General features: G+C 47.7%; 45 protein-coding genes and 1 tRNA gene (2 of these 46 running past the window's edge). 18 read left to right on the top strand and 28 right to left on the bottom strand.

The genetic code is table 11. The features are described from left to right. The 5 genes from HHL17_RS05380 to HHL17_RS05400 form a co-directional block, all read right to left on the bottom strand. On the bottom strand, positions 1 to 87 hold the 5' end (the start) of the coding sequence (locus HHL17_RS05380) for an ester cyclase (protein WP_169223737.1). The gene continues 747 nt to the left of window position 1, outside the view; only the first 87 of its 834 coding nucleotides appear in the window; its start codon is at positions 85 to 87; its stop codon lies beyond the left edge, outside the window. A gap of 68 nt (positions 88 to 155) precedes the next feature. Continuing rightward, a complete protein-coding gene (locus tag HHL17_RS05385) occupies positions 156 to 926 on the bottom strand; it encodes a helix-turn-helix transcriptional regulator (protein WP_169223738.1) in 771 nt (256 codons plus the stop codon). Between the two features lie 48 nt (positions 927 to 974). Beyond that, positions 975 to 2,357 (bottom strand): efflux transporter outer membrane subunit, encoded by a 1,383-nt coding sequence (locus tag HHL17_RS05390; protein WP_169223739.1) that lies wholly within the window; start codon positions 2,355 to 2,357, stop codon positions 975 to 977. A gap of 27 nt (positions 2,358 to 2,384) precedes the next feature. Continuing rightward, the gene (locus HHL17_RS05395) at positions 2,385 to 5,540 is read right to left on the bottom strand and encodes an efflux RND transporter permease subunit (RefSeq protein WP_169223740.1); all 3,156 of its coding nucleotides are present in this window, start codon (positions 5,538 to 5,540) and stop codon (positions 2,385 to 2,387) included. A gap of 65 nt (positions 5,541 to 5,605) precedes the next feature. Next, positions 5,606 to 6,766, bottom strand: coding sequence for an efflux RND transporter periplasmic adaptor subunit (locus HHL17_RS05400; protein WP_169223741.1), 1,161 nt, complete (start codon positions 6,764 to 6,766; stop codon positions 5,606 to 5,608). Positions 6,767 to 7,170: 404 nt separating this feature from the next. On the opposite strand from HHL17_RS05400, the gene HHL17_RS05405 reads away from it, so the two are divergent. Together HHL17_RS05405 and HHL17_RS05410 are read left to right on the top strand one after the other, a co-directional pair. Then, on the top strand, positions 7,171 to 7,716 hold the full coding sequence (locus HHL17_RS05405; protein ID WP_169223742.1) for a TetR/AcrR family transcriptional regulator: 546 nt from the start codon (positions 7,171 to 7,173) through the stop codon (positions 7,714 to 7,716). Positions 7,717 to 7,745: 29 nt separating this feature from the next. Further along, the gene (locus HHL17_RS05410) at positions 7,746 to 8,330 is read left to right on the top strand and encodes a pentapeptide repeat-containing protein (RefSeq protein WP_169223743.1); all 585 of its coding nucleotides are present in this window, start codon (positions 7,746 to 7,748) and stop codon (positions 8,328 to 8,330) included. An 88-nt stretch (positions 8,331 to 8,418) separates the two neighbouring features. On the opposite strand, the gene HHL17_RS05415 is transcribed toward HHL17_RS05410, so the two are convergent. The 8 genes from HHL17_RS05415 to HHL17_RS05450 all read right to left on the bottom strand — a co-directional run bounded on the left by HHL17_RS05415 (position 8,419) and on the right by HHL17_RS05450 (position 21,601). After that, a complete protein-coding gene (locus HHL17_RS05415) occupies positions 8,419 to 9,318 on the bottom strand; it encodes a metallophosphoesterase family protein (RefSeq protein ID WP_169223744.1) in 900 nt (299 codons plus the stop codon). A 1-nt stretch (position 9,319) separates the two neighbouring features. Beyond that, the gene (locus HHL17_RS05420; RefSeq protein ID WP_169223745.1) at positions 9,320 to 11,119 is read right to left on the bottom strand and encodes a RagB/SusD family nutrient uptake outer membrane protein; all 1,800 of its coding nucleotides are present in this window, start codon (positions 11,117 to 11,119) and stop codon (positions 9,320 to 9,322) included. Positions 11,120 to 11,151: 32 nt separating this feature from the next. Then, a complete protein-coding gene (locus tag HHL17_RS05425) occupies positions 11,152 to 14,613 on the bottom strand; it encodes a SusC/RagA family TonB-linked outer membrane protein (protein WP_206155915.1) in 3,462 nt (1,153 codons plus the stop codon). A gap of 253 nt (positions 14,614 to 14,866) precedes the next feature. Further along, the gene (locus HHL17_RS05430; RefSeq protein WP_169223746.1) at positions 14,867 to 15,952 is read right to left on the bottom strand and encodes a FecR family protein; all 1,086 of its coding nucleotides are present in this window, start codon (positions 15,950 to 15,952) and stop codon (positions 14,867 to 14,869) included. A 64-nt stretch (positions 15,953 to 16,016) separates the two neighbouring features. Next, the gene (locus HHL17_RS05435; protein ID WP_169223747.1) at positions 16,017 to 16,607 is read right to left on the bottom strand and encodes an RNA polymerase sigma factor; all 591 of its coding nucleotides are present in this window, start codon (positions 16,605 to 16,607) and stop codon (positions 16,017 to 16,019) included. 230 nt (positions 16,608 to 16,837) lie between these two features. Beyond that, entirely contained in the window at positions 16,838 to 18,577 is a 1,740-nt protein-coding gene (locus tag HHL17_RS05440) for a hypothetical protein (protein WP_169223748.1), read from the bottom strand. A gap of 251 nt (positions 18,578 to 18,828) precedes the next feature. Then, a complete protein-coding gene (locus HHL17_RS05445; RefSeq protein WP_169223749.1) occupies positions 18,829 to 20,781 on the bottom strand; it encodes a hypothetical protein in 1,953 nt (650 codons plus the stop codon). Positions 20,782 to 20,989: 208 nt separating this feature from the next. After that, positions 20,990 to 21,601: a hypothetical protein gene (locus HHL17_RS05450; RefSeq protein ID WP_169222779.1), complete on the bottom strand. Its 612-nt coding sequence runs from the start codon at positions 21,599 to 21,601 to the stop codon at positions 20,990 to 20,992. A 431-nt stretch (positions 21,602 to 22,032) separates the two neighbouring features. Between HHL17_RS05450 and HHL17_RS05455 the strand changes: the two genes are divergently transcribed. Further along, complete coding sequence (locus HHL17_RS05455; protein WP_169223750.1) at positions 22,033 to 22,611, top strand: hypothetical protein; 579 nt, start codon at positions 22,033 to 22,035, stop codon at positions 22,609 to 22,611. A gap of 88 nt (positions 22,612 to 22,699) precedes the next feature. On the opposite strand, the gene HHL17_RS05460 is transcribed toward HHL17_RS05455, so the two are convergent. From HHL17_RS05460 to HHL17_RS05475, 4 genes are all read right to left on the bottom strand, one after another. Continuing rightward, positions 22,700 to 22,786 (bottom strand) — tRNA-Ser (locus tag HHL17_RS05460). Between the two features lie 90 nt (positions 22,787 to 22,876). Continuing rightward, positions 22,877 to 23,569 carry an aquaporin Z gene (aqpZ, locus tag HHL17_RS05465; RefSeq protein WP_169223751.1) on the bottom strand — a complete coding sequence of 231 codons (693 nt, stop codon included), beginning with the start codon at positions 23,567 to 23,569 and terminating at the stop codon, positions 22,877 to 22,879. Positions 23,570 to 23,715: 146 nt separating this feature from the next. Continuing rightward, entirely contained in the window at positions 23,716 to 24,756 is a 1,041-nt protein-coding gene (locus HHL17_RS05470; RefSeq protein WP_169223752.1) for an asparaginase, read from the bottom strand. 41 nt (positions 24,757 to 24,797) lie between these two features. Continuing rightward, positions 24,798 to 25,568 (bottom strand): TatD family hydrolase, encoded by a 771-nt coding sequence (locus HHL17_RS05475; protein ID WP_169223753.1) that lies wholly within the window; start codon positions 25,566 to 25,568, stop codon positions 24,798 to 24,800. Positions 25,569 to 25,669: 101 nt separating this feature from the next. On the opposite strand from HHL17_RS05475, the gene HHL17_RS05480 reads away from it, so the two are divergent. Then, positions 25,670 to 26,563 (top strand): hypothetical protein, encoded by an 894-nt coding sequence (locus tag HHL17_RS05480; RefSeq protein WP_169223754.1) that lies wholly within the window; start codon positions 25,670 to 25,672, stop codon positions 26,561 to 26,563. A gap of 54 nt (positions 26,564 to 26,617) precedes the next feature. Here HHL17_RS05480 and HHL17_RS05485 read toward each other — a convergent pair whose 3' ends face one another. Further along, a complete protein-coding gene (locus HHL17_RS05485; protein ID WP_169223755.1) occupies positions 26,618 to 27,241 on the bottom strand; it encodes a polysaccharide deacetylase family protein in 624 nt (207 codons plus the stop codon). A 99-nt stretch (positions 27,242 to 27,340) separates the two neighbouring features. Here HHL17_RS05485 and gltX point away from each other — a divergent pair, with 99 nt between their 5' ends. After that, a complete protein-coding gene (gltX, locus tag HHL17_RS05490; protein ID WP_169223756.1) occupies positions 27,341 to 28,873 on the top strand; it encodes a glutamate--tRNA ligase in 1,533 nt (510 codons plus the stop codon). A gap of 74 nt (positions 28,874 to 28,947) precedes the next feature. Here gltX and HHL17_RS05495 read toward each other — a convergent pair whose 3' ends face one another. Continuing rightward, positions 28,948 to 30,615 (bottom strand): glutamine--tRNA ligase/YqeY domain fusion protein, encoded by a 1,668-nt coding sequence (locus HHL17_RS05495; RefSeq protein WP_169223757.1) that lies wholly within the window; start codon positions 30,613 to 30,615, stop codon positions 28,948 to 28,950. 93 nt (positions 30,616 to 30,708) lie between these two features. Between HHL17_RS05495 and HHL17_RS05500 the strand changes: the two genes are divergently transcribed. The 7 genes from HHL17_RS05500 (at position 30,709) to HHL17_RS05530 (ending at position 37,408) form a co-directional block, all read left to right on the top strand. Continuing rightward, on the top strand, positions 30,709 to 31,128 hold the full coding sequence (locus tag HHL17_RS05500) for a cobalamin B12-binding domain-containing protein (protein ID WP_169223758.1): 420 nt from the start codon (positions 30,709 to 30,711) through the stop codon (positions 31,126 to 31,128). Positions 31,129 to 31,219: 91 nt separating this feature from the next. Next, a complete protein-coding gene (locus tag HHL17_RS05505) occupies positions 31,220 to 32,023 on the top strand; it encodes a hypothetical protein (protein WP_169223759.1) in 804 nt (267 codons plus the stop codon). 104 nt (positions 32,024 to 32,127) lie between these two features. Continuing rightward, entirely contained in the window at positions 32,128 to 32,871 is a 744-nt protein-coding gene (locus tag HHL17_RS05510; protein ID WP_169223760.1) for a porin family protein, read from the top strand. Between the two features lie 28 nt (positions 32,872 to 32,899). Then, complete coding sequence (locus HHL17_RS05515) at positions 32,900 to 34,066, top strand: S41 family peptidase (protein WP_169223761.1); 1,167 nt, start codon at positions 32,900 to 32,902, stop codon at positions 34,064 to 34,066. A gap of 44 nt (positions 34,067 to 34,110) precedes the next feature. Then, positions 34,111 to 34,887, top strand: a complete 777-nt coding sequence (locus tag HHL17_RS05520; RefSeq protein ID WP_169223762.1) for an enoyl-CoA hydratase/isomerase family protein — start codon at positions 34,111 to 34,113, stop codon at positions 34,885 to 34,887. Positions 34,888 to 34,933: 46 nt separating this feature from the next. After that, on the top strand, positions 34,934 to 36,334 hold the full coding sequence (gene fumC / locus HHL17_RS05525) for a class II fumarate hydratase (protein WP_169223763.1): 1,401 nt from the start codon (positions 34,934 to 34,936) through the stop codon (positions 36,332 to 36,334). A gap of 87 nt (positions 36,335 to 36,421) precedes the next feature. Next, positions 36,422 to 37,408 (top strand): 2-hydroxyacid dehydrogenase, encoded by a 987-nt coding sequence (locus HHL17_RS05530; RefSeq protein ID WP_169223764.1) that lies wholly within the window; start codon positions 36,422 to 36,424, stop codon positions 37,406 to 37,408. A 195-nt stretch (positions 37,409 to 37,603) separates the two neighbouring features. On the opposite strand, the gene HHL17_RS05535 is transcribed toward HHL17_RS05530, so the two are convergent. The 7 genes from HHL17_RS05535 to HHL17_RS05565 all read right to left on the bottom strand — a co-directional run bounded on the left by HHL17_RS05535 (position 37,604) and on the right by HHL17_RS05565 (position 49,099). Further along, positions 37,604 to 40,465: a TonB-dependent receptor gene (locus HHL17_RS05535; protein WP_169223765.1), complete on the bottom strand. Its 2,862-nt coding sequence runs from the start codon at positions 40,463 to 40,465 to the stop codon at positions 37,604 to 37,606. 491 nt (positions 40,466 to 40,956) lie between these two features. Beyond that, positions 40,957 to 41,598 (bottom strand): lipoprotein signal peptidase, encoded by a 642-nt coding sequence (locus tag HHL17_RS05540; protein ID WP_169223766.1) that lies wholly within the window; start codon positions 41,596 to 41,598, stop codon positions 40,957 to 40,959. Between the two features lie 61 nt (positions 41,599 to 41,659). Then, on the bottom strand, positions 41,660 to 44,170 hold the full coding sequence (locus tag HHL17_RS05545) for a bifunctional UDP-N-acetylmuramoyl-tripeptide:D-alanyl-D-alanine ligase/alanine racemase (protein WP_169223767.1): 2,511 nt from the start codon (positions 44,168 to 44,170) through the stop codon (positions 41,660 to 41,662). Between the two features lie 62 nt (positions 44,171 to 44,232). Continuing rightward, positions 44,233 to 45,168 (bottom strand): TerC/Alx family metal homeostasis membrane protein, encoded by a 936-nt coding sequence (locus tag HHL17_RS05550; protein WP_169223768.1) that lies wholly within the window; start codon positions 45,166 to 45,168, stop codon positions 44,233 to 44,235. 189 nt (positions 45,169 to 45,357) lie between these two features. After that, positions 45,358 to 47,061, bottom strand: coding sequence for a gliding motility-associated ABC transporter substrate-binding protein GldG (gene gldG / locus HHL17_RS05555; protein WP_169223769.1), 1,704 nt, complete (start codon positions 47,059 to 47,061; stop codon positions 45,358 to 45,360). Positions 47,062 to 47,071: 10 nt separating this feature from the next. Then, the gene (gldF, locus tag HHL17_RS05560) at positions 47,072 to 47,812 is read right to left on the bottom strand and encodes a gliding motility-associated ABC transporter permease subunit GldF (RefSeq protein WP_169223770.1); all 741 of its coding nucleotides are present in this window, start codon (positions 47,810 to 47,812) and stop codon (positions 47,072 to 47,074) included. Positions 47,813 to 47,881: 69 nt separating this feature from the next. After that, positions 47,882 to 49,099 (bottom strand): IscS subfamily cysteine desulfurase, encoded by a 1,218-nt coding sequence (locus tag HHL17_RS05565; RefSeq protein WP_169223771.1) that lies wholly within the window; start codon positions 49,097 to 49,099, stop codon positions 47,882 to 47,884. 112 nt (positions 49,100 to 49,211) lie between these two features. On the opposite strand from HHL17_RS05565, the gene mce reads away from it, so the two are divergent. After that, positions 49,212 to 49,613: a methylmalonyl-CoA epimerase gene (gene mce, locus HHL17_RS05570; protein ID WP_169223772.1), complete on the top strand. Its 402-nt coding sequence runs from the start codon at positions 49,212 to 49,214 to the stop codon at positions 49,611 to 49,613. A gap of 804 nt (positions 49,614 to 50,417) precedes the next feature. Here mce and HHL17_RS05575 read toward each other — a convergent pair. Beyond that, positions 50,418 to 53,702 carry a TonB-dependent receptor gene (locus HHL17_RS05575; RefSeq protein WP_240975096.1) on the bottom strand — a complete coding sequence of 1,095 codons (3,285 nt, stop codon included), beginning with the start codon at positions 53,700 to 53,702 and terminating at the stop codon, positions 50,418 to 50,420. A 138-nt stretch (positions 53,703 to 53,840) separates the two neighbouring features. Next, positions 53,841 to 55,118, bottom strand: coding sequence for a UDP-N-acetylmuramoyl-tripeptide--D-alanyl-D-alanine ligase (locus HHL17_RS05580; protein ID WP_169223774.1), 1,278 nt, complete (start codon positions 55,116 to 55,118; stop codon positions 53,841 to 53,843). 103 nt (positions 55,119 to 55,221) lie between these two features. Here HHL17_RS05580 and HHL17_RS05585 point away from each other — a divergent pair, with 103 nt between their 5' ends. The 5 genes from HHL17_RS05585 to apaG all read left to right on the top strand — a co-directional run. Next, positions 55,222 to 55,599, top strand: a complete 378-nt coding sequence (locus HHL17_RS05585; protein WP_169223775.1) for a hypothetical protein — start codon at positions 55,222 to 55,224, stop codon at positions 55,597 to 55,599. 17 nt (positions 55,600 to 55,616) lie between these two features. Continuing rightward, complete coding sequence (locus tag HHL17_RS05590) at positions 55,617 to 56,168, top strand: YceI family protein (protein WP_169223776.1); 552 nt, start codon at positions 55,617 to 55,619, stop codon at positions 56,166 to 56,168. A 28-nt stretch (positions 56,169 to 56,196) separates the two neighbouring features. Next, a complete protein-coding gene (locus HHL17_RS05595; RefSeq protein ID WP_169223777.1) occupies positions 56,197 to 57,141 on the top strand; it encodes a DUF5777 family beta-barrel protein in 945 nt (314 codons plus the stop codon). Further along, complete coding sequence (locus HHL17_RS05600; RefSeq protein ID WP_169223778.1) at positions 57,129 to 57,455, top strand: DUF4157 domain-containing protein; 327 nt, start codon at positions 57,129 to 57,131, stop codon at positions 57,453 to 57,455. Before HHL17_RS05595 ends, HHL17_RS05600 begins: the two co-directional genes overlap by 13 nt. Before the next feature lie 83 nt (positions 57,456 to 57,538). Further along, on the top strand, positions 57,539 to 57,671 hold the 5' portion of the coding sequence (gene apaG / locus HHL17_RS05605) for a Co2+/Mg2+ efflux protein ApaG (RefSeq protein WP_169223779.1). It continues 254 nt past the right edge of the window; 133 of the gene's 387 nt are visible here — the first part of the coding sequence; its start codon is at positions 57,539 to 57,541; its stop codon lies off the right edge, out of view.

Raw genomic sequence — 57,671 nt, forward strand, 5'->3', positions numbered from 1 at the left:
TTTTTTTGTGGCGTGAATGTTTTTGATCTGCGGGTAAGCGGCGGTGCCTGTAAGTAACAGGGCGCACAACGATAATCGTGTGATCATGTGATATTTGTTTAGTACCACAAAATTGAGGAATACGGTAGCCGTATCATTGTAAAAAATCAGTGATTTTACCAGAAAGAGGGCGCCTGAAAGAAGGCGGTGGGTGTAAGGCCGGTAAACCGCTTGAAGCTGCGGTTGAAATGCGCCTGGTCGAAATAGCCTGCATCCAGCGCGAGATGGGTTAAGTTCCTGCCTGCTGGCGGCTGCTGCAGCACAGCCCTCATTCGGATGATGGAGGCCATTTGTTTCGGTGTAGTGCCCATCACTTTGCGGAAACGTTTTTCAAAGGCATCCTGGCTAATGTAATGGGATGTTGCCAGCGCTTTCATATTAACATCTCCGTTAGCGATGTGGATTTGTTGCAGCGCATTCAGTACCAGCGTGTCCTGCCTGGGGAAGCGTAGCTGTGCCAGCAGGAAATTATCCAGCAGCAGTACCCGTTGTGCATCAGTGGTGGCGGCCGATAACTGCTCTTCCAGATCTGTTATCTGTTGCCGGTTGATGAAATGGTCCAGTGAAACGCTGTGCTCAAATAGTTCATGCAACGGTGTTTTGAAGAACGCCGCCGCACCGGCAGCCTTGAACTGTACTATCATGGTGGCGGTATCCGGCTGATAGTTAATCAGCCGGACAGTGTTTCTGAGCCCGGAAATAACAGCGGCCGGCAGTACAACAGTGGATTGTTCTCCCTCGAGGTAACGGACCTGCCCTTTAAACCGGAACGCGATGGCGGGCGTGGTATCCGGCAACACACGGTTCACCTTTTCATCCTGGCTTTCGATGACTCTGTAAACCTGGATGAAAGGCTGAAGGTGTGGTGATGGCAGATACGTCTTCATAACAGGATAAAGATAATTATTTAATTGTTGACTGCCGGCGTAATCATTTTATCTCCACCCTCCTCCCAGGGCCCGATACAACTGAATGATTCCCTGTATTTTTTGCATTGTATCTTCTATGCTATGGGTTTGAGCGATCAGGAGATTGTTTTCAGATGTAAGTACATCAATATAGTTTGTTGATGAATTGTATTTTAATAATTCTTTGATGAAGGTGACTGACTGTTCCAGGAACTGAAGCTGCGTTGATCTCTCCGCATGCTTTTCTTCCGCTGTTTCAATGACAAAGAGTGCGTTGGATACTTCCTGACTTGCCTGCATCATTATTTTTTGAAAGTTATACATGGCTATCTGTTGATCCGCTTCCGCAGTTTTTAGCCGCGCTTTATTTTCCCCTTTGGCCAGAATGGGTTGAGCAAGACCACCGGCTATATTAGCAAATAAACTGGTTCCGGAAAACCAGTTGCTGAAGTCAAAGCTGGAGAATCCACTGCCGCCTGTGATGGTGAGGGAAGGATAAAAGAAGGACCTGGCAACGTTTGTGTTTTCAAACGATGTTCTCAATAATTGCTCTGCCTCCTTTACATCAGGTCTGTTTCCCAATAGTGTAGCGGGAACGCCTACACGAAAATCAGCCGGGAGGCTGAAGCTGGACAAAGCTCCTCTCTTTATCGGTCCTGGTGCTCTGTTCAATAAAAGGCAGATGGCATTTTCTGTTTCCCGGATCTGTTTTTTTACATCCGGAATAGCCACTTTGGCATCCGCGTGATTGGCCTTGCTCTGTACTACAGCGGCGCCATTTACTATATTGGAGGCATTCAGTGCCTCCATTGTTTTCACATCTTCCTGACGGTTCGCGATGGTGCTGTTGAGTAGTTTGAGCTGTTCGTCCAAAGAAAGCAACAACACATAGTTTGTGGCGATATCAGCAATTAATTGTGTCTGAACAGCTCTCTGCGCAGCTGTAGTGGCCATTAACCTTGCATAGGCTGCCTTTTGGGCGCTGCTCAGTTTTCCCCAGATATCTGCTTCCCAGCTGGCCGCAATGCCCACATCGTATTGCGTGGCTTCTTTTACAAAACCGAATGCTTGCGGAAAAGCCAGTTTCGACTGTTTGATACCAGCGTTGCCGGTTAATTCAGGCAGAAATGCCTGCTTGCTTTTCCAGAGATAGGCTTTTGAAATAAGTATCCTCTGATAGGCGATTTTCAGATCGGTATTGTTGTCAATGCCTTCCTGTATCAGGCTTTGCAGCACGGTGTCGGTAAAAAAAGAATGCCATGGTATGGTAGCAATCGTATTACTGTCTGTTGTCAGCTGTACTCTGTATTGGGCGGAAGGAGGGGGAGCTGGTTGCTGATATTTTCTTGTTACCTGGCAGGAAGCTATTACGATCATACCGGGTAATATCCATTTATATTGAATTTTCATTTTGTTCCTGAGTTTGAGTGAAAAAAATCAGATGATAGAAACATCCGGCACCTTTTGGAATGTAGTTTCAGGGACACTAAGCTTCTCCTGCAGGTGCTGGCAAATAATAAACAGGGTTGGGATGATGAAAATTCCAAAGACGGTTCCGATCAACATGCCACCAACGGCAGCGGTCCCAATGGAACGGTTACTCATGGCGCCTGCGCCCTGAGATAGTATGAGCGGGAACAAGCCGAGAATAAAAGCAAACGAGGTCATTAAAATGGGTCTCAGCCGGGCGGTGGCTCCTCCGATGGCTGCACGGGCAAGGCTTTGTCCTCCCCTCCTGTTCCGTAGTGCGAACTCTACGATCAGGATGGCATTTTTGGCCAGCAGCCCAATGAGCATGATCAGGCTTATCTGAACAAAAATATTGTTATCAATGCCCAATAATTTCCCGAACAAAAAAGCGCCGGCTATGCCTATGGGTAGTGAAAGCAGCACCACAAACGGAAGGATATAACTTTCGTATTGTGCGCACAGCAGAAAATAAACAAACACCAGGCATAACAGGAATATGATAACAGTTTGGTTGCCACTTTCCACCTCTTCCCTGGAAAGCCCTGAAAATTCATAGGTGTACTTTCTGGGCAGGGTTTGACTGGCCACTTCCCGGATGGCCTTAATGGCATCTCCGGAGCTATATCCCGGTTTTTGTAAGCCGGTTACGGCAGCGGAGTTGAATAAATTGAACCTGTTGATGAATTCGGCACCATATGTTTTTTTCAGGGTGACAAACTCAGAAATGGGCGCCATCAATCCTTTATTAGTACGTACATAAATGCCATTAAGGCTTGTGGGCGTTGTTCTGGATCTTTGATCACCCTGCACCATTACCCTGTACTGTTTGCCAAACCTGTTGAAGTCAGATGCATAAATTCCGCCATAGTACCCTTGCATGGTGGTTAACACGGTATTGAGCGCTACACCGGCTTGTTCGCATTTTTCCACATTTACCTGTAACTGAAACTGGGGGAAATTGTTGTTGAAGGAAGTAGTAGCGTACAGTATCTCCGGCCGCTGATTTAAGGCGCTCAAAAACTTGTTTGTTACCTGGTTGAACTGGTTCATGTCGCCATTGGAACGGTCTTGCAGATTAAACTCAAAACCGGTGGTGTTTCCAAAACCGAGCAAAGTGGGTGAGGCAAAGAAGATGATTTGTGCCCCTTTGATATGCGCCGTGCGTCCGAATAGCTGGCCAACGATACTTTGAACATCCTGACCTTTATGTTTACGCTGTGCCCATGGCTTCAGGCGGATAAACAGCGCCGCGTACGAACCACCGGCGCCACTGATCAGGTCCTGCCCGGCAAGTCTTGTAACGGACGCTACTTCCGGAACAGCACGCACAATTTTTTCCACTTCGTCGGATAAGGCTGCGGTCCTTTCCAGGGAAGAAGATGGTGGTAAAATGATGTCGCTGAAGATAGCGCCTCCATCTTCGTTGGGCACGAATCCTGTGGGCGTGGTTTTTATCAGCAGCCAGCAAAGCACAGAGAATACAATAATCATCGCTGTCGCGATCCATCTTCTTTTGATGAGGAATTGTATAGCCCTCTTGTATTTTTCGGTGGTTGCTTCGAAGGCGGTATTGAAACTCTCGTAGAACCGGTGTAATCTTCCTGTTTTTACTGCCTGTTGATGGAGGTGATGTTTCAGAAAAATGGCGCACAATGCAGGGCTCAGGGTTAATGCATTAATAGCCGAAATCATAATGGCAATGGCCAGTGTTAACCCAAATTGCCTGTAGAACACCCCGGCGGAACCGTTGATGAATGACACCGGGATGAACACCGCCGCCATGACCAGTGTGATGGAAATGATCGCGCTGCTGATTTCACTCATGGCGTGAAGCGTTGCCTTTTTAGCGTCATGTGTCCCCTGGCTCATTTTGGAATGTACGGCTTCCACTACCACAATAGCATCGTCTACCACGATGCCTATGGCCAGTACCAGGGCAAATAACGTCAGCATGTTAATGCTGAAACCAAACAGCTTTAAAAAGAAGAAGGTGCCAATAATGGCGACGGGCACTGAAATAGCTGGTATGAGCGTGGAGCGGAAATCCTGCAGGAATACAAATACAACTAAAAATACAAGGATGAATGCTTCTATCAGGGTATGTGTTACTTTTTCAATGGAAGCATCGAGAAATTCATTGGCGTTTAGGAAGATTTTATAGTGTAATCCGTCAGGAAAGTCTTTGGCGCTTTCTTTCAGGATTGCTTCACATTGCTGTATCAGTTCATGTGCATTGGAACCTTCTGATTGGGTAATGGCTACCGTTGAAGTGGGATGTCCGCCGTCGGTGACTGCGCTGGTGGTATAACTGAGCGCTCCCAGTTCGACCTTGGCCACATCTTTGAGGTACAACGTATTCCCTTTCTCATCTGACCTGATAACGATCTTGTCAAATTCAGCGGCGGTTTTGAGCCTGCCTTTGTATTTCATAACGTATTGAAAAGCCTGGTCACCGTTTTCGCCGAACTTACCGGGAGCAGCTTCGATGTTCTGTTCTGTCAGCTTCTGAATGACATCTTGCGGAATCAACCCGTAGGTGGCCATCACTTCGGGTTTCAGCCATATGCGCATGGAGTAGTCATGTGCACCGTAGATAAAGGCGTCCCCAACACCGGGCACACGCTTCAGTTGTGGCATGATGTTGAGGTTCACATAGTTTTGAAGGAAAGTTTCATCATAGGATTTACGGGTACTGTACACATCAAAAATAAATACGAGGCTTGCCTGCCGCTTGCTGGTAGTAATACCTGATTTGATCACGTCAGCCGGTAAAAGGCTGGTCGCCTTTGTGACCCGGTTCTGAACGTTGATGGCGGCCAGGTCAGGATCGGTGCCTAGCTTGAAAAATATGGTGATGGTGGCGGTGCCGTCATTACCTGCACTGGAAGTCATATAGGACATGTTCTCCACACCATTGATCTGTTCTTCCAGCGGCACGATAACACTATTCAAAACAACATCGGCATTGGCTCCCTGGAAGCTGGTTTTCACTTCCACGGTGGGTGGGGCAATGTCGGGGTACTGGGATATAGGCAGGGTAAACAACCCCAGTAAGCCCAATATCACAATGATGACTGATATAACAGTTGATCGGACTGGTTTTTCTATAAAGCTGCGTAACATATTGTATGTGCATGTAGCTCCGGTGCCCTATTGGGCACGTTCGCCAGGTGAAACAAATTAGGTGCTTAATAAGCGGGAAGTGCGGCCATTTTAGATGGGGCAGTCGGAATGATCTTCATACTGTCTTTTAAATTTCCCATGCCTTCCGTTACGATCTTTTCGCCGGTGGATAATCCTGCTTCAACAACATAGTTTCTGTCATTTGAAATTGGATGGACAGTAATTTCACGGCTTTTGACGGTACCATCTTTACTTACTACGTAAACGAATTTTTTATCCTGCAATTCATAGGTGGCACTTTGTGGAATGATGATAACGTGCTGTAGTGCCCTATTGATGCGTATCGTTGCACTGGAGCCGCTTCTGATGATGTTGGAAGGATTGTTGAAGGTAGCGCGGAAAGTAGCTGAACCGGTGGTCGTGTTGATAAGTCCACCCACTGTTTCAAGCTTTCCTTTTTCGCCGTATTCTTTGCCGTTTGCGAGGACGAGGCTGACCGGCGGAAAACTTTTTATTTTATCATCCATGCGTTCTCCGGAAGATGCGTCAGCAAATTCGAGGAACTGTTTTTCATTCAATGAAAAATAGGCATATATTTTACGTATATCCGACACCGTAGTTAAAGGCTGGGGAGCGGCACTGCTTACCAGGCTTCCTGTTTTAAAGGGTATGGCGCCAATGATCCCATTGATGGGACTGACAATAGTGGTATATCCGATGTTGGTTTTTGCATTAACGAGACTAGCCCGGGCTTGTGCCAATGCGGCTTCTTTCACTTGTAAATTGTAACGGGATTCGTCTACTTCGAATTTGTTTACAATTCCCTTTTCCGCCAGTGGTATTGCTTTATCCAGCTGAATTCTTGCCGCATTAACGGAAGCTTCTGCACTTTTGATGGCAGCTTCGGCTGTTCTGACTTCCTGTTCATACTGCGGTGCCTGAATTTTAAACAGCAGCTCGCCTTTGGTTACCATGGCTCCCTCATCGATATATATATATTCAATAAACCCGTCTATCTTTGGACGGATTTCCACGTTCTGTTGTCCTTCCAGTACTGCCGGATAGTCTTCGTTTAAGACGGTATTGGCCACCGCAACGGTGGCCACCGGAAATGGCTGTGGGCTTCCGGCTCCCCATTGCTGATCATTTCCAGGGGTATTTCCACAGGAGCTCAATAGTATTCCGGCGAGAGAAGCGGACATGATATGCCTTGTCAAATTTTGCATAATTTGATGATTGTTTAGTGTTGGGAACATGACATAGGAATGCTGTATCCGGCTAAAGGATATAGCCGGCTTAACTAAAAATTGAGAAGTGATAAGTGCATCTAAACTGTACGTTTAGAAGAGAGGTCTAAAAGAGCACATTCCAATAAGCCACCAGCATGAATACACAAATGGGCCTCGCTCCCTGAGTTGGAAGGAAGTTAGGTATCGATGCCAGCTTACGGGTGCTTGTATTTGATATCATAAAAAAGCAATTCTCTCTGGTACTTCTGTTTGTCGGTTCTTCTCCGGGAGCGCTGGTCTTGCTGATTTTCCAGACTTTTTGGTTCTTTTATGTAGGCTTGTTGATGATGCTAAGGTAAGAAAAATTTTGAAACAAACCGTATGGTCGGTATCTTTATATTATGGAAAACGCGTACAAAAGAAAAAAGGAGCCTGAATTAAATAAGCAGCTGATCCTTGACGCTGCCACGGAGATAGGCGCCGCAGGCGACTGGCATGATGTGACCTTCCAGGCCATCGCTGACAGGACGGGCCTGAGTAAAGGAGGGATTATTCATCATTTTAAAAACAAGGACGAGCTGCTGGACGAGCTCATGAGGCGAAGCCTGGCAGGGCTGACGGAATGGATGAAGGTGTTCAATGAGGAGATTGGCAGCGGTGATAAAGCCTATGGGTACCTGAAATTTGTTATTGACAAAGGCAATGATCAATCATACCAGCAATTGATGCGTCTTGTGATTAAGGCGCTCCTTGCCAGTCCGCAATACAGGAAGTGGTGGGAGGATTGGTACGTGGAGAATATAATGCCGCCGGATGGAACTGAGCCAAATATTCATGGTCTTATCATGTTACTGGTGGCTGATGGCATCTGGTATTCTGAAGGTTTTGGTTTTTCTGTTGTCAATGACGAAACCAAGCAGAGGATATTGAAGTATTTGAAAAGATAGAAGGTCATACTGAAAATCATCCATCATTTATGAGTAAATCAAATGGATCAATCATCCATCAGCAGAAAACATTCTCCGATGTTAATTACGCAGGAAGGAGATTGGAGAACAGGGAGTTTGTGCAATGTGAATTTATAGATTGTGATTTTTCAAAGAGTGATTTGCGCGATAACAGTTTTGAAGATTGTCATTTCAAACAGTGCAACTTTTCAATGGTAATATTGAACGGCGCTGGTTTCAGAGACGCGCGGTTCACCGGCTGTAAAATGTTGGGTGTTGATTTTACCCAATGTAACAGGTTTATGTTTTCATTCTCTTTTTATGAATGCATACTGGATTATTCCACCTTTTTAGGGACCAGGTTAAGAAAGACCCTGTTTCACGATTGTTCCTTAAAAGAAGTAGATTTTTCAGAGGCAGATTTGACGTCTGCTGATTTTAAAAATTCGGATTTGACAATGGCCCGGTTTTCCAATACTATATTGGAAAAAGCGGATTTTAGAAATGCGCAGAATTTTGGGATAGATCCGGATTTTAATAAGATGAAGAAAGCCAGGTTTTCTGCGTTGAATCTCTCCGGGTTGCTTTATAAATACAATCTGGATATTGAATAGTATGAGTTTATGAGCAAATAAAAAGAGCTATCTCCAGGCCCTTGCAAATACTGGAGATAGCCTCTTGGAAAAAAGTATTCACCTGCAATCAATAATCATGAGGGATGTATTCGTTTTCCACTTGTCCATCTTCATATAAGCGCAGGATCGCATATCCGGGAGGTGTCTCAAAATAATATCCCTTTCCTGCGGAATCCTTATCACCTGCACCCCACCAGAAGCCGGACATCGCTCCATTACAGCAGTAACGGATACCATTGTACACCGCATTATCTGACAGGTGGTTATGGCCGCTAAGACAGATTTTCACTTTGTCTTTATGTTTATAAAAGAGGTTTTTGAGTTTAACATGGTCACTATGCCCCCCTCCTACCAAAGTAGGCGTAACGCCCAGAATGGGAAAGTGGGACATTACCAGGGTAGGCGTGCCCGGGGCCAGCTGTTGGAGATCGTTTTCCAGCCAGCTGAATTGTTCCGCATCCAGTGATATATGTTCGTTGTTGCCATCAAGGATGATAAAATGCCAGCCTTTTTTGGTGAAGCTGTAGTAGCGGGCCGGGATATTGAGCCGCTTTACAACATAAGGTTTCCCATACATATTATCTTCTTTGGACGGAGCCTTCCACCACATATCATGGTTGCCAAGGCAGCTGTGCACTTCAAAAGGCCGGATGGTTTCTATGCACCGGTCCCAGATGCCCCACAGTTTGGTGACCTGTTCGCGGGGTACGTTGTCATAGGATGCATCCATGATGGAGTCGCCACCATTGAGAATAAAATCCACGCCCTGTTTTTTCACAGCAGCCAGGCATTTGATAAAACGTTCGGGTGCATTTTCTTCTGCACAGATATGCACATCTGTGATGTGCGCAACGGTAAGCGCGGGTTTGCGTTTGGCTGCGGGAGCTGCGGCGCTTTTCATGGCGGGTGTTAGTAATGAGGCTGCTGCCAGTAATCCTCCGCTTTTGATGATACTTCTTCTGTTCATATTATTGCCAGTCAAAAATTTGTTTAAGATTTGGATTCAGGACGGTTTGTGCAAAAGGGATCGGGCGATAGTAGAACTGAGGTTCCGGAAATGTTCTGGAGGTAACTTCTGTTACTAATGCCCCACCGGCAGTTCCGTTTTTCATATATACGGTAACGTTATCACCAAAGCTGCCTGCTTTATAATATATCAGGTTGATGCCCAGTGCATTTTTTTCCTTTTTGTCATCTGTGGGGATGTCCGTGTTTTGACTGATCAGGATGATGTCCGGGATGCCGTCGCCGGTGAGGTCGTATTTACCCAGGCCAGGAAAATACATCCCTTCCGGTTGTTTGGTGAGCAGTTTACCACCATGCCATCTCATGAGGTCATCGTAACGAAACCCTTCCAGAGCGAGTTCTACTCTTCGTTCGCGGCGTATTTCAAGAATGACGCCTTTCATGTTTCCTTTTACGTCAGTGAATTGATTGGCGAGTAAAGGATCTGGCAACGCATTGGCGGCAGCCAGGTTCATAGCGGGCATTTGCACGCGCGTGCGCAGCAGATTTACAGACCGGTCAAGGTCTGCCTGCGTAAGCACCTCTTGTTCTGCTTTTGCTTCAGCAAAAATCAACAGTGTTTCTGCGAAACGGTAAGCCGGAACGTCCACACTACCTGCTGCGATATTATCGGTGGTATTGGTATACCCTTTTATCTGGTGATAACCGGAGAAGTTTTTGTTCAGGCGTTGTATGTATGGCCTATTATCGCCGGCCTTAACGAAACCGGGCCAGGCGAAGGTTTCTTTAAGGCGTGGATCGCGGTTCACAAATTCCTGTACGAATTGCATTTGTTGATAGCCGGCCTGGTCGGTAAACCGTGATCCGTCTGCCATCAGGTAACTCTGAATAAGATCGCGGGAGGGAGATTGCTCATAATCGCCGAAAACGGTGCCTGTGCCGCCACTGCTGGCTGATTTAGCAGCATCGTAAGGGTGGGCAAGTATCACTTCTTTGTTTTGAAGCAGGTCTGCACTATTAAAAAGGGCGGTATAGTCCTGAGGGGTGTGGGTCACATCATAAACACCAAACCCACCGTTTTTCATGATATCTTCTGACACATGGATGGCGGTGTCGAGGAAACGGCCTGCGGAACCTTGCAGATTCAATTCAGGATGGTACTTACGATAGGTGCCTTCGTGCAGGGCGATACGTGCGAATGCTGCTTTTGCCGCCCATACATTGGGAGTGCCGGAGGTTACTTTGGTGCGGATATGGGCCGCAGCAAAACTGAGGTCTGCTATGATACTGTCTACCACCAGCGCGCGCGGATCGCGGGCTTTATATAAGAAGGCCGAATCGTTGGGGTCCAGTGATTTGCCGTACCAGGGCACATCGGAATAACGTTTGACCATGCCAAAATAAAACAGCGCCCGGTAATACCGCGCAAGGCCGGCATAATGATCTTTTACCTCTTGTGTTACCTGTGCTTTGTTGTAGTTGTCCAGGAAATAGTTGATGTTGCGCAGACGGTCCCAGTCCCAGCCATCGGAAATATTTCGGGAGGTAGGAGAACCGGTCATCATGTTTTTGATTTCTTTCTGCGCGGTAGTGGCCATGTTGTCGCTGCTCTGGTCATTATAGTAGATATCTGTGCCGGTTATGGACAGCAGGCCATTGATATAGAGCGACAGGTCTTCTTCAGATTTGAAAAAGAGCGGTGGAGCGATGGCGTCCTGGGGATACCGGTCGAAGAATGATTTTTTACAAGCGGATCCGGTAAATATGATACCGGCCAGTATAAAGAGAAAGATTTTTTTCATGTTACCTTTTTTAATGATTCCACCTGTCCTGATTACAGGTCCAGATTGATACCTACTGCATATTTGCGCTGATAAGGATATGCCCATCCATAGCCATCTGTAATGGATTCAGGGTCCAGATATTTTTTGATGGAGGAGAACTCAAAGAGGTTCTCACCGGAAACGAATACACGTAAACGTGATACGTGGTAACGCTTGAGGATGGATGATGGCAGCGTGTATCCGATGGTCAGATTTTTGACGCGGAGATAGGCTGCATTCTGCAAATATTTGGATTGTGGGATATCCAGCCCAGATCCATAGTTGGCGTCTGCCAGCCATGCCTGCAATACCGGGAAATAAGCGTCTGTATTAGCATCGGCGAGTCCGGCCTGGATGTAGGATTGGGAATGCTGCGCACGCAGATTGGCATCGTCGGCTGCTCCCCGGTAGAAATTCAGGTTCCAGGGATAGATGTTGGCGTATGGCTGCTGATAAGGTCCCCAGAAGAGGTAGTGGCGTGGATAAAAATCCATTTTGGCAATGCCTTGGAGGAAGATGCTGATGTCAAATCCTTTCCAGGCAGCATCGAGGTTAACACCAAAGCGGTAACGGGGACTGCTGTTGCCAATGATGCTGAGGTCTTTCGGATCATTGGCCGTAATGCCGCGTTCTATTTTACCATCGTTGTTGAGGTCCTTGTATTTGGGCCATCCGGGCACAATGTCAAGGGCGCCCCAGGGAATAAGATCACTCTCGTTCAGTTTGTTGATTTCATCTTTATTCCGGAATACGCCATCATTGGTAAGCCCCCAGATTTCGCCGATGGTCTGGCCTTCGCGGTAGTTTTTCAGCAGTAGCTGATCATTTTTGAAACGGGTGATTTTGGTTTTGTCGTCAGAAACAAACACTTTGACGCCAAAGCTCAGGGGGGCATTCCTGACATCAATGCTGTTGCGGTAGCCGATGGTCAGTTCCCAACCACGGGTAGAAAGATCGGCTGAGTTTTGCTGAGGTGCTGAAGTGCCCAGTACTGCGGGTAGTTCGGCGCTTTTTTCCAGCATACCGATGGTATTACGTACATAGTAGTCGAAAGTGGCCTGTAAGCGGTTTTCCCAGAAGCCCATGTCTGCTCCGATATTGGCGGTAGTCACTTTTTCCCAGGTGTAGTTGTTGGGGTCTACATTCAGTGGTGGTGCGCTCTTGATAATGGTCTGGTTGGCATTGCCGCCAATCAGGTAGCCGGATAAAGTGGTGGGAATAGTCTGAATGTAACCGAAATCACTCACGCTCTGGTTACCCAGATTGCCATACGAAGCTCTTATCTTAAAGGTGGAAAGCTGTTTGGAGAGACTTTTCATGAAAGGCTCTTCACTGGCGATCCAGGCAGCTGATACAGACGGAAAGAATCCCCAGCGTTTGTTGGAGGGGAAGCGGGAAGAGCCGTCATAACGGCCGTTCCCTTCGATGATGTACCGGTCTTTGAAGGTGTAATTGATCCTGCCAAAATAGCTTCTGATGCCATAAGCGGTATAGGATGTGCCCAGTTTGGCATCCCCGCTGGTCAGTCCGATGTAAGGCAAAGAAGAAGAAATGATATTTTGTTTGGTGGCATCTAACTGGTTCCACTCATAGTTTTCCTGGTTGAAGCCCGCCAGCAGCAGGATTTTATGGTCATGTCCCAGGGTTTTGTGGTAATTGGCATAGAGGTCGTACACGTCATGTATGGTGAGTGCATTGTTTTCCGAAACATAGCCGGTACCGCCCTCCTGACGAATGTCGTTGGGGCCGAACCCGATTTTATAATTTTTGATGTCTTTATGGTATTTCCATTGTTCCCGTTGGAAGCTGGCGTCACCGGTAATTTGCAGGTCGTTGTTCAGGAAAGAGGCTACACCTCTGATGACGTTCTGAAAACCAAAACGGGTGGTGGTATTTCTGCCTCCGTCTACCAGTTTGGCGGCGAGGCGTCCGGCATCGGTATTAGCCCAGGTGCCATCGGGGTTTACAGCTACCATGGTAGGCTGCAGGTAATACACATCCGTGATGCTATTGGAGGGGGCATCTGCCTTGGTCTGGTAGATGCTCAGGTTATTGTCTACCTGCAACCAGCTCAGTGGTTTGATATTGATTTTATTCCGTAAACCATAACGGTCCCATTTATCTTTGGCCAGCCTGTTCAGCCCGTTCTCATCCGTGAAATCGACTGAGAGGAGGTAGTTGATCGGCATTTTTTTCGCTGTTTCAGCGGAGCCGCTTAAGGAAATGCTGTGGTATTGGGAGGAGTTGGATTTGCTGAAGAAATAGTCGTTCCAGTTATTGCTGCCCATATAAGCCCATTTGGTGGGATCGCTGGGATCGAGGCGGGTGTCTGGCAGGGATGGATTATCGGACCGTTCTTTAGCCCATTTGTAGTATTCATCGCTGTAATTGACGTAATCCCACGGCGTGTTGTTAGTGGATGTTTCCTGTACGCGGGAAAAGATATAGGGATCTGTAATGGGTTCAGGCATCACTGTCCTGCGTGACCTGGCGAAGTAGTTGTTATAGCTAACCGTTTGTTTACCACCGGCGTTACCTGTTTTGGTGGTGATCAGCAATACGCCGAAGGCGGCACGGGCCCCATAAATAGCTGCGGAGGCGGCGTCGCGCAGCACGGAGATGGAGGCGATGTCGGATGGGTTGAGCCGCATCAGATCGTCTGTGGCGGCGGTGATACCATCAATAATGATCAGTGGCGCATTGGTTTTGTCGTTCAGAGAGGTCATACCCCTGATATTGATTTTAGGGGTTTGCCCGGGAGCGCCGCCTTTATAGGTGATGTTGAGGCCGGGGCTTACGCCTTGAAGTCCCTGCATAACGTTGGCAATGGGTCTTTCTGCCAGCTGTTTGCCGGAGATCTGGTCCACCGCGCCTGTTACGTTGATTTTTTTCTGTGTGCCATAACCCACCACAATCACTTCTTCCATAGAGTTTTTGGAAGGTTCCATGGTAATGGTTAGATAGTCTTTCCCATTGAGGGATACCTCCTGCGGGTTGAATCCGATATAGGAGACGACCAGTACCGCGTTTTCAGGCACTTTGATTTCGAAGTTGCCTTTAGTACCGGTGGTGACGCCAATTGCTGTGTTCTTGAGCCGCACAGTAACGCCGGGAAGGGCTTCTCCGGCAGGAGTAACCACTTTCCCTTTTACAACCTGGTCTTTGCTGACGATACCTGCCGGAGCGATGACGATCAGGTTGCCCGGCATGATACGGTAATGCAGGGCTGTTTTGCTTAACAGCTGCTCCATTACTTTGTCGACAGGCAGGTCGTTTGCATCTACAGATACCTTCAGATGCAGTGGCAAATTATCATCGTTATATACAAATCGGTAGCTGCTGGTTTTTTCCAGCATCGTTAAAGCTTTTTCCAGCTGCACCTGTGTGACCTTCAAGGTGATTTTTGACTGGGAACGTACTGCGCCGCTGAGATGCAGGCAGGCTACCGTTATGAGCAATGTAAATAATTTCATAAAAATTAACAGCTTATACCACCCCCGCGACGGAAGGGCACAATTGTCCACTGTGTTTTTTTTCATAAATTTGTTTTGTTGGTTAATTAAATTTTGTTTGGTCCGGAAAAGACAATACAAAGCCGTTAACCGATAATTGAGCGGGGAATGGTACCAACATTTCCCGTTTTTTATCCGTTATTGCCTGTGTGATGACAGTGTTCTTACAAGTGAATTAAGCCATAATGTTAGTTTTACTTTTTAAACAGATTGGTTATTCGATCCAGATTCTTCCCTTTTCATCTTTGGTGTAGGTAAATGAGCCGGTAGAGGCTAATGCCTCCAATACTTCGTCCAGGTTGTTTGTTTCAAATACACCGGTGAAATAAAGTTGTTTTTTCTGTTGGTCCCGGAAGCTTATTTCCACACCATACCATTGTTCCAGTAAGGCTGATACTTTGTCAAGTTCAAGGTGTTTGAAAGCCAGCTTGTTCTTTACCCATGCGGTTTCGGAAGTAATACTGTCACGTATTTGTGTCAGTCGTTGTTTATATAGATGAATGGCTGGTCTTTGTTCTTCTGTAACTGCCGCTTCATTGTCTCTGGCAGTGAACAGATTAGAGGGAATGGTCAGTTTCTCATTCGGGCGGAGCATGACTTTTTGCTGGCCATTTTTGTCCAGCTGCACTTCAATAGCGCCATCTACCAGGGAAGTGACGGCACTGTCTTCCTGCGGGTATGCCCGTACGTTGAAGGAGGTACCGAGCACCAGGATAGTAAAGGCTTTGGTCTGTACACGGAAAGGCCTGTTAGCATCGGTGGCAATTTCAAAAAAAGCTTCTCCTTCCAGTTCCACCACCCTTGGCCCCCGGGCTGCGAATGACCTGGGGTAGTTCAGTTTGCTGCCGGAATTAAGCCATACACGGGAGCCGTCGGGCAATAATAGCTGGGAACGTATGCCCTTTGCCGTTGCCAGTGATTTCTGAGGCTGCGGTGCGGTAGTACGCCCGGGGATAAATTTCCATCCTACGGCAATTAATAAGGCGATACCCGCGGCGATACCTGCTGCCCTCCACCATCGACGTTTGGCGAGCTGTACAACAGGCGTTTCCCCCTCCGTTGTAACACGGGGAGTTGCATCGCTTGCGTGCAGACGTTGCAGGTGTCTGGCCTGCATGTCAGAAAGCTGCTCAGTGGATGCCGGGCGACCGGTTTCCTGCCATGGTTTCATAAAGATCTCACGGATATAGGAGGCATGCGGATACTGTTGCAGCAGCTGTTGTAATTCTTCAGCTTCTGCTTCAGTGAGCTCATTGGCAATTTCCCTGGTCAGCAGGGTATATAATTTTTCCTGGTCCATGATCTTCCGATATTAAAAGGACAATAAAGTGGGGGAAATCTCCCTATAGGGTTTTGAAAAAAAATCAGGAGTCAAGATGGAGGAAGGAGGTTACCAATTCTCCGGAAAGGTCAAAGCGCACGGCCTGCGCCACCTTCTTAACAGCAAGGGATAACTGGGCGTCTACAGTTTTGACGGAAATATCCAACAGATCGGCTACCTCCCGGTAGCTGAGCCGGTCATGTTTTACCAGCCGGAAAATCAACTGGCAGCGGGGAGGCAGACTGCGTATAGCGGATTCTATTTTCTGAGAAACTTCAGCGGAAATCATACTCTTTTCAGCGTCCGGAGCTATCTGAAAGGCAGCAGTGTCCAGCAGTTCCAGGCTTTCATGCAGATGCCGGCGGTTACGCTGCAGGGTATTGAGCGACAGATTTTTGGTAGTAACGTAGAGGTAAACAACCGGGTTCTCCACATGTTTCAGCTGATGGCGCTTTTGCCAGACAGTAATGAAGACATCCGATATGACTTCTTCTGCAAGATGGAAAGAGGAGACAATTGCGGCGGAAAAACGGATCAACTGGCCACATAGAGCAAGATATAGCTCGTTGTAGGCCTGCATATCATCACTGCAGACTTTTTGAAAAAGAGATTTAATCTGCTCATTGTTCCTCATGTCACAAAAATATAGAAATCACGGAAAGCCTATTATTAAGTGTATGTTACGGTTTTGGTTGCTAAACGCGGAATGAAGTAAAAGTAGTAAAATAAATCAAACTTCAAATAATATGGTAGCGTATTTTGCAGGGATGGCCGTGAGCCGGTAATAGCTGCCACTTTTGAGATAGCGCTACAAAATAAAAAGCGCTGGCAACCAAAGCTGCCAGCGCTTTTAAAAGTGGTATCTTACTTCACGGAGATTTTCGCAATGGCAACTTTTGATTTGCCCATCATCCTGTCTGTTTTTCCCACCACATACATATCATTACCGATAATGGCGCCCAACCGGGGCATGGCAGTGGGTACATCGGAATTACTGAAAAGCACTTTCCTGTTCAGTTTACCAGATGCTTCATCGATATTTAAAATGAAGCAATCAGATTTGGCAAAACGGCCAATCGTTTTTGCTTTTTGACCTGCCTGTGTAACAGTACTGTTTTTGGGGCTGTCATTAAACAGGAGCTGGATGGTCCCTGGAACCTGTAGGGCGCCAAAACCTGAATAAAAAGGCCTGTTCCCTTCCAGGAAATAGCTTGCGTTGAAGCCAATGCCGGTAGCCATGGTGGAGGAAGGACCCTGTATGATTTCACGCTGGGTTTTAGGCAATACCTGTAACCATCCTATGTTGCCTGCGTTGTCTATCTTACACATCATCAGGTCGCCGCAGATATAAGTAGAATAAGTGGTTGATCTCCATTGACCAGGCATACCATTCACACCACCGCCGCTGTAGCTGGAGCTGGTGGATACAAAATGACGGTATTGTTCGGCAAGAATAACGAGGCCGCCATCTACGGTATAAAAGATTTTCCGGAATTGCATGTTTCTCGAAAAACCTTCTCCTTCATCTTTCATTTTGCTCAACTCCTCTCTCATTTTTCTCTCTTCCCTGCTCTCTTCTTTATCGTCGGTGTCGTCATTGTCTGCTTTGTCGGGATCACCGGATAACAGCGAGTTGTTGATTTGTTTCTCACTGGTAGATATTATTTTCCCATCATTCACATTGATTCTTTGCACCAGCAGTCCATCAATTGTTTTACCTTTTTTAGCATTGCTGTAGAATGCGGCCAGGACCAGGTCTTTGTTCTTCTCCTGTACTAATTTGGTACTGAAGAGCCATCTTCCGTTGAAGCTTGTATTGATCTCTGATTGTTGTTTCCCTTTTTCGTCGTAGATGCGGATGTTATAGTTAGTAAAGTCGAGAAATTTCTCTTTTTTCTTTTTGCCTTCTTCATATTCGTACATCCGTCCTACTAATACCACTTTACGATCACTGGTGTACAACAGATCTTCCAGTTGATATTTTTTGCGTTCAAATTCATTCCTGAGGGTGATGGGTTTGGCAGTAGCCCGGAGGTTTTTGTCGAGTTCCTGAATTTTATACTCATTGTTTTCAGTTCCTTTCACGCTGCTTACAATCAGAATTTTGCTGCTATCTGTATTGTAGTCAATCTTGAAGTCGATGTCATCACTTTTCTCATCTTTTTGGAAGGTGGCCACTTCTCTGAATTCTCCGGTGAGCTCTCCGGTATTCTTGTTCACCGCAGCGGCATACAGCGCCAGTGTTCTGTCCCGCCGGCTATAGTCAGATGAAAACAGGAATAGCTTGTCTTCACAAGGAAAGAATTGTACGAATTCTTTGCCTCTCAGTTCCCTGTTAAAATCATTGCGGTATATCTCCGTTAAATTTTTATCCACCTTTACGAGTGCTGCGGATTCTCTGAGAGAGGCGCCGACTACGAAGTAGGCTTTCAAAGCCATGTGGCTTTCCTGGAGATAGACGCCGCTATTGTCTGCATGTACTACTTGTAAGTCTGTACTGCCTTTACGGAGTTTAAAGTCTTCTCCCCATTTAATAGATGTTTTTTGGGCATGGGTTACGATGCTGGAAATTGCCAGGCACAGGGTTAGGTAAACGCGTTTCATCAGATTCTTTTTGGTATAAGGATTACAATTCTATTTTGTAAAAGTATTCTTTTTAAGAATACAGGGGTGTTTATATTCTCTTTGTCGGGGCATGTTACGTATTTCATCAGCATGCATTAGATTACCGGAAAGCATATGGTTATGCTGACTACAAACAAACTTGGCCGGCTTATCTCTGTAAGCCGGCCAGGTATTTTATTATAACAATGAGGAACGTTGATAGCTATGCGAAAATTTCTGTCTGGATAACTTTATAAAGTCACCGTTACCTGAACAGTACTGCTTTTGTATTGACCCAGCGCATTTCCCACTACCAACCTGAACACATACACGCCGCTCACCATATTGGTAACTGCGGTAGTAGCTGTGTTCGGCGTAACAATAACGGACGCTCCTGTTACAGGCTGGGGACCTACGGGTTTGGTTTTCCTGAATCCTTGTATAACCGTGGCATTGTTGGGCAGATAATAGTTGTTGGTATCCACATTTGCTATAGCCATCGTGAGGTACTGAACATTTGCATCAGCCCCTGCCAGCGGTCTGGTTACAATTTTGTCGTATCCATAATCCTGGGGATTTTCCGTGTATACATAGAAGCTGTCATAATTATCACCACCGGCGTTATTCCGGGGAGCCATAAGAATATTGCGTTTCAGGATCACCTGCAGATTGTCGGTGCCGGATACACCACCGGATTTATTGCTATATCCGTTTACCCTTACCAACGACCCGTTACCACATCTTGAAAATGTATTTGCTTCTACAGTGACCTGGCCGGGGTGATTTTCTGTGTTATTGGAGCCGCACCTTGCAGCAATGGAGGCCATATCACCGCTAACGTTCGATGCATTTGTATTGTAGCAAAGATTGTTTTTGAAGATATGTCCGGTACCGGTACCATAAAACTGAAAATGCTCTCCCCACGAATCATGGGTGATATTGTCGTGAACGTTGCTGGTTTCAGATCGTCCGCCGATTAGAATCCCGCCGTTATGATTGGCTCTGTCAGGAACATTAACGGATGCCCAGTTGAAAACTTCATTCTGATAGACCTCTATATTCTTACAGGCTGAAATCTGAATGCCATCTTTACCGGTATTTAGTATCCGGCCATTCCACACCTTGACATTACTGATCATAATGGGTTGTTTGTACCGGTTGCTGTCAGCCGGAGGCGGATCGTATGGACTCTGATTATAGGGCGTGTTACTGATTAAATCCCAGTAAGTAGCTGTATGCCCGATGTATAATCCTTCATTGTAAGGGCTATCGATGATAAAGTCGTGGATCAGTATATCCTGCAATGTTGTATTGGGATACCATGTTGCACTTTGTCCGGATACGGGGTCGGTCTTTGCCACGATGCAGGTGCCTCCCTGTGTAGCGGTAAAATAACAGATCTCAAATTTCTCGGAAAATGCATCAAATGACAGGTTCCTGTAAGCGGAGCGATAAGGTTCGCCGCCACCGTCGGTATTGATTTCAGATCCTGTAAACAGCAGATTGTTCCAGTGGGTTCCGGCAAAAATGAAGTGTTTGGAGTTGGAGGTTTGCAAAGCATAAGCTGGTCCGCCGTTTGCGGCCCATGTAGTATTGCCGATCTGCGTGATCTGGCCAGCCGGGTTCCTGAAAACAATCGGATTGGCCTGCGTGCCCTGCACATTGTCTAATCTTACAGACCTGAAATTTCCTTCCAGTATGATCAGGTCACCGGGCAGGGTATTCGTATCGTCAAAAACGATATCTCCGGTTCCGGACGGGGTAAAGGTCCTTGTCCTCAGCGGTGTAAATGATCCTCCGTTAAACCCGGTGCCAATGGGCTCTACGGGGCCGGATTGTTTCGACCAGAGATACGATGTGATGGAACTGTTGGGGTCACTGGCCGTTGCCTGTAAGCTGGTATTTGCTACAGAGATGGCTTGATTCTGCCCTGCATTCACTACGATCGTGTTGGTGATATCATTTGCCCAGGCGGGGAATCCGTCTGCGGCAACTTTAAGCATCTGCCCGACTGTTCCGATCGGGATTCGGCGCATGCTCCCATCTGCTGCGCGGGCGTACATGTCACCATAGACATCTTCGCTGTTTGTCTCCATAATTAAAGCGTCCATCAACGAATTCGTAAATTGGACGGCGTCGGGGTTGGACTTGTCTCCGGATTCTTCATGCAGCGCTTTCGCTGGCTGCTCTTTCTTTAGGGTCATTTTGTTCGGAATTTAGTTTGAGGTTATTCCACTAATATATCAAATGTCTGCGCACCCTATTTACGTAGCGTCAAACCGCTTAATACGGCCGGATAATATTGATTTTATGTACTTTCAGAAATACTGAAAACGGAAAGGGACAGACTTGCGTCTATCCCTTTGTGGCTGCGGGTATTCAGCCAGTTCAATTCGAAGGAGTACAGCTCATTTAATCCTTCAGTCCCAGGTAAGTTTTTACTTCTTTGTAATTGTCCCAGTTGATCGTGTTTGTTTTCCTTGCAGCAGTGCCGCCAGGGATGATGATGTACCGGTATTGATAGAGTTTTAAGCCGGCATTATTTTGTACTGTACGGACATCTGCGTTGGAATACAATTCTATCGACTGTTGATAGGCAACATACCTGATGTAAAGGCCACTCCTTAAATCGGTGTATGGCAGAGATGTGATCGTCGGATCAGCAGCGGAGCTCAGGTTGATATATACCTTCACTTCACCTGTGTTCAGTATACTGGCCGTCAATTTGGCCGCTGCAATATTGGCAAAGTAACCCAGCGTGTCAATTGTGCCATTGCTTCGATGAATGGTATCAGGCTTATAGACAATATCGAGCCAGTCGGAATAGATAACGTTAGCGGTGCCGGGGTCGCCCTTAGAACCGCCAGGGCCGCCGGCGCCGGTATCACCTTTGTCGCCTTTATCTCCTTTTTGTCCTTGTTGGCCGGCCGGACCGGGATCTCCGCTTTTGCTGCAGGAGGCAATAAACAATACGGTCGTTGCTACTAATAGCAGACTGGCGAGGGAATGCAGTAAACGTTTCATGGATCAGATAATTTAAATTTTGGAGGTTTATATTAGAAGTTGGCAGAAACGATCTGAATAGGTTGATTCGGTATAGGGATCTCGGGGTGCTAACACCACCAGCATAAATGTAAACAAAAAAACCTGATTCGTGATTGTCAGGCAGGTATCTTAAGCAGCGCTTTAGTGGCAGATTAATTTAGCATGCAAAATTTTCGGGGAAAATACATTAACTATATTTATTATCGGACTTAATATAAAACAAACGCTATACAAATGACAAATATTAGGAAAGAACTTGTCAATATTTGGGAGGCTACATCTTTCATTAATGAACAGAAATATTTCTGGCTGTATAACTACAACATTTTTAGGATGGTGGAGAAAGAGGAGTTCGAAGAGTTAAATGAAAAAATCATTCATGCAGGAAAAAAAATTTTTCGCAGTTGCTGATGAAAAACGCTGATCAAGAGCACGAAGCATACATTTATTTTGATACGGCAACGGAGAGCGAAATTTTTATCCAATCCAATTTTAGTTGGATTGAACCAAAGGAATTGAAAAAAATTTCGAACGATCTCAATCAACTTTTAGGAGGACAAGATTATTTAAATAAATTAATCTTAAAGGACGATAATGATTTTTGGACCTGGAATGAACAATCTTTCCACTCGTATCGTATTGAAAGTACCATCCCCAAAGGCGTTTTCCCAAACTTTGATTTGCGGTTGTTCTTCAAAGAAACTATCAAAGGGACGTTTTTAACTGCTCATAAAGAAATAAATACAAGCGCATTTAAGAAATATTTTGAGGCGTTTGGGTTAGTTGAGTTGGATACCGAAAAACTTTTTGAGTATAGCCCAACAGTAAAAATATTAAATGACTTTGTTGACCAGGTGAATGTGCAATTGGGGGACAAAGTATTTTATGTTGTATCGTTTAATCCATCCGGCTTTTGGGGTATTGGGAATTTTAAACTATTAACAGAAGAACAGCAGCAACAGCTCAATAGTTATGGCCTCATCAACTAGATCTGTCCTAAGTTGGTCTGCGATCGGGCAGTTTCGACGAAAATGCAAAAGGGACAAACCATCCTTCTGATGATTTGTCCCTTTTTTGCGGAGAAGAAGGGATTCGAACCCTTGATAGGCTTTCACCTATACACACTTTCCAGGCGTGCCAGTTCAACCACTCCTGCACTTCTCCGTGATTATCTTTGAAACGTTACTGAAGGGGTTGAGTCTTCCGTTTCAGGGTTGCAAAGATAATCCTTTACTTTTATTTTCCAAGTTTTTTTTAGGCCTTGTCATAGAGCTTCCAGATAACGCCGCCGATAAGTCCGCCTATAACTGGTCCTACGATGAATATCCAGAGATGGGCCAGTGCGTCGCCACCTACGAAGAGGGCTGGTCCGATACTACGGGCAGGGTTTACAGACACGCCGGTGATGGGAATGCCCACGATGTGGATCATGGAGAGAGAGAGACCGATGGCCACGCCCGCCAGTGCGCCGTTGCTGTTGTTTTTGCTGGTGGCGCCATGGATCACAACCAGGAAGATAGCGGTAAAGACGATTTCAAAGATCAGGCCGCTGGCTACGTTGTAGTGGTCCTGGTAATTGTCGCCGATACCGTTCTGTCCCAATCCGTTGGCTGCGAGGGAATATTCTGCCCTACCGCCTGCGATGCAGTAGAGGATGCCTGCCGCGGCAATAGCGCCCAGTATCTGTGCTACGATGTAGGCGCCGGCATCTTTACCGGAAATTTTGCCGGTGGCCAGCATGGAGATGGTGATGGCCGGATTAATGTGGCATCCGGAGATATGCCCGATGGCATATACCATCGTGAGCACCGACAGACCGAAGGCAAAAGCAATGCCCAGAAGACCTACATGACTACCGGCGATTACGGCGCTGCCGCAACCGATCAGTACCAGCACTAATGTGCCGAAGAATTCCGCGATAAACTTTTGCGTTAACGAAACATTCATACTTTGGAGTTTTGTGGTGATAGAAAGCGTTTACAGATAAGGGATGGAATAGGCTTGATAATTAAATATAGAAAAAAAATGGCAATAAAAAAGCAGAAAGTATACTGTTTCAATACTTTCTGCTTTAACTCTCTTTTATATTCGTATTAATATACTTCTATTGGCGTCAGTTCACCACGCAGGGAAGTTTCGATCATCTTCCTGCTCTCTTCTTTGGAAAGCCCTTGTCCCAATACAAACATCAGTTTGGTCACGGCTGCTTCGAAGGTCATATCATGACCGCTGACTACGCCCGCTTCCACCAGGTGCTGGCTGGTTTCATATTTGCCCAGTTCTACAGAGCCGCCATCACATTGGGTGATGTCTACTACGATAGCACCGTTATCGATTACTCTTTTGATACTTTCGATAAACCAGGGTTGGGTATTGGTATTACCGCTGCCGAAAGTCTCCATGATCACGCCTTTCAGGCCGGGAACACTGAGGATCGCTTCCACGGCGCTGCGGGTAATGCCCGGGAACAGCTTCAGCACGGTGATATTAGTCTCCAGCTCCTTATGCACTTTCAGTGGTGCGGCAGGTGTTGGCAGGATGAATTGTTGTTTGTATTTGATATCGATGCCTGCTTCTGCAAGCTGTGGATAGTTCATGGTATAGAACGCCTCAAATTTTTCAGCGTTGTATTTTTTGGAACGGTTGCCGCGGAACAGGGAGAAGTCGAAGTAAATACATACTTCCGGTACCATCGATGCCTGACTACCGTTATTATGCCTGGAGCAGGCTATCTCCATGGCGGTGATAATGTTCTCTTTAGCGTCGGTACGGATTTTACCGATGGGAAGCTGTGAACCGGTAAGGATAACGGGTTTGGACAGATTCTCCAGCATGAAGCTCAGCGCGGAGGCGGTAAACGCCATGGTGTCTGAGCCGTGAAGAATTACAAATCCGTCGTAGCGGTCGTAGCGGTCTTCAATGATACTGGCCAGTTCCACCCATATTTCCGGTTGCATGTCTGAGGAATCGATGGGTGGGTTGAACGCATACACGTAAAAATCGATCCCCATCCGGTATAGTTCCGGTAAATTGTTCCTTATTTCATTGAAGCCAATTGGGCGGAGCGCTTTGGTCTTGTCATCGTAGATCATGCCTACTGTGCCGCCCGTGTAGATTATCAGAATTTTACTCATTGTCTAACTGCCAGTTGCCTGCAAAGGTACCCTCTAAACAGTTAGAGCGTTTTGAATAATTTCCGCGCATTGCTGCTGGTAATAGCGGCTACCTCTTCTATTTTTAGATTTTTTATATCTGCCACCATTTCGCCGATCAGCGGAATATAGGCACTTTCGTTACGTTTGCCACGGTAAGGTACTGGTGCCAGGTAAGGCGCGTCTGTTTCCAGTACAATGTGCTCCAGGTCAATGTTTTCGATGATTTTGTCGAGCCCGGATTTTTTAAACGTGACTACTCCCCCGATACCCAGGTAAAATCCAAGGTCGATGATCTCTTTTGCTTCTTCCAGCGTCCCTGAAAAACAGTGGAACACACCGCTGAGATTGCCGTCCTGCAAGGATTTTACTTCGTTTATACATTCCCGTGTGGCCTCGCGGCTATGGATGGATACGGGCAGTTTATATTGCCGTGCCAGTTGCAGCTGCTCCCGGAAGGCTTGGTACTGCTGGTCTGCCAGTGATTTGTCCCAGTAAAAATCCAGTCCTATCTCACCGATGGCCTTAAAGGAACGGTGTATCAGCCAGTCTTTGACAAGCCGCAGCTGGTTTTCCACGTCCGGCTTCACATAACAGGGGTGCAGCCCCATCATGGCAAAACAGTTTTTGGGATACGCAGCTTCCAGTTTCAGCATGGCGGTAATAGACGATTCGTCAATATTGGGCAGCAGCAAGGTGGTCACCCCCGCGTCCAGGGCACGCTTCACCATCTCCTGCTGGTCTGCCAGAAATTCATCCGAGTACAAATGTGCGTGCGTATCGATCCAAAACATGATAAAAATATTTATTAAATTTTTATTTTTTATAATATTTAATAGGTACCTTAGTTTCGCAAAGGTAAATCCTGAAAAACCTAATTTAAAAAAACTATACCATGAAAAGCTATTTCAGTACAAATCGTGTGCTGGCAGGTACCATTGCCGTTGTGGCGGTGGCGACCCTTTTCTTCGCCTGCAAAAAGGAAGTAACCACCGATGCGGTGACCAATAACGAAAACGATAACAATACCCTGGTAGTGGCTTCACACGAAACACAGGTGCAGGGCATGTACAGCGATCTGTTTGAAACGGCTGCTATCGCAGCGGTGGACCAGAACGTGGCTGGCAACGTCCGTAAGGCGGATTATGCCGATTATGCCAACGTGACCGGATGTCCTTCCATCCTCATCAACAGTGCTGATCCTACCGTATGGCCCAAACAACTGGTCATCGATTATGGTGATGCCTGCCGTGATAACTATGGCATTACCCGCAGCGGTAAGGTGTATGTCAATTTCACCGGCTTCCTGTTCAGTAATGGTACCCGTGTAGAGATCACCCTGGAGGGATATAAATACAACGGCATCCCCGTTGCCGGTAAAAATGTTATCTCCGGTATCAGCTATAACACTACTACCGGTGTTAAATACACGTCAGAAATAACTGATGGCCGCGTAAGCTACGCTGATACACTGATCGTAGGTTATACCAGCAAAAAGACCGTGACACAAACCGCTGGTGCAGGTACGCCCACACCGAATGACAACGTATACAGCCTTGAAGGTAATGCTGCTATCACCTACGTAAAAGGTGGCCCTGCCGGCAGCGCTACCATCACTACCCAGGCGCCGCTGATAAAGGCAACTGCCTGCAAATGGGTAAGCCAGGGCAAGCTGCTGGTGGCTTACAACAGTCTATCCGCAGTGATTGACTATGGTAACGGCGTATGTGATGATAAAGCAACTATCACTATCAACGGCGATAAAGTAAGAGAAGTAACCTTAAAATAATATCGCTCAACAAATCATATTGCAGCCCAGGGTCTCCGGCCCTGGGTTTTTTTATTAGTGGATGGCTGCCATGTTGTAGCCCTGCTTTTTGCAGTATTCCAACACCCTGGGCAGCGCATAAGACATCCGGTCCCACGCTTTGGTGCTGTCATGAAACACCACAATGGAACCTGGTTTCATCTTAAACACCACATTCTGTACACAGGCTTCGCCATCGATCTCCTGATCAAAATCCGCGCTCAGCACATCCCACATAATGATCTTGGTACCGGGAACGGTCTGCTTCAACTGTTTTATCTGAAAAGGGGTAATCCTGCCATAGGGCGGCCTGAAAAGCGGTGAGGTAATGTATTTCCTGGCTTCGAGGATATTCTCGATATACTTGTCAGTGCTGGTTTTCCAGCCATTCACATGATTATGGGTATGATTGCCTGTACTATGCCCTGCTTCCAGTATCTGCTGATAAATACCCGGATGTTCCACCACATTTTTACCGATGCAGAAAAACGTGCCTTTGGCATCGTATTTTTCCAGCTGTTCAAGGATGAACGGAGTGGCTTCCGGATGGGGGCCATCATCGAAAGTCAGATACACGGTATTGTTCGCAGGGGAAAGGTCCCATATACAGCTTTTGTACAAAGCTTTCAGGATGCCGGGTGTTTTGGTAAGATAGAACAAGCGCTTTGACTTTTAGCAGTGAGCTGATGACCGCAAGATAGGTTAAAAGCACTAAAGCATGACAGAAACCTAAATGCTATTTCCTTACCTTTGCGATCTATGGATAATAAAAAAGTAAGAGTGCGTTTTGCCCCCAGTCCTACTGGTGGCTTACATCTTGGAGGTGTACGCACTGTATTGTTCAACTATTTGTTTGCAAAGCAGCATAAAGGCGACTTTATCCTGCGTATCGAAGATACTGACCAGACCCGCTATGTACCGGGTGCGGAAGAATATATTAACGAAACGCTGCGTTGGTGCGGCCTCTCCCCCGACGAAAGCCCTGCGGTGGGTGGTCCTTATGCCCCTTACCGCCAGAGCGAGCGTAAACCGCTGTACCGCCAGTATGCGGAGAAACTGGTACAATCCGGTCATGCCTATTACGCATTTGACACGCCGGAAGAACTGGAAAGCATGCGCGAAAGGCTGAAAACGCCTGAGAACCCGCAGCCACAGTACAACCACAAGATCAGGGAAAAAATGCGTAACTCCTTCTCCCTCTCTGAAGCGGAAGTACAGGAGCTGCTGGCCAACAATACCCCGCACGTTATCCGTATTAAAATGCCTGCTGACCAGGAGATGACCTTTACCGACATGATCCGCGGTGAAGTGACTTTTAACACTGGTCAGGTAGATGATAAAGTATTGCTCAAAGCGGATGGTATGCCTACCTATCACCTCGCGGTGGTGGTAGACGATTACCTGATGAAAATCACCCACGCTTTCCGTGGAGAAGAATGGTTGCCTTCTGCACCCGTTCACATCCTCCTGTGGAAATACCTGGGCTGGGAAGCAGATATGCCGCAGTGGGCGCACCTGCCGCTGATCCTGAAGCCGGACGGCAATGGTAAGCTCAGCAAACGTGATGGCGACCGCCTTGGTTTCCCGGTATATGCCATGAACTGGACAGACCCGCGTTCCAATGAATTCACCAAAGGTTTCCGCGAACTGGGCTTCCTGCCGGAAGCATTCATCAATCTGCTGGCTATGCTCGGCTGGAATGATGGTACCGAACAGGAAATCTTCTCCCTGGAAGAAATGGTCAACAAGTTCTCTATCGATCGCGTACACAAAGCCGGCGCTAAATTCGACTATGAGAAGGCGAAGTGGTTCAACCACCAGTACCTGCATCATAAAGACAACGAAAGCCTGGCCCGCCTCTTTGAACCGGTGCTGGAAGAAAAAGGCGTGAAAGCCGAACCTGCATATGTGGCCACCGTAGCCGGACTGGTGAAGGAACGCTGCTATTTTGTGAATGAAATATGGGACCACGGCTTCTTTTTCTTTGAAGCACCTGCCGCTTATGATGAAGCTGCCGTAAAACCCAAATGGAACGCAGACAAAGCCGCTTTCTTTGCGGCCTGGTCAGAAAAGCTGGATGATGTTTCCGCTTTCACGGCGCCTGAGCTGGAAGCCAGCTTCAAAGCGCTCGCCGCAGAGAAAAACATCAAGATGGGTGAACTGCAGCTGCCTTTCCGCATTATGCTCACCGGTGGCAAATTCGGTCCTCCGGTATTTGACATTGCGGCCACGATAGGTCTCGCAGAGACCCGCACCCGCATTGCCAAAGGTGTAGCAGCTTTTAATAGCTAATGACCTGATTACCATAAAGAGAACGCCCCGTTGATATGACATCAACGGGGCGTTTCCTTTTATAATATAAGCTTTTAGGCTTTGCCTTTCTCTTTGGCCCAGGCGTCTTTCAAGGTAACGGTCCTGTTGAACACCACTTTTTCCGGCGTGCTATCAGGATCTACTGTGAAATAACCCTTACGCATAAACTGGAAGCGGTCGCCAGGTTTTCCCTGCAACAGTGCCGGTTCTACATAGGCTTCTTTGATCACTTGCAGGGAGTCCGGATTGATGAAATCTTTGAAGTCGCCTTCTTCTGCACCTGGGTTCTCTGATTTAAAAAGACGGTCATACAGCCGTACTTCAGCAGTGGCGGCATGTTCAGCGCTTACCCAGTGGATGGTGCCTTTTACGGTCATACCACTGTGGTCTCCACCGCTTTTGGTTTCCGGCAGGTAGCTGGCGTAGATGGTGGTGATGTTGCCATCAGCATCTTTTTCCACGCTTTCACCTTTGATGATGTAAGCGTTTTTCAGGCGCACATGCAGACCGGGGCCGAGACGGAAGAATTTCTTTGGTGGTTCTTCCATGAAGTCTTCCCGCTCGATATAGAGTGTTTTGCTGAAATGCAGGGTACGGCTGCCGGCGGCGGCATCTTCCGGGTTGTTTTCGGCGGCCATTTCCTCCACCTGTCCGTCCGGATAGTTGGTGATCACCAGTTTAACCGGGTCCAGTACAGCCATGACACGATTGGCGGTTTTATTCAGTTCCTCGCGGATACAGAATTCCAACAGACCAATGTCGATCATGTTGTCGCGCTTTTGTACGCCTACACGCTCGCAAAACTGACGGATGCTGGCAGGGGTATAGCCACGGCGGCGCAGGCCGCTGATAGTAGGCATGCGGGGATCGTCCCAGCCGGTTACATACTTTTCTTCTACCAGCTGTTTCAGTTTTCGTTTGCTCATCACCGTGTAGTTCACGTTCAGACGGGAAAACTCATACTGATGGCTGGGGAATATTTCCAGTTCTTTGATAAACCAGTCGTACAGTGCACGGTGGGGAATGAACTCCAGCGTACAGAGGGAATGGGTAATGTTTTCAATGCTGTCGCTCTGGCCGTGGGCGAAGTCGTACATCGGGTAGATGCACCATTTATCGCCGGTGCGGTGGTGATGCGCGTGTTTGATCCGGTACATGAGCGGATCACGCATGTGCATATTGGGTGATGCCAGGTCTACTTTGGCACGGAGGGTTTTTTCCCCGTCTTTGAATTCGCCGGCGCGCATCCGGGCAAACAGGTCCAGGTTTTCTTCTACTGACCTGCTTCTGGCAGGGGTAGGCGTACCTGGCGTGGTTGGTGTGCCTTTGCTGGCCGCAATTTCTTCTGCGGTAGCATCTTCCACGTAAGCCAGTCCTTTTTTGATCAGTGTTACGGCAAATTCATATATCTGCTCAAAATAATCAGAGGCATACAGTTCTTTGTCCCACTCATAACCCAGCCAGTGGATGTCTGCTTTGATAGAATCCACGTATTCGGTGTCTTCTGTGACAGGGTTGGTATCGTCAAAGCGGAGATTGGTTTTGCCATTGTATTTCTGGGCCAGGCCAAAGTTCAATGCGATAGACTTGGCGTGTCCTATATGGAGATAGCCGTTGGGTTCGGGCGGAAAACGTGTCAGCACACGTCCGCCATTGACGCCGTTAGCAATGTCGTCTTCTACGATCTGTTCTATAAAATTGAGTGACCTTTCTTCGCTCATAAGAAAAATTAAATATGTCTGCAAAGGTAGCAAAAATAGCGCTTAGCTTTTAGTAACGGCTAATCCTTATCTTTACGACCTTAATTTTTAAGAATGGTCAACCAGTTAAATCGTCCTGTTCGTGTGTTGGTAGCTAAAGTCGGCCTCGATGGCCACGACCGCGGTGCCAAAGTGATCGCTGCCGCCCTCCGCGATGCCGGTATGGAAGTTATTTATACCGGATTAAGACAAACCCCCGAAATGGTGGTGAATGCCGCCCTCCAGGAAGACGTGGACGCCATCGGTATCAGCATCCTCTCTGGTGCACATATGACTGTTTTCCCTAAAGTAATAGCCCTCATGAAAGAAAAAGGTATGAACGACGTACTGCTCACCGGCGGCGGCATTATCCCTGACGCGGACATGCAGCAGCTGCAGGAAATGGGCGTCGGTAAACTGTTTCCGCCAGGTACCCATACCAAGGATATCTCCGACTATATCACCACCTGGGTGGCTGGCCACAGAAATTTTTAAATTTTTTTCGTGTAGCCGTAACATTTCCACGGGCGGGTCGTCTTCTCGGTATAAATCACCAAGAATCTAAGAAACCACAACCGCCGTTTTTATGAAATACAAGTTATACCCGTCCCTGCTACTGTTACTGTTATGCACTTTCAGTGCCTTCGCCCAGGAACAAACAGATTCTACGGACAATAAAAAGACTGCCGAAGGCCTGGTCTCAATCTCCTTTGGAAAATACCCTAAAAAACGGGAGAATATCTACGTCACCAGTGGCCTGTCCGGCATGCTGTCTTTTGCCGACATGAAACTGAATGGAGAGCATATGCGCAACATTCCGCGTTTCAGCTTCATCTTTAATTATCATGTTAGCTTCAACAAAGACTTTACCCGTCACTTCGGAGCATTTACCGGCCTGGAATTCAAAAACATAGGGTTGATCTCCAAGCCCACAGATTCCCTGAAGCTGAAGCAAAGGGTATACACCATGGGCGTACCGCTCGGGATTAAAATCGGGGATGTTACCGGAGGTACCTTCTTCTTCTTTGGCGGTGAGCTGGACCTGGCTTTCAACTACAAGGAAAAACAATTCGTGGATGGTAAAAAGGTACACAAATTCAATGAGTGGTTCAGCGACCGCACCCCGCTGATCATGCCATCATTGTTTGCCGGCCTGCGTGTTCATGGCTTCGGGCTTAAAGTACAGTATTATCCGCAGAATTTCTTTAACCGTGATTTCAGCTATGGGTCCGGTGCTAACAAAGTATATCCATACAAAAATACAGACGCCAACCTGGTATTCGTCACCTTCGGTTACACCTTCAAAGGCGTGAAATATTTTAAAGTGCCCAAGAAAAGACATTACATGAGAATGAAAAGTGGAAAAGCGCAAATTGAGGTGAACTATTAGCAGTTAAAAACGTTATTCTTCATAAGTCCCGTAGCAGGCCCAGGTTTGCTACGGGATTTTTTTATGTGCAGCTATCAACCGAAAAAAGCTCAAACACGAACTTTATGAAGAAATACTTACTCCTCTTTGTCACCTTTTTCCTGTTAACCCTATCCGTCCGGGCACAGTTTGAAATCGGTGTTTCCGGTGGGTATGTCAACAACTACGTACATACCAATGCCGGTTACCGCGCTTTTACGCAGTATCACCAGTACGGTGGCTTTGTGGCCGGCCTTGTACTGCAATATCATTTCAATGACTGGCTGGCCATACAGGCAGACCCGTCGTATATCCGGAAAAGTTATGAGCTGCGTCGCGACCACTTTTTCGATGGTATTTACCAGTATAACCTCAACGGCTATCTGCAATTACCCGTGATGGCCCATTTCTCGTTTGGCGGAGAAAAGTGGAGAGGTTTCGTTAACGCCGGCGGCTACGGCGCCTACTGGATCAGTGGCCGTATCCAGGGCGCTATGGCCAATGTGTTTAGCAGTACGCCGGATGTCCCTGCGAATCAGCAGACACCGGACTATTTCAGGTACAATGAGGCTTATCGCTACGATGAAAAGTACTCCTTCGACAGCCGCCGTGACCGGCGGGTGGAATGGGGCCTCGTAGCCGGCGGCGGCGTGGAATACCTGCTGCAGGAACGTTTCCGCCTTTTCGTGGAAGCCCGTTATTATTATGGGCTCACAGATCAACAGAAAAATTACATGATAGATCAGGTGCCCCGGTATAACGACAGCTATGTATTGCAGGCAGGATGCCTGTTCAACCTCCGCCGCCTTTTCCATGGCGATGACCAATAATTGTTACTCACCTTTAATTTTTATGAAGATGAAATCTCCTGTCAGATATATACTGCCGCTCCTGCTGCTGATGACCATGGCCTGCCGGAAAGACCTGCCCCAGCTCAATGACCCGCAGAACTACGTCAACGCTAATTTCAACGAAGTGTTTGATGCCTTCTGGACCGGCATGAACAATAACTATGTTTTCTGGGATATTGATACGGTCAACTGGGACCAGGTGTACCGCACCTATAAGCCCCTCTTTGCCAAACTGAATGTCAATGACTCCAATGATGTGCGCAAAGCATATACGTACTTCAAACAGATGACATCCGGACTGGTAGACTCGCACTATAATCTTTCTTTCGCTGATACATGGCTGGCGGATTCTGGTTCTATCAGCCCGGCTTACCTGCGAAAACGCTCCAGTCCCGGCTTCCACGCTCCTATTAGTATTTTCCATTTCTACGATACACTGCCCAAGTATTATCTGGATGCAGGCCGCCGCGGATTTACCAATACGCCTGACAAACAGTATGTAGCCGTTGCCGGTACCATTCAACAGAATATCCTGTATTTCTTTTTCAACGGTTTCAGCCTTAAAACCCTTTTTAATACAGATACCATCAATGGTGTAAAACGGGTAGAGCAGTATTTCTTCGACGCGCTGGCCAACCGTACAGACCTGAAAGGCATCATTATCGATGTGCGGGGCAATCCGGGCGGAGACCTGGCTGACCTGAATTTCCTGCTGGGAAAAATGGTTACCCAGCCGCTCCACTTTGGTTATACCCGGTCCAAACTGGGCAATGGACGGCTGGACTACAGCCCGTGGGCGCCGGCTTATGTGGCGCCACAGCCAGGCAGCAAAGCTGTCACCATCCCCATTGTAATGCTGGCCGATGCCTGGTCGGTGAGTATGGCAGAAATGACCACCATGGCTGTGAAAGCCCTGCCCAACGGGCATTTTGTGGGAGAACGCACCTGGGGTGCCAACGGGCCGCTGACAGCCAATAAATTTTATAACGGAGGCCAGTTCAGCACCAGCTGGCTCACTTCGGTGTACACTTCTTCCCTGATGTTTAAGTATAAGGATGGCAATATATACGAGGGAATCGGGTTTTCGCCCGATATGACCGTGCCCTATAACCCGGCCGCACTGAAGGCCGGCCGCGATCTGCAACTGGAGGCGGCCCTCAGCCTGATTCATTAGTTATCGAATATTGCTTAATATTGATAAACTAAAAAAGAAGGCCCATGTACCAGACACTAAGTACACAACTGGACAATAATATCCTGATCGTGACGATCAACCGCCCGGAAAAGATGAATGCCCTCAACCAGCAGATGATGGGAGAACTGGGTCTGGTGATCGACGAAATTTACCGGAACAAAGACATCAAAGCAGCCATCCTCACGGGTTCTGGCGAAAAAGCTTTTGTGGCGGGAGCAGATATCAGCGAATTCCTCACCCTCTCCCCCAAACAGGGCGAAGAACTGGCTAAAAGCGGCCACGTGGTATTTCAGCGGATCGAATACTCTTCCAAGCCCATCATTGCGGCTGTTAACGGCTTCGCGCTGGGCGGCGGCTGCGAACTGGCCATGGCCTGCCATTTCCGTATTGCCAGTGAGAACGCAAAATTCGGTCAGCCGGAAGTGAACCTGGGCCTGATCCCCGGTTATGGCGGTACCCAACGGCTTACACAGCTGGTTGGCAAAGGCAAAGCCACTGAGCTGATGATGACCGGCGATATGCTGACCGCTACGGAAGCACAGGCATGGGGACTGGTAAACCATGTGGTGAAGCTGGAAGAACTGCTGCCCAAAGCCATCGCCATCCTTCAGAAAATACAAACCAAAGCCCCATTGGCCATAGCCCGCGTGGTGAAATGCGTGAATGCCGCTGTAGACAAGGACGTAGACGGCTGGGAAACTGAAATACACGAATTCGCGGCCTGTTTCGCTACCAAAGACCTGCAGGAAGGCGCTGAAGCTTTTATTCAGAAAAGACAGGCAAATTTTAAGGGAGAATAGCCAGAACAGTTTACTTTTGCTGCATTAATTCATAAAAGCTTAAGCCATGGAATTTAGAATAGAGAAAGACACGATGGGTGAAGTACAGGTGCCTGTAAACGCCTATTACGGTGCTCAAACACAGCGCTCCATTGAAAATTTCAAGATCGCCCAGGATATCAACAAAATGCCGAAAGAAATTATCAGGGCATTTGCTTACCTGAAGAAAGCGGCAGCGCTCACCAACCTCGATGCAGGCGTGCTGCCAAAAGAAAAAAGTGATCTGATCGGTCAGGTGTGCGATGAAATACTGGATGGTAAACTGGACAATGAGTTCCCGCTGGTAGTATGGCAAACAGGTTCCGGTACCCAGTCCAACATGAACGTGAATGAAGTGGTGGCTTACCGCGCTCACGTTATTCACGGTGGCCAGCTCACTGATAAAGAGAAGTTCGTTCACCCGAATGACGATGTGAATAAATCCCAATCCTCTAACGATACCTTCCCTACTGCGATGCACATCGCGGCGTATAAAATGCTGGTGGAAACAACGACCCCCGGTATTAAAAAACTCCGTGATACACTGGCTAAAAAAGCAGAAGCCTTCAAACATGTGGTGAAAATCGGCCGTACCCACTTCATGGACGCTACGCCGCTCACCCTCGGACAGGAGATCAGTGGTTACGTGGCCCAGCTGGACCACGGTCTGAGAGCGATCAACAACACGCTGTCCCACCTGAGCGAACTGGCCCTCGGCGGTACTGCCGTAGGTACTGGTATCAACACTCCGAAAGGTTATTCCGAAAACGTAGCGGCACATATCGCCAAACTGACCGGACTGCCTTTCATCACCGCCCCTAACAAATTCGAAGCACTGGCTGCACACGACGCTATCGTGGAAGCGCACGGCGCTCTCAAAACAGTAGCGGTAAGCCTGATGAAAATCGCCAACGACGTACGTATGCTCAGCTCCGGCCCCCGCGCCGGCATCGGCGAAATCCACATCCCGGACAATGAGCCAGGATCTTCCATCATGCCGGGTAAAGTAAACCCAACCCAGTGCGAAGCCCTCACCATGATCGCGGCACAGGTAATGGGCAACGATGTGGCGATCTCTGTTGGCGGCGCCAATGGCCACTTTGAACTCAACGTGTTCAAACCGGTGATGATCTTCAACTTCCTGCACTCTGCCCGCCTCATCGGCGAAGGCTGTGTAAGCTTCAATGATAAATGCGCTGAAGGCATCGAACCTATCGAAGCCAACATCCGCAAACACGTGGAAAATTCCCTGATGCTGGTGACTGCCCTCAATACCAAAATTGGTTATTACAGAGCGGCGGAAATCGCTCAGAAAGCACATAAAGAAGGTACCACACTGAAAGAAATGGCTGTAAAACTGGGTTACGTTACTCCCGAACAATTCGACGAGTGGGTAATACCTGGTAACATGGTCGGTGAAATCAAGTAAACATACCGATTAATCATATTACGGATTTGTGTGGTGTCAAAAGCCCGCAAATCCGTATTTTTTTGACCCTGTCTTAACCGCACGCAGATGAACATACTCTTTTTCAGCACCCAGCCCTACGATGTCACCTACTTTAATCAAGCTAACACGGACAACGCCCACCACTTCCGCTTCCTGGAATATCCGCTTAATGAAGACAATACCGCACTGATCAAAGACGAAACAGCTGTCTGTGTATTTGTAAACGATAAGGTAAATGCCTCCGTTATCCGTCAGCTGAAAGAGAAAAGTATCCGCCTGATTGCGCTGCGTTGCGCGGGATTTAACAACGTGGACCTCAAAGCTGCTGAGGAAGCAGGCATCAGGGTAGTGCGCGTACCGGCCTATTCTCCGCACGCAGTGGCAGAACATGCCGTCACCCTGTTGCTGGCGCTGAACCGTAAAATCTATAAATCGTATAACCGTGTCCGTGATAACAACTTTACGTTAGGCGGACTGGAAGGATTTGATGTATACGGCAAAACTGTTGGCGTAATTGGTACCGGTAATATCGGCGCGGTATTTTGCCGCATCATGCTGGGATTCGGCTGTAAAGTGCTGGCACATGACGTGTACAAAAATGAAGCGCTGATGAAGGCAGGTGTTACGTATGTGTCACCGGAAACGATCATGGCGGAATCAGATATCATTTCCCTGCACTGCCCGCTGACGCCGGATACCAAACATCTTATTGACGCACATACGATCAGCCAGATGAAACGTGGGGTGGTCCTGATCAATACCAGTCGCGGTGGCCTGATAGACACCCGGTCTGTGGTGGAAGCATTGAAAAACGGGCATATTGGCGCCCTCGGCATTGATGTATATGAACAGGAAGAACAACTTTTCTTTCAGAACTTCTCCGGTACCATCATCCAGGATGATGTGCTTTCCCGCCTCACTACTTTCCCCAACGTACTGGTAACAGCCCATCAGGGATTTTTTACCAGGGAAGCACTTACCCAGATTGCAGAAACGACGTTGGCCAATATCAATGCGTTTGAAAAAAACGAACCGCTGAAAAACGCGTTATAAAACCGGGGTCCCAGGGCTGAAGCCCTGGGCTACGTTGTTATTCAAAGCCAATCATTGGTTCGATTATCAATTAAAAGCCCACAAACATCGTAGCTACGATATTTGTGGGCTTTTAATTTAGCTTCTCACTCATTGAGACACCTGAACAACAACGTAGCCCAGGGCTTCAGCCCTGGGAACGGAATTGCGGATGGATTATTTTTTAAACACGTTGTCCCACGTGATGGTGAGGTAGTACAAACCACGGATGGTAGGCCCGCCAACGTACTGGAAGTATGCTGTGTTCAGCAGGTTGGAGGCGCCCACTTTGAAAGATGTTTTGATCTTAGGTACACGATAGGTAACCTGTGCATCAACGGTGCTGTAGGCTGGTACATCAGCATTACCAAAGAGGTTCTGCCAATAGAAAGTATCCTGCCAGTGCCATACAACGTTGAAGCCTATATTTTTATAGAGATTTCTGTTACCGATGCTGACGTTGGTAAACCACTGAGGGGTGTTGAAACCTGGTACCAGTGCGTCGTCCTTGGTTTTGTCCTGTGCCAGTTTGTTGAAGTTGGCGTTACCGCTTACCGTGTAATTCTTGTAGATATCGTAGGTGACAGCCACAGCAAAGCCATAGTTGTTGACAGTGGATTTACTGTTGGTCCATACACGGTAACGGTTCTGCAGGGTTTTATCGAGCATTTGGTTCAGCACAGCGGCATCCGGTGAATTAACATTACCGGTTTGCGGTACCACGGCTTCAATCTGGCCGATAAAATTTTTGTAGGAGCTGTAATAACCATCAACATCAATGAACAACTTGTTGTCAAGCAATACTGCTTTATAGCCTGCTTCGAAAGAGGTGATTTCTTCCGGCACAATAGGATCGAGATTGGCAACTTTGAGGACGCCTGCATTTTTAGCGGCAGCTGCGTCTTTGCTGATATGTTCCGCGTTGATGGTTTTGTTTACTGCCACGTTGAAAGCGTCAACGGAAGTGGTGAGGTAAGAGTTCTTGAAATAGCCCAGTCCTTCTTCAATAAAGGCGAGACCGCCTACACGCCGCACCTGTCCGTTGTTTACAAAAGAGTATGCTTCAAACAGGGAAGGGAAACGGAAGCCATTTTGCCATGATATGCGGAAGTTGTGTTTATCCTTTACAGTATACACGGCAGCGATGCGGGGATTCACTTTCCCGGCAAACTGTTCGTTTTTATCGTAACGCAGGGAGCCGGTAAGTTTCAATGCGTCGTGGAAGAAGGACCTGCTGATCTGTGCAAAGCCGCCCACCTTGCCGTACCAGATATGTTTACCGCCGTCCTGATTGCGTTTGTCGAGTGGCAGGCTGAAATCCACGAAGTTGTTGCCATCGGGGATGATCTCGTAGGTGCGGTAATCGGCGCCTACCAGTACATCAGCGAAATGGACGTATTTACGCAGGTTCCAGGTGCCTTCTGTGTGATAGAAGCGGCTTTTCTGCTTGAGGGCGGCGCCACCGGTAGTGTTGAGCGGATTTCTGGAGGTGGGGTAAATATCCCAGTCATTGATGGTTTTGATTTTATCCCGTTGTGCTTCAAAGGCTGCGGTGCCAGGCTCAAAGCGGCCGGCATCTGCGAAAGCGCGGGCCGCTTTATGTGCGGCTACGAGGTCAGCACCTTGTGTCAGCGCGTTATTGAGGCCGGTGGTATAATCTTTCTGCCACACTTTGTCTGACTTAAAGGATTTCTCCAGGTTATCAGCGAGTGGGTTCATGTTGTATGATTTGCCGGTATTCTCGATGGAGATATAGGTGCGCACGGTGAAATCGGGGTGTACGATTTCCAGTTTGTGGTTGGAAACGGTGACGCCTCTGAGGCCGATGCGGTTACCGCGCTGAAAGAAGCCATCCATCTGGCCCCAGCGGGAGGCGAGAGATATCTCCATTTTGTTCCTCAGCCGGAAATTGATGGAGCCGTCTATTTTGGTATTGCGAACGGTATAGTCGCCTACGAGGTCTTTTTCCCAGTAGCCGGTGCGGTGTACAGTATAAGCGCGGCCGTCTTTGTCGGTGATGGGGATATTACCCTGATCGGCGTATTTGTTCCAGTTATCGGCGGCGATGTTGTTAGCGCCGCTGAGCTGTGGAAAATCAGGGTTGATTTTGCTCTGTGGCGTGAAATCGTCATGGCTGTCGGCATACCAGTCGGTGCCCTGCATGTAGCTGGCGTTGATTTTCCAGGCGAACCATTTGGAGTAGGCCTGTGCATAACGTACGGCCGTTTCCGTGAGTGGCTTGGGGCTGCTGCCTTTGCCATCGAAATGGTTGAACGCAATTTTCTGGTATACGCTGACACCCTGGTAATCGAAAGGGTTTTTAGTGACGAGGTTGGACATGCCGTTGATGGCGTTCATGCCGTACAGTGCTGAAGATGCGCCGGGGGTGACTTCCACGCTCTGGATGTCCAGCTCCGTAGGCCCGATGGCGTTACCCAACGGTACGCCGAGGGTGGCGGCCTGATTGTCTACGCCGTCTACCAGTTGCATGAAGCGGAAGTTATTGGGCACGTTAAAGCCGCGGGTGTTGAATACTTTGAAGGTAAGGCCGGCGGTGGTCATCTGTACGCCTTTGAGGTTGCCCAGTGCGTCGTAGAAGGTGGACGAAGGCGTTTCTTTCAGGGCGCGGATATCCAGTTTTTCGATGGCTACCGGTGAGCGCAACAGCTTCTCCTGCTGCCGGGAGGCGGATACTACTACCTCGTTGACCAGCAGTGACTGGGTGAACAGCTGTATGGCTACTTTGCTGTTGCTGTTTTTAACTTCAAACTCCTGCGGCTGATAGCCAATGAGGCGGATCACCAGTTTCAGCGGGAAACGGGTGTTGGTTGTCAGCTGAAAGCGGCCCAGGCTATCGGTGGTAGTGCCGAACGAGGTGCCCTTTATCTGTACAGATGCGCCCGGCAGGCCGGCGCTGTGGTCATCAGTGATTTTGCCCTCAATAACGTAAGAGCCGTTGAGTTGTGCCTTTGATAGGGTTGGACTAAATACCAGGGCCAAAATGAGGATTTTGGCCAGTATCGGAAAGAACTTTTGCATGATGTGGTAAAAGTTATAACATTATATAGATCCTGGATTGTGATAAAAATGGTAGGGAGCGCCGGAAAGCCCGATGTTGAGCCTCAACATCGGTGTAGCAACATGGTATGTACAGTTTTAAAAACCATATAGTCTATAGAATTAGTAGACAAATATAGAACGAGGATTGTTCATTTCAAAGCAGCAAAGGAAAAAAATTTGCAAATGGTTGATAATGAACGGCAATAATTTAGGGATTTTTTTGATTTTCGTTTTTTTGTTTTTGGGGAGATGGCGAGGCTTCTATCGGAAAGTGAAACAATGCAGAATGGTTGATTTTGGGAGATATCAGGGCTTTTTATCAAAAGTATGGATACAAACAGGGGTAATAAATTAGGGATTTCCTGATTTGCGATGGCGTGATTGGAAGAAATCCTGTTCGGTCCAAATCAAAAAATCGAAAATCAAAAAATCCCTAAAGTAAATATCTAAATAACCAAATAGCTGAATAACTAAATCTCCACGGGTGTTTTTTCCTGTTGCTGGGCGGTATGCCGGGCTAAGAACCTTTTCTGGAACAGCAGGATTGTGACAACACCAACGGAAATAGCGGCATCAGCGATGTTGAATACCGGGCGGAAGAACACAAAGTAATCACCACCTTTGAAGGGTATCCAGCTGGGCAGGTAGCCTTCATAGATGGGGAAGTACAGCATATCCACCACACGGCCGTGGAGGAAACTGCCATAACCGCCGCCGGAAGGCATAAACTTCGCTACCTCATAACCGATGCTGTCGTTGAAAATAAGGCCATAGAACATGCTATCTATCAGGTTGCCAGCTGCGCCTGCCAGAATGAGAGAGCCACAGATCAGCAAACCAGTGCTGTATTTTTCCCGGATGAGCTTTTTGATGTATATGAAACCAGCTACCACTGCCACCAACCGGAAGGTGGTCAACAGGATCTTGCCGAAATCACCACCAAACTTGAGCCCATAGGCCATCCCTTCATTTTCAATGAAATGGATACGGAACCAATTGGGGAAAATGATGAACTCCTGTTGCATGAACATGTGCGTCTTGATCCAGAATTTCAGCGTCTGATCAATGACCAGGATAAGGATAACAATAAATACTACGTGACGATATTTCAACTGATATTAAAATTTTGTCAAAAATAACAGATTATTTCAAAGTCCGAAGCCTGCAATATCATTATTCCTGAAAATATACCCGTTTCACCCGCTGTGAAATTCCTGTTAATATTTCATAGGCAATGGTGTCAGCCCAGTTGGCTAATTGCTGTACCGACAGGTCCTGACCGAAAACAATCACCTCATCACCCTCCATAATATCAGGAATATGGGTCACGTCCAGCATCAGCATATCCATGGCCACTGCACCAATGACAGGGGCGAGTTTGCCGCGGATCAGCATTTTGCCTACATCGTTGCCCAGTCTGCGGGGATAACCGTCGGCATATCCAATGCGCACCGTAGCGGTCACAGCAGGCGCTTTGGCTGTCCAACGGGCGCCATAACCCACAGTGTCGCCTGGCTCCAGGCTTTTAAGCTGTGCCACGGTGGTTTTCAGGGTGCTCACATTTCGCAGCTGGTCCTGTATGTCGTTGCTGTAATCGAGGCCATACATGCCAATGCCCAATCTTACCATGTCCAGATGCAGGTCCGGATGCCGGGTAATGCCAGAGCTGTTGGAAATATGCCGGATAACGGTATAACTCAGTGCTTTCTGCAGCTCATGGCTCATTTCATAGAATAAACGGCCCTGTTGCTGTGTCAGCGCATCTTTTTCCGGGTCTTCACTGGCGGCCAGGTGACTGAAAATAGACTGCACTTTCAGCAGCTGATTGGCCGTCAGGGCCTGTGCCAGCTCGGGAATATCCTTTTTCACAAAGCCAAGACGGTGCATGCCCGTGTCCAGCTTGATATGGATGGGGAATTCGGTCTTACCGGCCGCGCTCACCTCCTCCATAAACTGCAGCAGGATACTCATGGAATAAATTTCCGGTTCAAGGTTCCAATGCAGGATGGCGTCAAAGCTGGCAGGTTCGGGGTTCATCACCATGATCGGCATGGTAATGCCGGCCCGTCGCAGCTCCACCCCTTCATCGGCATAAGCTACCGCGAGGTAGTCTACTCCATGGAATTGCAACAGGTTGGCTATTTCAAAGCTGCCGCTGCCATAGGAGAACGCTTTCACCATGGCCATCAGTTTGGTACCAGGTTTCAACAACGACTGGTATTGCTTCACATTGTGCGCAATAGCTGTCAGGTTGATCTCCAGGATGGTCTGGTGTGCTTTCTGCTCCAGCAGTTTACCGATGCGCTCAAACTGGAAAACACGGGAGCCTTTTACCAGGATGGTCTCGTTCTCGAAATCATCGGCATTGAACTGCTGTACGTATTCATCGGTAGTGCTGAAAAACTGTGTTTTTAAGCCGTCCACCTGCTGGAAACTTTTCTTTTCCCGCCCGATGTTTTTGCCAATGGCGATCAGTTTATTGATGCTTTTTTTCTGTAACAGGTCCGCTACTTCTTCATACAAGGTGGCGTCGCTTTTGCCGCTTTGCAGGATATCGCTCAGGATCACGGTGCGGGTGGAATGTTGCTGTTGCTGCTGAAGGAAATCGAGCGCGATGGTCAGTGAGCCAAGATCAAGGTTGTAAGCATCATTGATCACGGAGCTGTTGTTGATGCCCTGTTTCAGTTCCAGTCGCATGGCCACATTGCTCAGCAGGTCCATTCGTTGCTGTATCACTTCCTGCTCCTTGCCGAGGTACAGCATGAGCGCCCAGCAGTGAATGGCATTTTCGATGGAACCTTCATCCACAAAGGGAATAGTGATATGCAGTGTTTCCTGTTTGTACAGGGCCTCAATGCGGGTCTGGGCATCGTGTTTCTCGATGGTAATGATACGCAGGTCGGCGTCTGTTTTGCGGGACCAGGAGAACAATTCCGGGCCTCCGCCGCCTTCCTGGTTTTCTCTCTTGCCTACCTGGTTGTGGAAAGACAACACACATTCGTTGAGTGCAAGGTAGTCTTTACTATAGATCAGGATATCGCTTTTAGCAAAGAGGACCAGTTTTTCGTTGATCTTCTGGCGGATATTAAGAAATCCTTCACTATGTGCTTCGCCGATATTGGTGAAGATACCGACAGTAGGACGGATGATCTTCTCCAGGTTCACCATCTCACCAGGCTGTGAAATACCGGCTTCAAAAATAGCCAGCTGATGTTCGGGTTTCATCTGCCATACGGAGAGCGGCACCCCTATCTGGGAGTTATAGCTCTTCGGGCTGCGCACAATGTTGTAATCCTTTTCGAGCAACTGGTACAGCCATTCTTTTACGATGGTTTTACCGTTACTGCCGGTGATACCGATTACCGGTATATGGAAGTGCTGCCGGTGAAATGCTACCAGCGTATGCAACGCCTGTAAGGTATCTTTCACCAGAATAAAGTTGGCTTGAGGATATTTTTCCAAAGGCACGGGCTCACTCACAATGAAGTTGCTGACCCCTTTGCGGTACAGCTCTTCAATATACTGATGAGCATTGCGCCGGGGGCTAACCAGGGGAATGAACAGCGATGTTTCCGGAAAACTCAACTTCCGGCTGTCCAGTAAGAGATGTTCAATTTCAGAAAATCCGGTCTCTTGCAACAATTCCCCTTTGAGCGTCTTGTTAATGCTTGCAGCGTTATACACTTTTATCAGATTTGAATAATCACTAACATCCTGCTATGACTCCTATAACAGTTGTTTTATTACTAGGCTTTTCTTTCCGGTAACTCATTTTTCTGATGACGGAGGGAATACCAGATAGACCCTCCCAGGCAAAGAACAATCACCAACAGCGATACATATACCGGTATATGGATAAAGTAATCTGCCAGCATTTTCAGTCCAATGTATATCAGTACGATGGCAATACCCTGGGGCAGATAATCGAATTTATCCACCGCCCCTCTCAACAAAAAGAACAGGGACCGCAATCCCAGTACCGCAAATATGTTGGAGGTGTATACCACGACCGGTTGTTGTGATATGGCAAATACCGCCGGAATAGAATCCAGGGCGAAAATAATATCGGTTACGGCAAGCATCACGACTACTACAGATAACGTAGTCAGATACACCTTATTATTTTTGCGGACCACAAATTTTCCATGTGCCTCTTCATGGGTTACCCGCAGGTATTTGTTCATAAACCGGTAGGCCACATTTTCTTCCGGTTTAAACTCATCATCAGGTTTCGCTTTAAACATTTTATAACCGGTATACAACAGAAATGCGCCAAAAAGGTACAATATCCAGTGAAACCGCGCGATCAACACCACTCCCACACTGATGAAAATTGCCCGAAAGACCAACGCCATCAGGATACCTATCAATAATACACGCGAGTAGTGCTCTTCCTTTATTTTAAAGAAACCAAAAATGAGAATAAATACAAAAATATTGTCCATCGAGAGTGATTTCTCCATGAGATAAGCACTCATGAAACTGATGGCTGTCTCTGAACCATCTTCAAACCACATAAATCCAAAGAACAATACTGCGAGTCCTACCCAGAAAATGCTCTGCCACAGAGCCGTTTTAAGCGTTGTTTTGGTATTTTTCTTACTGAATAAACCCAGGTCAAAAACTAAAGCCAGGACTATCACAATGCCGAAAATGAGATATGTCCACTGGATGGGTGTCATGAGACGCTCGCTTTTTGTGAAGGGCAAAGATATGCTTTTCTCCACGCAAAGGCGTCAGACAGACCATTGGCAAAGTGCATATAATAAAGTTAAAACTGGATGACGCCGGTCATCATTTATTTGTATGGGTTAAAAAAGTAATGTTTTTTAGCACGATATATTTTGCGTCCCCCGGCGTTTTATCTGCCGTTATTCTGCAAACTTACGCTGGCGCACAAACTGGAATACCATCGCGAAAAGCAATACCAGCCCTATCGGTACCAGAAAGCAGATAACCTGCCATTTTGTTTTTTCTTTTTTGATTTTTTCGGTGTCCAGCAACCGGAGCGCGAGCTCTTTATTCCGGCTTTCCATGATACCGCTTTTACCGCTTAGATATTCGAGACAGTTAAGAAAAAACTCTTTATTGGCAAAGGCGAAGCCGGGGTTAAACTCATTAATGCCCATTTGCAGCGGACCATCTTTGCGGGATATCGCATTAGCAATAAGGTCACCATCGCTGACGATGATCATCTTATTAGCCGTAGCTGCTGTTTCCCGGAAAGGATAGCCGCTTACCTGTTGAAAAGCCGCCATTGTGGCCTGGTCCAGCCGGTTGCGGAACAGTGAGGTGAAATGCCCCTCCAGCAATACGGCGGCTGGAATATGCTGCTCACGGTATTCCCGGATATTGGGCTTTGTTTTTACAATGTCCCAGCTAACCTGTGCCGGTATACGTACACGGCGACTGCTGCGGGAGGTGGTAAGCAGGATGGTTTTCTTTACCCCTTCCACCTTAACAGTGTCCATAGAGCTGACAAAGCGGCTCAGCACCATATCCATATTTTTTACAATAGGATGGGCGCCGGTAGGTGTTAGCATCGGGAAATAAGGGAATGGCACCGGTTGTATCTGTGGCCTGTTGCCCACATTGCCCACTACCAGTGGCACAATATCGGACTGCAGGTCCTGCACAAGGTCCTGGTTGATGCGCACGCCGTAACGGAATAACAGGTCTTCCAGGTTCAGGCCTCTGTCAAATGCCAGGAATTCCGGGCGCTGATGCAGGCTGTCCATAGCGGCATTGGTTTCATCGAGAAACCACAGCACTTTTCCGCCATTCATAACATATTGATCGATCTTTAATTTGTCCTGATCGCTGAAAGCCGCTGCGGGCTTGGCAAACAGGATGATATCGAAATCATGCGGGATAGCAGGAACGGATTGCAGGGTCAGTGTATCCAGTCCATAACCGGATTGCAGCGTGGTGAGTGCATCATATACTTCGGCGCCCAATGATTCACCGTGGCCCAGCATATAGCCTACCAGCGGCTTTTTCTCTTCCTGCAATTTGCTGATGGCATTGGCAAACTGGTATTCCAGCAAGGATTCCGAGCTGTTCATGGTTTGCATGGGGTCCTGTCCGCCCTGATTTTTCAGCAGGTTCACGCCAACTGTTTTCCCCTTGTAATGTACCAGGGCGCCGGGAAAGATGAGTTTTTCGGAATAGCCCTCGTTGGCATCTTCCTGTACTTTCATGTTAAACGGCATAATGCCCTGTGCCGTGAGTTCGCTGAAGAACTTCATGCGGGAGGAGTCTGAAAGGCCCTGCCCGGGATTGATGAAAGTAACACGGATATTTTGTTTGCCGTATTCACGGAATTCATCCAGCAGCTCCTGTGTAGACTGGGCCAGCTGTTTGAAGGTGGCGGGATAATCCCCTTTCAGGAACACTTCAATATCTACGGGGCTGTTGAGCTTCCGGAGCTGCTGTTTAGTGCCGCTGGTGAGCGTATATCTTTTTTCAGCAGTCAGGTCCCATCTGCCGTGGAAGTAGGCCGCGGCTATGTTCACACCAATAAGTACCAGGATAATGACCAGTGCCCGCTGTATATATTTTTTTCGTTTAGCCATACTGTTTATATTAACCGTTCTGCCAGAGTTTTCTTTGTAGGGATAATTTGGTGAGATACAACATCAGGCCGATGACGCTGATAAAGTAAATGATATCGCGGCTGTCGATGACACCCCGGCTGATAGAGGTGTAATGGAAGCGGATACCGGCCATTTGCAGGTAATAGTCGGCGCCGCCGCTGAAGGTGGGTATTTTACTGAGAGCATCGAAGCCGTTGTAAAAGATATAGCTGGTGAAAACGGCGATCAGAAAGGCGATCATGGCATTGGCAGTAAGCGAGGATGCCCACAGGCCGATAGCGGTGAAAACTGCTCCCAGCAGGAACAGGCCGGTGTAGGCTCCCAGCATGCCGCCGTTATCGAGCTGTTGAGGGTTTATGCTCAACTGCCGCACGGCGATATAATATACTACCGTTGGTACCAGGGAGATGCCTACAATAAGCAGGCTGCCCCAGAATTTGCCCATTACAATCTGCCACCAGCTGAGTGGTTTGGTGCTCAACAGCTCCATGGTACCGGTTTTGAACTCATCGGCAAAACAGCGCATGGTGATGGCGGGTATAAGCAGCAGATAGATCAGTGGAGCAAGGTTGAACAGCGGGTCCAGGTTGGCGTAACCGGTATCGAGCAGGCTGGTGTCCGGGAATACGAATAGGAACAGGCCGTTTGCCAGTAAGAACAGCACAATGGCCACATAACCGGTGACGCTGCTAAAAAACTGGTTTATCTCTTTCTTAAAGATGGCAAGCATGGACAGTTGTGTAAGGATTAGGATACATAAAAATACAAATATATAAGATTATGGTTGCCGGGAAGAAAATCATGGATGTGCCCAGGAAGCGCTATCCCGGAGATGTCCTTCCTGGTACATTTCCCAGAGGGGGCTTTGTGCCCGCAACTGCTGAACGGTACTGGTCACGGTACGGATAGCATAATCGATTTGTTCGTCTGTGGTGAACCGGCCCAAGGCGAAGCGCAGAGAGGCATGGGCGAGGTCGTCGCCGATACCAAGGGCTTTCAGCACATAGCTGGGTTCCATAGAGGCTGCCGTGCAGGCGGAGCCGGAAGAGAGTGCAATTGTTTTGTTGAATCCCATCAGTAAGGTGGTGCCTTCTATATATTTAAAGGAAATATTCATCACATGCGGCAGCCGGTGCTCGACAGAACCATTCACATAAGCATGTTCTATTTGTAATAACGCATCCTGGAGGCGGTTTCGCATGAGCGACAATCTTTTTGCATCAGATAACATCTCCTGTTGGGCCAGTTCGCAGGCCTTGCCCAGCCCTACGATACCGGGCACGTTGAGGGTGCCGGAGCGCATACCTCTTTCATGGCCGCCGCCGTCCATCTGGGCGGTGAGTTTTACCCGCGGATCGCGGCGCCGTACGTACAGCGCTCCCACGCCTTTGGGCCCGTACATTTTATGGGCGCTGAGGGTGAGCAGGTCAATATGATCGTTGAGTACGTTCACCGGTATTTTGCCAACAGCCTGGGATGCATCGCAGAGATAAATGACGCCGTGCTTTTTAGCGATGGCGCCTATTGCCTCTACCGGATGGATGACACCGGTTTCATTATTGGCGTACATAAAGGCGATGAGGATGGTCTGCGGGGTGATGGCTGCTTCCAGCGCTGCCAGATCGGGAAGGCCTTCACTGTTGACCGGAAGGTAAGTCACTACTGCGCCCTTTTTCTCCAGATGTTTGCAGGTGTCCAGTACAGCTTTGTGTTCGGTCTGACAGGTGATGATATGATTGCCTTTCGCGGCGTAGGTCTCAAAAACGCCTTTGATGGCGAGGTTCACCGCCTCAGTGGCGCCGGAGGTAAATACAATCTCCTGGGGTTGCGCCCCTATCAGCCGGGCTACCTGCTCACGGGCCTGGTCTACGGCTGCTTCCGCTGACCAGCCAAAAGCGTGGCTGCGACTTGCCGCATTACCAAACATCACGGTGAAATAGGGCAACATGGCTTCCAGTACCCGCGGATCGCAGGGGGTGGTGGCGTTGTTGTCCAGGTAAACGGGCAAGTCTAACATATTCTCTTTATTTTTTATATCATCTCCCAAACAATCCAAATCTACGACATAAGTTCTATTTTTACCGGGTTAAGAAAGACAGTAATTAATCATACCGGTAAAAGAATTTCCCATGTTAAAAGTAGAGCATATCGGGATTGCAGTCACATCCCTGGACGTGTCTATCCCGCTATTTGAGAAACTATTGAACACTCCTTGTTATAAAAAGGAGGAAGTAAGCAGCGAACAGGTTCAGACCGCTTTTTTCCAACAGGGTGAAACCAAGATAGAATTATTGGAGGCCACCGGGCCAGATAGTACCATTGCTAAATTTCTGGCTAAAAAAGGAGAAGGCATGCATCATATCGCTTTTGAAGTGGCGGATATTTATGCGGAAATGGCCAGACTGCAGCAGGAGGGCTTTGTTTTGCTGCAGGAAACACCCAAAAAAGGGGCTGATAATAAGCTGATTTGCTTTCTACACCCCAAAAATACGAACGGAGTCTTGATCGAAATTTGTCAAGAGATCAAATAACGAACTAGTTATATATACTAAAATTTAATAATTAAATTTATTTTAATTTTTTTTCCATTTTAGCAATCCAAACAGATCATGTGATACGTAGATAACATGAGTGACCCCGAAAGGGACCCAAAAAGACCAAAATCAGAAAGAATAAATGCCCAAAAATTTTTGACTTTTTTGAACAAATATGTTTTCTGATACGTTATCTCAATAAAAGACAATCAAAAACAAAAAATAAAAAAAGACAGATCCTTTATTTAACTCAAGATATTATAAAACTTATAGTTAATATATGCTGTAAGTTTTCACGATTACTCTAAAGTTGGCATAGGTTATGAACACCTGCGGGTTTTTTAGCTTGCAGGTCTTTTTTTTTAGCTAACTCCACACCTTCTCATTTCGTCTCCTTTAGCATTTTAAAAGAAACAAAAATTCAAAAAGGGCGGATAGTTTAATAGAATATCTAAGATGGCAATAAAAGCAGTTGATGAATTTAGTTCGCTACTAGATTTAATCAAAGCTGCATTACAGATTACTATCGTTGTTGCTGGTACTTTCCTGATGTACCTATAGCCACTGCATGTAAGCGCTCAAGGTATTAAACGCATTTGTTTTCAGAATATTGTAACTGTGATAGACATGATTTTTGCTGATTCGCCTGATGTGCGAAGATTGACAGGAAGATCAATAGCTTATTATATAAAGGCCCCTGCTGATAGCACAGCAGGGGCCTTTACTATTTAGCTGATAGAAAAATCACTGGTTAAATTGATCCTCGCACATCAGGCGAATCAGCAGAAATCATGACCATCATTAGTTGAAGATATACCGGATACCCACTTGTCCCTGCCAGCGGGAAAGCGTGTTGGTATTGTCTCTCCAGGAATTGCTAACGGGGAGTTGGTTGTCCTTGTCCTGATAAGGGAAAGAGAAGGCCGGTGCAGCAGTCGGTTTGCCGGTAGCATCGCGGAGCTGTCCTTCATATTTCAGGAAGTTAGGCACGTTGGCGATCTGGTAAGTACCCCATCTTCTGTTGAGCAGATTACCGAAGTTGATGATATCAAAAGTAAGGCGCAGCGTGTGTTTGTTTTTCTGTTTGCCGCTGAATACGAAGATATCCTGTGTGATGTTCAGGTCCATACGTTTGAAGAACGGTAATACCACCGCATTACGTTCTGCATATTGTCCGCGGTGATGGCTCAGGTAATCATCCTGTTTGATGAAATTGTCCAACTGATTCCAAATAATACTTTCACTACGTTTATCCGCAGGGTTGCTGGCGTCAAAGTTTTTATCACCATAACCTACCGGTACCAGTTTGATATCATTTTTGGTAGCCGGAATGAAGATCAGGTCATTGTTACCGCCGGAGCCGTCATTATTGAGATCACCATTGTAAGTGTAGGAAATGGCGCCATTGGGTGCGGCTTCAAACACCATACCGATAGAGGTGGCGAAGTGCTTCGCCCAATTGAAACGGTAAGTGGCTGCGGCAATAATGCGGTGCGGCAGATAGTAGTTGGAATAACCGAGAGAAGCATCATTAGGATCGCCGCTTACGGGGCGGTCACGCCAGTTGCCCTGTGCAATGGTACCGCCATCATTGATAGAGCGTGACTTGCTGTAGGTATAGGCTGCGCTCAGGTACAGGTTAGGCAGGTTTTTCTGCACCTGTAATGTTACGAAGTAAGAATAGCCTTTGCTGGTATTACGCATGAGGATAGCGTCGCTGATATTCGGATTACCGAGACTGGTGCCTGCACCGTAAATTTTAGTGCCGCTGTAGCGCAAACGATGGTCCGGCGTGCTGTCCAGCTGAAGGCCGGTAGCGGGCAGGTTCACATTCTGGAAGTACACGGCATTGATGTCTTTGGAGTAGTTACCTTCCAGTGTGGCAACGATGCCCCAGGGCAGCTGACGGTCTACTGCCAGTGTTGCTTTCAATACCTGCGGATATTTGAAGTTAGGATCAATCACCGCAATGTTGTATTGTTTGGATGGCTCTGTTGTTACTACGCGATACTTGCCCGGGTCTGCATTGAATGCATATGGAATAGTAGGATTGTTGGCATCCGTTTGCGCAACAAAAGACCCGAATTGCACGCCGTTGTTGCCTGCCTGGTTGCTCAGCCATACCGCTGGCGGAGGACCGGAGAACAGGCCAATGCCGCCACGTACCTGCGTTTTGCCATCATGCGTAGCATCCCAGTTAAAGCCGATGCGCGGAGAGAACATCGGTTTGGTTTTAGGCGCACTGCCTACATCCAGATGAATGCCATCGCGGAAAGTCAGCGTTGTCAGCGAATCGTTTCTGCTGAAAGTGCTGCCGATAACAGGAACGTCTATACGTAAACCATACGTCAATGTGAAATGATTGGTGATGCTCCATTTGTCCTGGATGAAAGCGCCCAGCTCCAGCTGGTTGATTTTAGCATACGGGAAGGAACCATCTTTGGTAGTGGTATAAGACAGTGCATAACGGGATGCTGTGAGCGCACCGGTTTTCGCGCTGGCATAAAAATCTGTCATCGAGTTGAAACGGTAGTTGCCCATATAGTTGGGTGCAAAACCATTCAGAAACGTTTTATAATAGTTCTGCGTACCGATAGTGATTTCATGTTTACCACGATAAAGGTTATAGATATCGGACAACTGGAACACGTTTGTGTTCAGTTTATTGTTGTAGGTAAATGGCTCATAACCGAAAGCAGTGTAGCTGTTGCCTTGTCCGTCGAGGATATCCACCAGCGGGAATTCTTTGGCAGACAATGGCGTTCTGAAATCGCGCATAGCAGAGAAGCCTACCTGCAATTTGTTGGAGGCGCGGTTGCCGATGCGGGTGTTCAGTTCTGCAATGAAGATATTGAAGTTGTTGTTGATCGTATATCCGCTGCCGCTGAAAGGCAGACCGGTATTGCTGGGCTGACGGCCTGCTCCCGGTGCACCGCTGTTGCTGGCGGGGATATCTTTGTAGGACTTCAGGTAGTTGTACTTGAAAGTAAACGTATTGTTTTCGTTTACGTTCCAGTCAATTTTAACCGTGATTTTATCGCTGGAAGTGCGGTAGGTATAACCCTGGTAGTCACCGGGGTTATACTGGTAGTTGTCGATCAGGAACTGACGCAGTGCATTCAGCGTATCGGCTACCGCCCTGGAAACGTTGCCGGTAGCGGGTGCGCCGGCTTTGCTGTTAGCTACGAGGCTGGTGGCCGGAGCGGTGATCCTTTCCTGTTCAGCGCTGACGAAGAAGAACAGTTTGTTCTGCATGATTGCTCCACCGGCGCTGAAACCACGCAGGTTGTAATCGAAAACAGGTTTGGTGACGGTCGTATTGCCTACTTTCAGGCCCTGCAGTCCGGGTGACTGAATATAAGTGTACACAGAACCCTTGAACTGGTTGGTGCCGCTTTTAGTAACGCTATTGATACCGGCGCCGGAGAAGCCGCCTTGTTTTACGTCATAGGGAGAAACGTTTACCTGTATCTGTTCCAACGCTTCGAGGCTGATAGGCTGAGAGGCAGTCTGGGAGCCAAGTGTAGGCTGCAGACCGAAAGAGTTGTTAAAGTTGGCGCCATCAACCGTGATGTTGTTGAGCTGATTGCTTCTGCCGCCGATATTAAGACCGTTGGCCGAAGGAGTGAGTTTGGTAAAGTCCTGCATGGAGCGGGTGATAGTAGGCAGACGGTCCATCTGCGCACGGGTGATCACTTCCTGGCTGCCGGTGCGGGCTTTGTTGATTACTTTGCTTTGTGCAGCGGTTTTCACCACAATTTCATTCAGCGTGCTGGTACTTTGTTGCAGCTTGATGTCTGCCTTGTATTCCTGTCCCAGCTGGAGGAATATGTTTTCCCGTTTTTCATCTTTGAAACCGATGTAGGAAATAGTGAGCACGTAAGGGCCGCCCACGCGGAGGTTAGGCAGGTTAAAACGTCCATCTTTACGGGATACGGTCACATAACGTGTACCAGTTGGCTGATGCAGGGCAACGATACTGGCGCCAGGCACGGGACCGTCGCCACTACCAATGATGCCGGCAATGTCAGCGGTGGTTTCCTGGGCAAAAATCAAAGCAGGGATTAGCAGTATGCAGACCAGCATACATAGGGTTTTACACCAATTGTTTTTGTGCATTACGATTCAGATTTTGGGCAAATATCAAATGAGAAATAATAGCATTAAAAATAATACAATTATGAAATCATTAATATTTCGCCCAAAAAAATCTGTACAAAAAAATTACGCGATTACTTTTTCCATACCGGTGCTGCGGGAACCTTTGATCAGTATATGTGTGTCCTGAAACTGTTGTTGCTGGAGCCATTTGGCGGCTTCGGCTGAGTTATCAAGATATATGTAAGGATGGTTGACCTTTTTAAAATCACCGCCCACTAACACCACCGCTTCCCAGTGGTGACGTTGTAAGTGTGCTACTAACGCTTCGTGTTCCTTAACGCTGTCTGCGCCCAGTTCCATCATGGCACCCAGCATCAGTACTTTTTTAGGTGACGCGATGCCTATAAAGTTGTCGATGGCGGCTTTCATGCTGGAAGGGTTGGCATTGTAGGCATCCATGATGATGGTGTTGGTGCCTTGTTGCATGACCTGTGAACGATTGTTGGACGGCGTATAGGCGGCGATGGCAGGACCGATTTTTTCTGCCGGCACTTTAAAGTGGCTGGCTACAGCCACTGCGGCCATCACATTAGGGAAGTTATAAGCGCCGGTAAGTTTGGTTTGTATAAATCCGATGTTATCGTTGGCTACCTCAACACCGAGTAGTGCTTTGTCTGTTTCAGGGGCGCCGGTATAATCGGCGTTTTTGCTGCCGTAGGTGATCACATGGGAGATGCCTTTGCTCATTTCCATGAGATAGGGATAGTCGTTGCAAACGAATACGGTACCGCCGTTGGCGCGCAGGTAATCGTACAGTTCTCCTTTGGCGATGCGGACACCTTCTTCGCTGCCGAAGCCTTCGAGGTGGGCTTTACCGATATTGGTGATGATGCCGTGTGTAGGCAATGCAATAGTGCAGTAGCTGGCGATCTCTTTCTGATGGCTGGCGCCCATTTCAATCACGGCTATTTCCACATCAGGCTTGATGGCCAGGATGGTCAGCGGCACCCCGATATGGTTGTTGAGGTTGCCGATGGTAGCGAAAGTTTTGAAGCCGGCAGACAGGGCGGCATTGACCAGCTCTTTCGTAGTGGTTTTACCGTTAGTGCCGGTAATGGCGAGGAAGGGAATGTTTAATTGTTTCCGGTGCCATAATGCGAGCGCCTGTAAGGCTTCCAGTACGTTATCCACCAGCGCCATTTTGTCTGGCTGCGTGTAATACGCAGCTTCGTCCACCACGGCGAAGGCTGCACCCATTTCCAGGGCTTTGGCAGCAAATTCGTTGCCGTTGAAATTGTCTCCTTTCAGGGCAAAGAAAATATCATTCGGTTGCAACTTGCGGGTGTCTGTCTGAATGCTGCCATGCTGCAGATAGATATGATAGATTTGTTCTATGGTCACGAGTGGAAGATTTTCTGCAAAATAACAACTAAATCCAAATAGTGTAACCCTGGCAACCCATTCACTGCATCTTTCGTATCAGATACAGGTTCAATAAACTATTATGAAAAAGAAAACCCATCTTTTGTTGGCGGGAGTGATCCTGCTGGCAGCCTGTAAAAATGAACAGGCGCCGGCTCCGGTGATCCCGAACGAGGGCCTTGACTGTAAAGTAGCCCGTATTGTCACCACTTATGTGTATCAGGCCATGCAGGTCAACTGTACCTCCCGCGGATGCCATACCGGCAATATACCACGGGGCCGCGCAGATTTCTCTACCCCGGATAACCTGAAGGCCTACATTACAGCGTCCCGGGCGGTTTTTATACAACGTGTTACCAGCGCTCAGGCGGATATGCCGCCATCACGTTTCCCGGCATTGTCGAAAGGCATGAAAGATTCCATCGCCTGCTGGATAGAACGCGGTATGCCAGATCAGTAAACCCAAATCTTTTGCTCATGAAAAACCTGTTCCTTCTTTTCTCTTTGGTGATGATCACCAGTGCGGTATCAGCGCAGGATGTTTTCTCCTGCAAGAATACCCGGTTCTCTTTCTTCTCGTCAGCGCCGCTGGAAGATATAGAGGCTAAAACCGACAAAGGTGTGTCCGCTATCAATGTAAAGACCGGCGCCATTTATTTTAAAGTACCAATCGCTTCTTTCCAGTTCAGGAAAAAGCTGATGCAGGACCATTTCAACCAAAATTATCTGGAGAGCGACAAATACCCGTTTGCCGAATTCAAAGGGAAAGTGGTGGAAAACACAGACTTCAGCCGCAATGGCACCTATGAGGTGATCGTGGAAGGTACGCTGAACCTGCACGGGGTGGACAGAGCCTACCGCGAAAAAGGCACCATCACCGTGAAAGACGGTAACATCACGGCCGGCTCTACTTTCAACATCCGCGTGGCAGACCATCGCATCGATGTGCCCTCCATGGTGGTGAAAAACGTAGCAGAGATAGTGGCCGTAACAGTCAATGCGGTATATACTGCGGCGGTAAACCGGTAATCCTTCTAATCATTATTTAAACATACCCATGAAAATTATTGCTTTTCTGTTGCTGTGCACCAGCATCAGCGTATATGGCCAGGCCCAGCAGGACCTGAGCCACCTCTTCGATTCTACCGGTCCTGCACATCCGAAAGTGTTGTATACTTATAAAGGTACCCGTATCATTATGGGGCATTCCACGGACATGCTGCGCAAACATGAGCTGGACTTCCGGGTGGATCACCGTTTCGGCGACCTGGCCGGTGAATTCGGCGGCGCCAAAACATTCTATGGCATCGATAATTCCACCGATATCCGCATAGGGCTGGAATATGGTATCAGCGACCGGCTGATGGCGGGCCTGGGCCGCTCCAAAGGTTCCGGGGACCAGCATCAGCTGATAGACCTGCTGGTGAAATACCGGCTGGTAGAGCAAACACAGGATAGCCATGTGCCGGTGTCTGTGGCCATACTGGGCACAGCGGTCATGTCCTGTATGACATCAGAAGAAGACCCGCATAAGGCCGCCTGGTTTGGCGATGCATCTGACCGGATGAGTTATGTGGCGCAGGGTATTGTGTCCCGCAAGTTTGGTAACAAGCTGGCGTTTTCACTGTCCCCCACCTATGTTCACCGCAACCGCGTAGGTTATACGGACATGAACAATCTTTTTGCCCTCGGCGTGGGCGGCCGGTTGAAGGTGTCCAAACGGATCGGTATCGTGGCGGAATACTTTTATCCGTTCCGTTCACAGGCCAGCCGTGACTATTACAAATCGCAGGGCATCACTTTCTACAACCCGCTGGGCGTGGGACTGGAAATAGAAACCGGCGGGCATGTGTTCCATATCAACTTTACCAATTCCACTGCTATCCAGGAAACGCAGTTTATTCCTGAAACCACCACATCGTGGTTACAGGGGCAGTTCCGCTGGGGTTTCAATATTTCCCGTAGATTTACGTTATTCGGGAAAAAGGATTGGAAAAAATAAGATGTAGCATACAAGTTGATTCCGGACTGGCCCGCATTGCCGCGAAGGTGATGCGGGTAAAGGCAGTGGCCATGGTACTGGGGCGCACCATACATCTATATGGGGCGTCCCGGTTGGAGTTTCTGTCAGACATTGCCTGGGTCCGGCATGAGGCCTGTCATGTGATGCAATACCAGCAATATGGCATGATAGGTTTCCTGACACGGTATCTGTATCAATCTGCCCGGTGGGGGTATTATCACAATCCGCTGGAAGTGGCCGCCAGGAAGGCAGAAGCTGACCCGGGCATTCTGGAAGGAATAGAAATTATTTAAAAAATCGTTAAAGTGTTGCGAAAAATATAATTTCTCTGCCCACTGGCTTTATTTTTCTTATTTTTACGTCAAAGGTTGATTTTATGGTTAAGAAGGTAACAGAGGGAATCACTATCAGCGTGGAAACATTCTACCAGCCGGATTATTCTAATCCTATTGGAAGCGAATTCATGTTTGCTTACCGTATCACCATTGAAAACAACAATACTTTCCCCA

This window comes from Chitinophaga fulva (genome assembly GCF_012927205.1).
GTDB classification, from domain to species: Bacteria; Bacteroidota; Bacteroidia; order Chitinophagales; family Chitinophagaceae; genus Chitinophaga; species Chitinophaga fulva.

Bases quoted from the DNA above. Each gene is read 5' to 3' on its own strand.
- HHL17_RS05470 (WP_169223752.1), bottom strand. From the start codon at position 24,756: ATGAGTAAAATTCTGATAATCTACACGGGCGGCACAGTAGGCATGATC.
- fumC (WP_169223763.1), top strand. From the start codon at position 34,934: ATGGAATTTAGAATAGAGAAAGACACGATGGGTGAAGTACAGGTGCCT.
- HHL17_RS05440 (WP_169223748.1), bottom strand. From the start codon at position 18,577: ATGAAACGCGTTTACCTAACCCTGTGCCTGGCAATTTCCAGCATCGTA.
- HHL17_RS05550 (WP_169223768.1), bottom strand. From the start codon at position 45,168: ATGACACCCATCCAGTGGACATATCTCATTTTCGGCATTGTGATAGTC.
- HHL17_RS05390 (WP_169223739.1), bottom strand. From the start codon at position 2,357: ATGAAAATTCAATATAAATGGATATTACCCGGTATGATCGTAATAGCT.
- gltX (WP_169223756.1), top strand. From the start codon at position 27,341: ATGGATAATAAAAAAGTAAGAGTGCGTTTTGCCCCCAGTCCTACTGGT.
- gldG (WP_169223769.1), bottom strand. From the start codon at position 47,061: ATGGCTAAACGAAAAAAATATATACAGCGGGCACTGGTCATTATCCTG.
- mce (WP_169223772.1), top strand. From the start codon at position 49,212: ATGTTAAAAGTAGAGCATATCGGGATTGCAGTCACATCCCTGGACGTG.
- HHL17_RS05415 (WP_169223744.1), bottom strand. From the start codon at position 9,318: ATGAACAGAAGAAGTATCATCAAAAGCGGAGGATTACTGGCAGCAGCC.
- HHL17_RS05590 (WP_169223776.1), top strand. From the start codon at position 55,617: ATGAAAAACCTGTTCCTTCTTTTCTCTTTGGTGATGATCACCAGTGCG.
- HHL17_RS05480 (WP_169223754.1), top strand. From the start codon at position 25,670: ATGAAAAGCTATTTCAGTACAAATCGTGTGCTGGCAGGTACCATTGCC.
- aqpZ (WP_169223751.1), bottom strand. From the start codon at position 23,569: ATGAATGTTTCGTTAACGCAAAAGTTTATCGCGGAATTCTTCGGCACA.
- HHL17_RS05405 (WP_169223742.1), top strand. From the start codon at position 7,171: ATGGAAAACGCGTACAAAAGAAAAAAGGAGCCTGAATTAAATAAGCAG.
- HHL17_RS05450 (WP_169222779.1), bottom strand. From the start codon at position 21,601: ATGAAACGTTTACTGCATTCCCTCGCCAGTCTGCTATTAGTAGCAACG.
- HHL17_RS05495 (WP_169223757.1), bottom strand. From the start codon at position 30,615: ATGAGCGAAGAAAGGTCACTCAATTTTATAGAACAGATCGTAGAAGAC.
- HHL17_RS05515 (WP_169223761.1), top strand. From the start codon at position 32,900: ATGAAATCTCCTGTCAGATATATACTGCCGCTCCTGCTGCTGATGACC.
- HHL17_RS05530 (WP_169223764.1), top strand. From the start codon at position 36,422: ATGAACATACTCTTTTTCAGCACCCAGCCCTACGATGTCACCTACTTT.
- HHL17_RS05425 (WP_206155915.1), bottom strand. From the start codon at position 14,613: ATGAAATTATTTACATTGCTCATAACGGTAGCCTGCCTGCATCTCAGC.
- HHL17_RS05475 (WP_169223753.1), bottom strand. From the start codon at position 25,568: ATGTTTTGGATCGATACGCACGCACATTTGTACTCGGATGAATTTCTG.
- HHL17_RS05420 (WP_169223745.1), bottom strand. From the start codon at position 11,119: ATGAAAAAAATCTTTCTCTTTATACTGGCCGGTATCATATTTACCGGA.
- HHL17_RS05520 (WP_169223762.1), top strand. From the start codon at position 34,111: ATGTACCAGACACTAAGTACACAACTGGACAATAATATCCTGATCGTG.
- HHL17_RS05400 (WP_169223741.1), bottom strand. From the start codon at position 6,766: ATGCAAAATTTGACAAGGCATATCATGTCCGCTTCTCTCGCCGGAATA.
- HHL17_RS05595 (WP_169223777.1), top strand. From the start codon at position 56,197: ATGAAAATTATTGCTTTTCTGTTGCTGTGCACCAGCATCAGCGTATAT.
- HHL17_RS05430 (WP_169223746.1), bottom strand. From the start codon at position 15,952: ATGGACCAGGAAAAATTATATACCCTGCTGACCAGGGAAATTGCCAAT.
- HHL17_RS05500 (WP_169223758.1), top strand. From the start codon at position 30,709: ATGGTCAACCAGTTAAATCGTCCTGTTCGTGTGTTGGTAGCTAAAGTC.
- HHL17_RS05510 (WP_169223760.1), top strand. From the start codon at position 32,128: ATGAAGAAATACTTACTCCTCTTTGTCACCTTTTTCCTGTTAACCCTA.
- HHL17_RS05565 (WP_169223771.1), bottom strand. From the start codon at position 49,099: ATGTTAGACTTGCCCGTTTACCTGGACAACAACGCCACCACCCCCTGC.
- HHL17_RS05505 (WP_169223759.1), top strand. From the start codon at position 31,220: ATGAAATACAAGTTATACCCGTCCCTGCTACTGTTACTGTTATGCACT.
- HHL17_RS05455 (WP_169223750.1), top strand. From the start codon at position 22,033: ATGAAAAACGCTGATCAAGAGCACGAAGCATACATTTATTTTGATACG.
- HHL17_RS05575 (WP_240975096.1), bottom strand. From the start codon at position 53,702: ATGCTGGTCTGCATACTGCTAATCCCTGCTTTGATTTTTGCCCAGGAA.
- HHL17_RS05445 (WP_169223749.1), bottom strand. From the start codon at position 20,781: ATGACCCTAAAGAAAGAGCAGCCAGCGAAAGCGCTGCATGAAGAATCC.
- HHL17_RS05585 (WP_169223775.1), top strand. From the start codon at position 55,222: ATGAAAAAGAAAACCCATCTTTTGTTGGCGGGAGTGATCCTGCTGGCA.
- HHL17_RS05435 (WP_169223747.1), bottom strand. From the start codon at position 16,607: ATGAGGAACAATGAGCAGATTAAATCTCTTTTTCAAAAAGTCTGCAGT.
- HHL17_RS05535 (WP_169223765.1), bottom strand. From the start codon at position 40,465: ATGCAAAAGTTCTTTCCGATACTGGCCAAAATCCTCATTTTGGCCCTG.
- HHL17_RS05385 (WP_169223738.1), bottom strand. From the start codon at position 926: ATGAAGACGTATCTGCCATCACCACACCTTCAGCCTTTCATCCAGGTT.
- gldF (WP_169223770.1), bottom strand. From the start codon at position 47,812: ATGCTTGCCATCTTTAAGAAAGAGATAAACCAGTTTTTTAGCAGCGTC.
- HHL17_RS05410 (WP_169223743.1), top strand. From the start codon at position 7,746: ATGAGTAAATCAAATGGATCAATCATCCATCAGCAGAAAACATTCTCC.
- HHL17_RS05395 (WP_169223740.1), bottom strand. From the start codon at position 5,540: ATGTTACGCAGCTTTATAGAAAAACCAGTCCGATCAACTGTTATATCA.